The following is a 57,671-nucleotide window of genomic DNA, read 5'->3' as shown; positions in this document are numbered from 1 at the left end:
TCGATTGTAGTTCCGGAAGCTGAGACTCGTCCGATCTGGACGAACGCTATGGATACTTATAAGCCGTATCTTCCTAATGAATACGGGAGAGCGGTGGAGCGAAGCAGAAGGAGCTTTACGAATGCTCAGGTGACGCTTTGGCGCTGGAGGGACGAATTTCAGAATGATTTCGCGGCTCGTATGGATTGGGCAGTCAATGACTACGAAGACGCAAACCATCCTCCAGTACCTCAATTGAGGCATTCTGAGGAAATTACGGTGAAATCCGGAGAAGAGTTCACCCTCGATGCCTACGGCAGCAGCGACCCGGATGGCGATAGCATCAGCTACCTTTGGTTTCACTATCCGGAAGCTGGAACGCACAAGGTGCTAATCGAACAGAATGGAGCTGAAAACGTGGACCGCGTCCGCTACACGGCGCCTGAGGTGAAGGAGAAGGTGACAGCGCATTTTATCCTAAAGGTCACCGATAAGGGGGTTCCTGCGCTTACAAGATACAAGCGAGTCGTGGTTACGATTGAGCCGTAGGGGATGTTGACCTCTTGTATCGGAGAGGACGTTCTCGTTTCTGTGAACGTTTCTATCTAATTGAAGTTCAAGGGCATGTGGGCTGTGCACATAATCCAAAATCGGTGAAACATACTTTCTAACAGGAAACGCGGGAAATCTGTTAGAATGGCGGGTCGATTTGCCAGACCTTGGCGAGTTCCCCGAAAACAGATGATTACCCTTCCCAAAGTCGTTGTAGCGATTCTCACGATACTAGCGTTTCCCGTCGGATCTTCGGCTGAAACCTACTACCTCGATTCCGGTGCAGGTAGTGATTCGAACAGTGGAACAAGCCCTGATCAGGCTTGGGCGAGTTTGGAGCGAGCAAATCAACAGTCCTACGCGGCTGGAGATGAAATTCGACTGCAAGCTGGAGGCCGGTTTGCGGGTAAGCTATTTCTATCGGGAGCGCGGGGCACGAAATCGCAACCCATTCAGATTGGTTCCTACGGAGATGGAGAGTTGCCAGTAATCGATTCCAAAGGCTACCTTGCGGGCATTCATTTGCGTAATGTTTCCCATGTCGAAGTGAGCGATGTGGAGATCACGGCTGACGGTGGCGAGACCTTGGATGGTGAGTCTCGAAACAATCGTTATGGAGTTCTCGTCGATGTGGCGAATGGGGCTCGCAGCGAGTTTGTGACCTTAAGAAATCTATTTATTCACCACATCTTCCCTGAGGAAGCCCGGGAGCACGAGGGGAAGAACGAGACGACCTACGTCGGAACGGGCATCCGAGCGAGTGGTGGAAATGGGCAGAGCTCCTCGAATATCGTGATTCAAGACAACCGCATCGAGACTGTAGGTTTCAAGGCGATCGAGATGAGTCAGCTTAATTTCGTAGAGGTGCTCGACAACCGAATGAAGGATATCGGGGGGCCGGCGATTCAACCGGGACGGACGAACGATTTATTGGTTCGAGGCAATGTTGTGGATGGTTCTGGCTCCTTCTCGGATCCGAGAATGCACGGCCGCGGCAGCGGGATTTGGCCGTGGACCTGCGATCGAGTCGTTATCGAGAAAAACGCGTTTATGCACGCCCGCGGGAAAGGGGATTCTTGCGGGATCCACATCGACTTCAATTGTCGTGACGTGATCGTGCAGCATAACCTCAGCATCGATAATGAAGGGGGATTTATCGAGATTTTGGGGAACGACCACAACTCTGCGTACCGCTACAACATCAGTATAAATGACGGAGCCCGCGTAAAGGGTGAGAATGACGCGTTTCAGGAAGGGCACGTGATTTGGCTGAGCGGCTTCGTCGGCTCGAATACCCCACGTTCTGGCCCCTTCAACAGCTATATCTACAACAACACGATCTACGTTAAGAGCGAAATTCGAAGTACTTTCGACATCCAGGAATCTGCCATCGGCTTCTTGGTCGCGAACAACATTTTCTATATCGAAGGCGAGTCAGTTAACTCTACTGGCCCGAGTTACCGTGAATACGAAGAAGGCTTCGCGGACAAAGTCGTTTGGAAAAACAATCTCTATCAACGAGCTGGGATTTTGCCTGACGATTTTCCGTTTACCGAAACGGATGCTCGAATCGGGGATCCTCAATTTGCCAATGCGGGAGGCTTAGCTCCTGAGGACTACATTCCTGCGTCTCGTACTTTGATCGAAGACCAGGGGATTGAGATTCCAAAGATCCCAGGCGACGAGATAGGAGTGCGGGGCGGTTTGTACGTGGCGGAGGATTTCTTTGGAAACCCAATTTTAGGGCTGCCGGATATGGGCGCGGTGGAGATTGGTGGAGATGCTTACGCTATCCCGGAATCAAGTTTCCAGCTCGAGCCGACTGCAGTCGATGCCCGGACTATTACTATGTCCGCAGGTGATGCTCCGAGCGGCACCTGGTATCGATTCGTTGAGACAAGTGGAAATCTTGGCGGCAGTGATTCGCAATGGCAGCTGTCTCCGCATTTTGAAGACGAAGGTTTGCTGCCTAATACGAATTACAGCTATACCGTGCAGCTAAGAAGTCAGGCCGGTGAGGTGAATGCCGCAAGCTCAGCTTTTGCCTCGAAAACCGTGAAAAACGAGAGGCCGGTTGGGGAAGTAATTCTGGACGAGGATTTTTCTGAAGTGGTCGAGGTCGGCGTTCCGGCTGGAAGTTTTCCTGTCGAGGCTTGGTTCACTGGGGGATCGGAATCTTGGCAAACGGAAGCGGATGAAGGATCGGTTCAAATTCTGGAAGGCGGTTCGCTCAGGCCGGGGTGGGGTTATGATGAAACCGTAGTTTCATGGATCTCCAGCAAGCTGTGGAACGCTTCGCTGAGCTATCGCGTGGTGGGAAACTGGAGAATCGACAACGTGCTAGATGTAGCGGAGGGCGTGATCGTTGGTTTCGCTGAGTTCGATGGTCAAAGCGGAGCGTTAGTGCGGAGGATCAAGGAGCAGACCGTTGGACTGACGGGGGAGCGTCAGATCGGGGATTCCGGTGATTTTCAACTTGAGCTAAACGCTGATGAGTTAGCGGCGGCAGCCGTCGATGGTGAGAATCGAGTCGGCATCTTTATTCATCACGATGATGACGGGACGCTCTATAGCGACGGTCCCAGTTTGCGAAATGACGTCTATCTAATTGATGACGTTGAACTATCGATACAGGGAGAGTCGACTGATAGCGATGCGGATGGGATATCCGACGAGCTCGAAATGCAATTAGGACTGAATATGCAAGATGCCTCTGATGGCGCTCTTGATCTTGATGGAGATGGCGTGGGGAATGCTTCGGAAGCGTTGGTAGGCTCGCTTCTTGATGACGCGAGCGACTTTTTCGGTGTGAATCTCGACAGTGAGGAGGGGGAGTTGACGATTCGTATCGCAAGCCCGTTTGTGCACCCGGGACGTTTGTATATCTTGGAGAGGGCGACTAACGCTTGGGATTGGACTTCAGTCGAATCGTTAGCAGGTAGCATCGCCCTTGCGGAGAAAGGTGCTGTATTTAACAAGAGGGTACAAAAACACAATGAGCTCTTTCGAGTTCGGGTGGAATGGAATTAGGGGGTTGTGGTTGGAATCGGCTTCGGAGCGCAGTCAATCAGGGCGAGGGTATTGAAGAAACTGATTGAGTTGAGGTTCGGAAAAATCTGAGTTGTTTGTGACATGGCCCCTTTTCTAAGGCACAAAATCTGGGTTCTTTTCTTTTGCATCTTTGCGCATCAAATGGTGCTTGCAGTGCAACCTTTCGACGTGCGATCGGAGGGCTCGCTAGAAGAGCGTTGGCGCTGGAAAGAACTGGAGGGCTTGAGTGGATACGGGTTTCGTTATGCGACTGAAGGAGTAGATGGGGATGTTTGGTTCGCTCGGAAGGAGGGCGTTGTGCGTTACGATGGTTTTGGAGTGCAGTCCTTTGACTTGGAAGGAGTTGAAAGCGCTGAATCCGTAATTGATCTCCACGTTTCCCAAAATGGGGCGGTTTATTTGCTCTTGGATCGATATCTCGCCATTTTGAGGGATGGGCAATGGACCGTGGAGGAGGGGGCGTTTAGTGAGCTTTCATATGGGAATGCAATTTGCGAGGATGCCCAGGGAGGCGTTTGGATAGGGGTTGGTTCTGGCGTCATACGATGTGGCGAGGATTCGAACGAGTTTTGGGATTTGGGATTCGAGTTGGTTTGTGCGGCAATAGTGGATACGGAGAACCGGCTTTGGGTTGCTGATGCGGAGTCTACAAAAATCGAGGTGTTTGATATTGCCGCGTCTGAGCAAGGTCCACTGACCTTGCGATACGAGTTTCATCGTGACGAAGGGGGATCGGATTGGGTCAAGCTACTCCTAACTGCAAATGGCGATGTATGGGTTTTAGCCTACGACCCTGGGGGACGTTGGTTTCGATACAGAAACTACGAACGCATGGTTGCGTCGGAAAGAATGGGAGGAGGGCGTTTCTCATGGCATCAAATGGGCGTAGCGGAGGCTCCGGCTGGGAGGCTTTGGCTGAGCGTCGGCCGTAACTTAGCTGAGTTGTCCAAGGAAAGGGGGTTCCGTGTATACGACGTGGAGCAGTATCCAATTCCAACTTCGTACACTTACATCGTGCCGCTTTCAGGGGATCGGATCCTTATTGGAGGAAAGGCATCGAAAATCTATACGGTGGATCTTTCGGATAGTCGTTGGGAGACCTATCCTCAGCTCATTTTTCAATGCGAGGACAAGGATGGGGTGCATTGGTTCATCGAGCATGGAGGGGGTGTAGTCTCGCACGATCCTGAAACTGAAGAATGGCTCCTTTACAGCAGGAATGACGAAATTTTGGATACGCCCAATCGGATCTTTTGCGCGAGCGATGGTACCCTCTGGGCTTCGGGGAACCACGAGGGGGTTGCGGCGGTTTCTTTTCGAGAGAATGGTTCTTGGCATAGGCGAGTTTTCCCGCGAGCGGGCGAAATATTTAGTCACCTGGCTGTACTTGAAGCGGAGGATGGCTCTGTTGTATTTGGCTCTGGATCTCAGGCGAATTACCTTGAGGAGGGATTTGGAGGAGCTGTGGTTTTTCGCCGCGATCGTGGGAGTTATGTCGGGGCGCATGTAGGGCCACCAGTGTATCCAAAACGGACTGCAAACCTAGTTGAACGTTCCGGTGACGGACTTTGGTTTGGAGCGATGTCGCTGACTCGGCAGACCAGTGGCGGTTTGCTTGCTCCTGAGAAGATCGATCTCTTTGACGACAACTGGATCGATCACATGATTGTCGACGACGCTAATGACCTATGGGTCGGATCGTGGGGAATGGGCATCTACCAATACGATGGAGTTGACTGGACTTTGCACGACGAGGCAAGTGGTGTCGGGAGCAATCAAGTCAGCTATCTTTACAACGGTGTGAACCAAAAGGGTATTTGGGCGATGACGAGCAAGGGGCTGAGTCGCTTCGATGGTCGCACCTGGTCGAATTGGGACTTTCCGTTCAATGCTCTGTTCAAGCGGGAGAATGACACGATGCAGGAGAGTAGCGATGGTTCGCTTTGGATCAACTATGCGTACCGCTCCTGGTTTTTAGAAGGCGTCGCAAATGAACAGCGGCGTCCCTTTTTTCGTACTGTGCGATACAGGCCTGACGGGGTTGCTCCCGAAACGAGCTTGAAAGGCGAGGAGAAAGCTTACCCGGAAGGCAGCCAGATTGTATTGGAATGGACCGGGAAAGACTACTGGTCAGATACGGCAGAAGAGGAGCTGGAATACTCCTGGCGAATTGGGAATCAGGAGTGGTCCGCTTACTCGCGGGATCGTAGTGCTCGTCTGGATAACCTTCAGGCAGGTGATTATGTGTTCGAGGTTCGGGCGAGGGATCGTGATTGGAATGTCGATGCGACGCCGAGTCGTATGGGGATTGTGGTGACCCCTCCGCTTTGGAAACGTCCTTGGTTCATAACTCTGACGATCAGTGTTTTTGGACTCGTGGTATTTTTGATTAATGCCCTCTTCAAGGCGCGTGTCAGGACTGCGTTGGCGATGGAGGAGTTTAAGTTGGATTTCTTTACCAACATTTCGCACGAGTTGAGGAATCCGTTGGCTGTTATAGTTGGACCTATCGAGAGTTTGTTATCGCGAGAGAAATCAGCAGAGTCGAGGAGCAGTCTTCAGTTGGCTTTGCGAAATGCTCGCAAGATGCAGGGACTCATTAATCAGTTGTTGCAGTTTCGAAAGATCGAACTCGGCAAATCGAAGTACAATCCGGCCCACGGTGAGATCGTCGGATTCGTTAAGGAGTCAGTCGACAGCCTGCTTCCGTTGGCAGAGGAGAAGAGACAACGTCTGGAGTACAGGCCTGATCCGAACTACTGTGAATGCTCGTACGATGCGGACAAGCTTCAGAAGATCGTCGATAATCTTGTATCCAACGCTATCAAGTACTCTCCGGAAGGATCTACGGTAAGTATCCTGATGACGGTTACGGAGGAGCCGGGACATCGGGAATGTTGCATGATTGTGGAGGATGAAGGCAGAGGCATTCCGTCTCATCAGATCGATCTGGTGTTGAAGCCGTTTTATCGAGCGAAACGCGGTGCCGAGAGCGGGGAGGGGTTTGGCATCGGTTTGGCTTTCGTTGGCCAGCTTGTCCAGCTTTGGGGAGGTGAGATAATTCTCGAAAGTCCCATTCTAGAAAATGGTAAGGGGACTCGTGCTACAGTTCGATTGCCTCTGGTTGAGACTGGAGAGTCTGAACCTCTAACTTTAACTGGGGAGTCCACAGAGTTTGATGATGAGGACATACCGGTCGTGACAGAGTCGAGAGCCCGGATCTTGGTCGTAGAGGACAACCGAGATCTGCGGACTTTCATGCGAAATGAGTTGCATTCTCGTTTCGAGGTGCTCGAAGCGGAGAACGGCAGGCAAGGGCTGGAGTTGGCGAACAAGGAAAATCCAGATCTCTTGATTAGCGATGTCATGATGCCTGAGATGGACGGGTTGGAGCTCTGCCGGAAGATGAGGGCGGATCGCGAGACCTCGCACATTCCGATTATTATTCTAACGGCTCGAAGCTCCGAGGAGCATACGGTTGAGGGCATCAAAGCCGGAGCTGACGAGTACTTTGCGAAACCGGTTAACATGATCCGTCTGTCGGCTCGCATTGAGAATTTGCTAGAGTCGCGCCGTCGCCTCAAGGAGCGCTTTTCGCAACAGCTCGTCGTTGAGCCGACGGAGTTGGCGGTTAGCTCAACGGACGAAGCCATTCTCCGAAAAGCAATCGAAGTGGTGGAGTCGAGGATGAAAGACGAGTCTTTCGACGTGGATCAGTTTGTCACTGAGATGGGTATGAGTCGGACGACGCTTTACCGAAAGTTGAAGGCTCTGACGGGGCAAGGTCCAAGTCCGTTTATCAAGACGATGCGACTTAAGCGTGCCGCTCAGTTGCTTGGATCAGGAAAGCTCAAGATCTCAGAAGTTCTCGAGCATATCGGAATCCTAGACCAAAGCTACTTCAGCCGGGTCTTTAAAAAGGAATTCGGAGTCTCGCCAAGCGCCTATGCTGCCGAAAAGGCACAGCAAAAATAGCTGGTTAATTTTGTAGTGAATAGCTTGTAAAGCCTTGCTGCGTAAGGGGTAGTGGCGGGTGGAGAGAAGAGTCAAATGTTTGGATAGGGTATCCTAACGCTAAATGGGAAATCGTGAGATAGTTTAAGCTCAAACCTCCTGCTGCTTGCTAATCGCTCCTTTACCCCAGGCGATTTATCCGATGGGGCTGAGCATTTAGAGGCCGGGAATCTAGACTAGATCAACCCTACGAATTAATGAAAAAATCGTATACCCCACTAAGCGTGTTCCTGTTGTTAGGAGGCGCTTCCATTTGCCCGGATATCTTGGCTCAAGATGACGACGCAAGTGAAGAGATATTCGAGCTCAGCCCGTTTACGGTGACTGCAGAGGATAACGAAGGCTATCGTGCCACCAGCACGCTCGCAGGCACACGTCTCAAGACCAATCTGAACGAGGTGGGCACCGCCATTTCTATCATCACTGAGGAGTTCATGGATGATACGGGCATTACGGATGCATCCACTCTTTTGACGTTTACGCCCAATACCGAAATCGGCGGTTCGCAAGGTAACTTTGCCGGTGGCACGGTGACAGGTCGTGTCAACCAGACCGGAGCTCGTGACAACCCGCAGGGAAACCAGCGTGTTCGTGGTTTGGCCAGAGCGCAGAATACCCGGGACTACTTCCGTTCACCGATCCCATTCGATCGCTACAACACCTCCCGCGTAACTTTGAATCGCGGACCTAACTCCATCCTGTTCGGTGTCGGGCAGCTTGGTGGTGTCATCAACAACACGACTAAGAAGGCATCCTTTTCAGACATGCCGACTGAGTTCTCGCTCTCCTTCGATAACGAGGGCGGCCACCGGACGACTTTGGACCACAACATGGTCCTGATCGATGACCGCTTGGCGATTCGCTTCAATCTGATGCGCGAAGATCAGAAGTTCCAGCAGGAGCCAGCGTTTCAGGATGATCGACGTGCGTTTATCGCTCTTAACAGCGTCTTGCGCAAGGGCGACGATGGAGGCTTTCTAGGCCGTACGACTCTCCGCGCGAATGCTGAAGTCGCGACCCTCAAGGAGAATCCAGTAAACGTTATCCCGCCAAATGATGCGTTCACCGATTGGTTCAATTGGGATCACACGCTGCCTAAGGAGAAGTATCTCGATCTGGGTGTGAAGGTTCCAGGCTTCATCAACCCATCTAAGCTGATACCAAAGTACCTTCGCAACGCAAACGAAGGCTCGTGGGGCAAGACCGTTCTCGGTTTCCCATATTTCCAACAGTTGGGAGTGTTCTACAATGGCTCAGGCGACGGAACAGCGAACATGGGGATCCCCGGTTCGGACTTGGCAGGTGGCCAGGGTTCTAACCTGGGTCAAAACTACGGTTTCCAGACGACTCGTTCGATCTTCTCGAACGGCCAGTACCAAGGTGCTGGATTCACGGATCCAGTAATTATGGATACAAAGGTTTTCGACTACGAAAACCACCAGCTCACTGGCGATACCAATCGCAGAAACGAAAGCTACGATGTACAGAACGTTGTAATCGAGCAATTGATGTGGGACGGAAAGGCTGGTCTCGAGTTCAGTTTCGACAAGCAAGGCTATCATCGTGACTCCTTCTTCCCGTTCACTGGTCCGGACGGTGGTACTTTCGGGTTCAACTCGATCGGTATCGACATCCAAAAGACACTGCCGAACTCCACTGCCGACAATCAGGTGGAGAATCCGAATGTAGCGCGCCCGATCATTCGTAACATCGGATTGCCTACTTCTCACCGCTGGGTAGATTCGGAGGCTCTTAGAGCGACCGCGTTTGCTACACTTGACTCTCGCGAGTACTTCGAAGGTGGTCTCGGATCCATCCTTGGAAGTCATACGGTGACTGGAGTCTATGCGGAGGAGACGGTTGATAACCGCGGTATGACGAGCAACCTCTACTGGGGTGGAAACTTCGCTGACGGTTCCCCTTATACAAGCGGTAATCGCTTCGTAAATAAGGGTGAAGGCGACTGGGCTCGCTTGGTTGTATCAATGGCTTATGTTGGCGACAGCATGCTCGATGCGAATGGTCCGGAGGATGTTCGTATCTACCCAATGCATGCGAAGCTACCTCAAGACGGTGATGTATACACAATGTATTACACCGACTGGGAAACAAAGGTTAAGCAAGAGGGCCAGTTCCAGGTCAAGGAGCTCTGGGCCGGCGGCTGGATGGATGAGCAAATCACTGATTCGTGGTCAGGAAGTCTTCACAGTAAGTTCCTTGATAACCACCTCATCACATTGTTTGGCTATCGCTATGACCAAGTGTCCACTCGTATCCAAAAAGACCTTGATGCGGATGGAGATGACTCTACCAACGCCCGCCTCTGGGATGAAGAATTCGGTGGTTATGCTGGTGGATTCGATCCGGATGCGATGGTCTTGAGAGACGAAGCTGACGTTGTTGGCGAGCACTCGACTTCCTATAGCATCGTTGCGAAGTTCCCGGAGAAGCTGCTCTTCGAGTTGCCGTTCAACTCTGACTTGAACGTGTTCTATAACTACTCCGATTCCTGGGATCCCGCAGGCGGTCGTCGTTCTTCTGTCATGGGTGACATCATGGGGCCTCCTACTGGTGAGACCACAGAGTACGGCCTCATGCTAGACATGTTTGACCGTAAACTCTCGATTCGCGCTAACTGGTTCGAAACGGATTCCATCAACAACACGCTCCCTGGTGGAGCTGGTGGAGCAGTTAACTGGAGTACCAACAACATCACCAACTGGATGGGACGTTTGGCTGAAGCGCAAGCCGCAGGTCGTCCGTTCTACACTCCAGAAGTCGATCCTTCCGAATGGGATCCTGTATCCGGTCCACATGACGCGTTGACTCGAATGTACGCGACCTTCAATGCAGGTGAGTTCGATGCGATGAAGACTCCAAAGTACGGAGCCTTGAACGAGTTCGTCACTGGTGACGGGCAGACTGTAATGGTCAACTCATACGCCGACATGTACGAGTTGTACGCAAGCTTGCTCCCTGAGCCAGTTCGTTCACGCCTCAACCCACGCTATGATTCTGCGACAGGTATGGTCGTGAGCAATGATTTCGGTAGTGTTACAGGCATCACTAACTCAAGTGCCGAAGGTTTCGAACTCGAGGTTACTGGTAACCCAATCAAGGGGCTTCGCTTGACCGGAAACGTTGCTTTCCAGGAAACCACGCTGAGCGGAATTGCTCCGATTACGGCAGGACTGGTCGAGCAGATTTCTGCAAATATCCAAGAGTCCGGTTTGGGTAACGTCCGCGACAATCCGCTCGCTGATGCGAACAACACATTCGCAAGTCGTTACGACCAACGTGTGGAATCACCGCTTGCAGCCTCCCAGACAAAGGAAGGTCAAGTGAGTGAGGAGCAACGTAAGTGGCGCGTGAACTTTGTCGCTAATTACACCTTCCAAAACGACCACTTCCTGAAGGGATTTGGTGTTGGCGCAGGTGTTCGCTGGCAAGACAAGATCGCGACCGGTTACCCATTCTATCGGAATGAAGACGGCTTCGTAGTACCGATCCTTGAAGATGCGTTCTACGATCCGGACATCTGGTCTGGCAACGTGAACCTGAGCTATCGTAAGAAGTTCCAAAACGGTATCAATTGGACCGTTCGTCTAAACGCTTGGAACGCGTTCGGTTCTGACGGCATGCAGGCGGTTCGCCGTAATCCGGATGGTGAGCTCGCGGTCGCGCGTTTCACACCACCTACAAAGGTTACGCTCACCAACTCATTTAAGTTCTAGGTTGTAGTAGTTTAAGTACTAGCTCCACCCGTGGGTAGCGGGTGGAGCATTGCTGCACTTTCATTATGCACAGGAAGTGCTTGGGTAAGGCTGTGTCTGACTCATCTACGTTTCCTGTGCTTAATGAAATGTCGTGATCCGCTAGACCGACAAAATATGTTTCCCAAACTACATATTTCTATTCTCATTTCTGCCCTGTTTTTAGGGGGGCTTACCGCAACGGGTGATCAAGGGCTACCGTCTGCAGACCGTATTGAAATATACAAGACGATCGGTGACGTTGAGCTGAAACTACATATTTTCGAACCGCCCGGACACGATACTAGCCACAAGACTCCAGCTATCGTTTTCTTCCACGGTGGAGGATGGCGAGGCGGTGGATACACCCATTTCTCAGGGCAGTGTGAATACCTCGCGGAGCGCGGTATGGTAGCTATGACAGCTTCCTACCGTACAGAAAAAGGGCACGGAACAACTCCCCAAGAGTGTGTCAAAGATGCTAAGTCCGCAATTCGCTGGGTTCGCGCTCATGCAGACGAGTTAGGAATCGATCCGAATAGAATTGCTGCTGGGGGAGGTTCTGCTGGCGGGCACATGGCAGCTGCCACAGCGACCTTGAGGAAGTATGATGAGGAAGGTGAGGATACTGCTATTAGCTGCGTTCCTGATGCCTTGGTGCTCCTGAATCCCGTAGCTGACAACAGTTCAATCGGGTTCGGGCACAATCGGGTAAAGGAGTATTGGCGCGACTTTTCGCCCTTGCACAACATTGGTTCGGATGCTCCGCCAACTCTCATCCTTACCGGATCTTTGGATACGGCTTTCAAGGCTAAGAGTGCGAAGGCTTACAAAGAAAGAATGAGTGAACTGGGGCTTCGTTGCGATTTGATCATCTATAAGGGGCAGCCACACGCATTCTTCAATCGAGAGCGCAGCGAAAAGATGTATTTTCAGACGCTGCAAGACGCGGATACGTTTTTGACTTCTCTCGGCTATCTTCCGAATAAAGAAGACGCTGATAACAAGGAGATCGCCGAACTCGCTGCCAAGATGGATGGGGCGAGCGAAGATGGCCTGCATTGGCGCCTGAAGCTCTCGAATCCTCTGCCCATGCCTAAAGAAGCGGACTGGTTCGAGGACGCCGGACTCGGGTTGTTTATGCACTGGGGTCCGGCTTCCGCGCATTATGGTTCTCCTTGGGTGATGAGGCGACAGGCCAAGGACGGCTCGAACCGTCCTATGGTGATTGCCAAAGAGTACTACGAAACCTCGATGGGAAAATTCACGGCAAAGAGCTATGATCCTGAACCGTGGATGAAGGCGGCTAGCAAGGCTGGTTTTCGTTATGCGGTCCTTACTTCCAAGCATCATGACGGGTATACGCTTTGGCCGAGTGCACATAGCGACTTGGGAACCCAGACCTACCTCGAAGGTCGTGACTTGCTTCAGCCCTACGCTGATGCGGTGCGTAACAACGGCATGAAGCTCGGATTTTATTTCTCGGGTGTCGATTGGTGGTTGGATCGCGAATACATGAACTACAGCTGGGACAAAGAGAAGGGGTGGAACTTCGCCGGCCAGCCATTTGATGCTCAGACTTTAGAAGCTCTACCAATGGATATTGTTGAGCAAAAAAGGCAGATCGCGTTTGAGGTCATGGATCGTTATCGGCCTGACCTATGGTGGTGGGACTCGGGGTTGCCAGTTTCTCTCGAAGAGACAGCCGAGAGATACAACCCGAACATGCTCTTTAATAACCGTGGCAACTTCCATCATGGAGGCGTTAAGAAAGGAACGTATCCGGGCGCGCATTACGTAACTCCAGAGAATTTCCATATGGTCAATTGGGAGAACATGAAGCTCCTGCAGAAGCTTGGCCGAAAGTGGGAGGTGTGTATGAATTTCAACCGAGGAAAGGGTTGGTTTTACGAAGGCCGCACTGGCGATAGTGAGCACGTTGGTGGTTTGGAGGGCATACTGTTTGCTCTCGCTCGGGTGCGTTGTTGGGGCGGCAATATGTTGCTTAATATCAAGCCTCGCGAAGACGGTACGCTGCCGGAAGCAAACTATGATGCGTTCGCTAAAATGGGACGCTGGATGGAGTGGGGCGCTGTTTCCATGTTCGAGGTTGAGGGGACTCATTTTCCAGAGGAATCCAATGTTCCCGTTACTACCTCTAAAGATGGGGGAATCTGGTACCTGCACGCGCGGCCTGGTGAATCGCAATGGCAGAAAGGGGCGTTTTACGAACACTGCGAGCCGGGGAAGCCGATTCGAGTAAACAATGTTCCACGAATAACGTCAGCCAAGTCCTTGCGAACAGGCGAAGCTGTCCCGTTTAGGTATGAGGCTGGTACTTTAATGATCAACAATCCATCGGCCGGTCCGGATGGATTACACGAAGTTATCGAAATACGTTTTTTGTAGTATGAAGAATTTTCCTACACGCACAAAAGGTGCCGGCTGGGCTCGATGTCGGCTCATTGGACGAACGTTTGGCTTAGCCGGTATCCTTGTTTTGGCGACATCCTTGCTGGGAGCTCGAGAGGTCTCGAACTTCAATGCGGACTGGCGTTTTGATCGCTTTGGTCCAATGCCGGATGGAAGCGAACGGGCGGAGCCGACTGGTCTAGAGGCACCGTCCTTTGATGACGCAGGTTGGCGAAAACTCAACCTTCCGCATGACTGGGGTATCGAAGGTCCGTTTCGAGAGGACCTGCCAAATCGAACGGGCAAGCTACCGTGGGCTGGAATAGGCTGGTATCGAAAGTCCTTCGAGCTAAGCGATGAGGATGTCGGCAAGCGAATCTACATAGATTTCGATGGGGCGATGAGCGATAGCACCGTCTATCTCAATGGAGAGAAGGTCGGTGGTTGGCCGTACGGCTACGCGTCCTTTCGTATCGAGCTTACCGATGCTGTTAACTTTGGTGGTGAGAACGTGATTGCTGTACGGCTCGACAACAAACCTGAGTCATCCCGTTGGTATCCAGGGGGCGGTATCTATCGTAATGTTCGCTTGGTAAAAACCAACCCTGTTCACGTGGACCATTGGGGAGTCTATATTACGACTCCGGAAATTTCGGCTGAATCTGCCGAGGTGAAAATCGAGACTGAAGTCCGTGGCTCCGATGATGGCGTCGAGGTGGTTCATGAAGTGATCGAAACGGGAGTGAAGTCCTCAGGTGCAAACAGCACATTGATCATAGCCAACCCGAAGCTCTGGGATCTCGAGAGTCCTAATCTTTATACGCTGAAGACGCAGGTCATGCGAAAGGGTGTGGTAGTGGATACAGTTGAGACTACCTTTGGTATTCGAACGATTGAGTACAAACCCGAAGGCTTCTTCCTAAATGGAGAGAAGGTTTTCATGAAGGGGGTGTGTCAGCATCACGATCTCGGACCTCTCGGAGCGGCTATCAATACGCGAGCTATTGAACGTCAGATTGAGATTTTGAAGGAGATGGGCTGCAACGCCATCCGTACTGCTCACAACCCGCCCGCTCCGGAGTTGCTCGATCTGTGCGATCGTATGGGAATCTTGGTACAAGACGAGGCCTTTGATGTTTGGGGTAGGGGCAAGGCGGAAAACGATTACAGCCGATTCTTTCCGGAGTGGCACGAGAAGGATCTGCGAGCCATGATCAAACGCGACCGTAACCACCCCAGTGTGGTGATGTGGAGTACCGGGAACGAGATCAAAGAACAGAACAATAAAGCTGGCATAGCGGTGTCGCAGCGCCTGACAGATATCGTGCATGACGAGGACCCGACTCGCCCGGTGAGCGCTGGCTGTAATAACGAGAAGTCCGGCTTCAATGGGTTTCAAAAGACGCAGGATGTATTTGGATACAACTACAAAGCCAAGGAGAACGCTCGCGTGTACAAGCAGTTTATTGAGCGTAATCCTGATATCCCTCTCTATGGAAGCGAGACCGCATCATGCGTAAGTTCTCGCGGGGAGTATTTCTTCCCTGTCGTTGACGAGAAGGACCAAGGCAATGGTGGTTACTTCCAAGTGAGTAGCTACGACCTCGCAGCCCCGCCTTGGGCTTACAAGCCGGATGTCGAGTTTGAAGCCTTGGATCGATTCCCACAGATATTCGGCGAGTTCGTTTGGACGGGCTTCGACTATATTGGCGAGCCGACTCCTTATAATAAGGATACAACCAATTTGCTGAACTTCACGGATCCAGTAGAGCGCGAAAAGATGCGAAAGGAACTGGAGAAACTCGGAGGCAACATCCCTCCTCGTAGTTCGTACTTTGGAATCGTAGACCTGTGTGGCTTCCCGAAGGATCGCTTCTACCTGTATCAGGCTCGCTGGCGTCCGGATCTGCCAATGGCTCACATCTTGCCGCATTGGAACTGGGAAGAGCGTATTGGGAAAGTCACTCCCGTACATGTTTATACTTCAGGCGACGAAGCGGAGCTTTTCCTCAATGGCGAATCGCTTGGCCGCAGGAAGATGGGAGAATTTGAATACAGGTTGCGTTGGGACGATGTGGTGTACGAACCTGGCGTGTTAAAGGTTGTTGCTTACAAGAACGGCAAGCCTTGGGCGGATGCAGTTATGAAAACTACTGGCGAGGCTTCTAAACTGTCGCTTTCGGTGGATCGGGATGTGATCAATCCCGATGGGCAGGATCTCGCTTTTGTGACCGTTCAGGTATCTGACAAAAAGGGGCAGATGGTGCCGCGCTCGCATAATTCGGTTGAGTATACGATCGACGGTCCCGGTGAGATTATTGCGGTCGGGAATGGCGACCCGACGAACCACGAGTCCTTCCAAGCGACAAAACGCAAGGTCTTCAACGGATTGGCTCTCGTGGTCATTCGCTCGAAGGCGGGCGAACGCGGCAAGATCCGCCTCACGGCCAAATCCCAGGGCCTGAAGAGCGAGAAGATTGTTGTTCTGGCTAAATAGAAACGTGAAGTTCCCGTCGATAGGTATTGGGTTGTTGGCGACGGCTTATGCCGGAGCAATGGGTCTAGGTGACAAGAATCTAGATTCCCAATGGATTGAGTCGCTCACTCATCGGGGTGGGGATTTGGATACGAAGATTGTCGGATCTAAGGAAGACGGCACCTTGAAATACATCGGGATGCCTGTTGGTGGCATCGGTTGTGGTACGGTCTATTTAGGCGGGGACGGTCGTCTCTTCGTCTGGGATATCTTCAATCAGTTTCATGAAGGTGTGGTTGCCAATAAGGCGGAGCTTCCGCCGGAGCTTGAAGTACGCTATCAATCGCAGCACAAGGGGGCTTTGTTGAAGGAGCGAGATGGGGCCAACTATATCTCTCCTCCTACGCCAGAGCGTGATCCTGGTGGTTTCGAACAAGGCTTCGGCTTGAGAATTGGCGATCGGCTCCAGCGTTTCGAAGAGAAGCACTGGGCGGAAGTTGAGTTTCGTGGCGACTGGCCAATCGGAACCGTCAGCTATCGCGATCCTAAGACGCCGGTAGATGTTTCGCTACGCGCATTTTCGCCCTTCACGCCGCTGGAATTAGACGACTCCGCTCTACCGGTCACTGTGATGGAGTACACGCTGCGCAACACGTCCTCACAACCAGTGACGGCTGCCCTTTCGGGGTGGCTCGAAAACGCGGTTGGGCTGCATACCCGAAAATCGCATGGCGTAGAGCTCAAGAGTGAGTTTTCGGAACATTCGGAGCTAAGATTGCTGCAGCACAGTGCTGTACTTCCGAAAGGGAGAAAGGCTTCGGATAAACGTCCGGACATCGTTTTCGAGAGTTTTGAAGGGGTAAACTCCTATGGGACGTGGAAAGTCGAAGGAGACGCCTTTGGTACGCTTCCAGTTCATAAGCACAACGTCCCCGACTATATGGGAGGTCTCAAGTTGGAAGGAGAACGGACTGCTAATTCGCACGCTTCCGCTCCAGGCAAGACGCTTGCCGAAAAGGACGAGTCGCTTGGGAAGCTAATCAGCCCGACATTTACGATCGATCGTGACTATCTCCACTTTCTGATCGGAGGGGGAATGGATGAGAAACGGCTTTGCTTGAACCTTATCGTAGATGGCGAGACGGTGCGAAGCGCGACCGGTAAGGAATCCAATGCCATGGAGGCAGCTATTTTCGACTTAAGAGAGTGGCAGGGACGCAAAGCTCATATCGAAGTAATAGATAGTGCCTCAGGAAGCTGGGGGAACATCGGAGTCGATCATATCATTTTTTCGGATACGGAACCCGATGCGGAGTTGAGTTTCGCCGAAGCGGGCGATTTCGGGTCAATGGCTCTCGCTGTCATGGATGCCTCCGCTTCCGCGATCGAATATGATGGCATCCCAGGGTGGGAGAGTGAAGTGCTTCTTCAACCCGGCGAATCCAAGACGGTCACGTTTACGATCAGTTGGAATTTTCCCAATATCTACAAACTATGGGGATTTCCGGACGAGAAAAACTATTACTCGACGCGTTTTGTAGATGCCGAATCGGTTGCTCTGTATACGGCAAAGAATTTTGCCCGTCTAAAGGGCAACACGGAAAAGTGGACAAGGGTATGGTACGATTCGACTCTGCCAGAGTGGTTCATGGATCGCACGTTGCTGACGACGAATACGCTTCAGACGGCTAATAGTTGGATCTTTGACGACGGTCAGTTTTGGGCCTGGGAAGGTGTCGGGGCCTGTGCTGGCACATGTACGCACGTCTGGGGATATGCCCAAGGGGTTGGACGTTTGTTTCCTTCGCTAGAGCGAAACCTGAGAGAAGTCACGGATTTTGGATACGCTCAGGATCTGGAAACGGGAATGATCGATTTCCGGGGAGTAAACAACGCGTCTGCTGTGGACGGACAGGCAGGCATTGTGCTACGTACTTTGCGGGAACATCAGATGTCGCCAAATTCAGACTTCCTCAAGCGGGTTTGGCCAAAGTGCAAATTCGCATTAGAGGGGCTCATGCATCATGATACGGACTCCGACGGAATTTTGGATGGACCCCAACACAATACGCTCGATTCCGCTTGGTACGGGGAGGTGGCTTGGCTCAGCGGACACTATCTGGCTGCAGTAAAGGCCGGAGAGGCGTTGGCGCACGAAATGAGAGATGATGAATTCGCGGACGAGTGTCGCCAACTGGTTGAACGAGGATCACTCAACGTTGTAGAGCGACTGTTTGATCCGAAACGTGGATACTTCATCAACCGTGTGGATCCGAGTCACCCGGCTAGTGTCAACTCGGGTACGGGTTGCCATATTGATCAGGTTTTTGGACAGAGCTGGGCGTTTCAGGTGGGGCTTGATCGCGTGTTGCCCGCTAAGGAAGCTCATAGCGCGTTGCGGAAACTCTGGGATCACAACTTTCTTACCGATGTTAGCCAATGGCGTTTGGAAAACAAGCCGGGACGTTGGTATGCGGTTCCGGGGGAAGGTGGTTTGCTGATGTGCACCTTCCCGTATCCTGATTGGGATTACACTCGAGCTCTCGGTGTAAACGCGAAGTACGCATGGTCGGCGATGTACTTCAACGAATGCATGAGCGGGTTCGAGTACCAAGTCGCTTCGCATATGGTTTTCGAGGGCGAGCCTGATCTTATACAGAAAGGATTAGCGATTACACGCACCATCCACGATCGCTACAATCCCTCCAAGCGAAACCCCTACAACGAGATCGAGTGTTCGGACCACTATGCACGAGCGGCGGCAAGTTACGGAGTCTTTCTTGCGGCCTGTGGCTTTGAATACCATGGTCCCGACAAGCAAATTGGATTTGATCCACGTGTATCCCCAGAGGATTTCAAAGCGCCTTTTACCTCGGCGGAAGGCTGGGGCAGCTATCGCCAACAGCAGAATGGTGACGCGATGAATGCGGAACTCGTAGTGGAGCACGGTGTATTGGACGTTCGTACTGTGACTCTCCGCCTGCCGGAAGGCGCCAAGGCTGGCACTGCTAGCGTTTCGCTGAACGGAATAGATGTCCCATGCAGTACGGAGATAAAAGAAGGGCGTACCGTGTTAAGTTTGAGTAGAGATGTAGAGCTGAAGGAAGGGCAGCGATTGAACATTTTGTTCAAGTCAGATAAGGTATCATGATGAAACGGATTTTTCAGCTTCTACTATCTCTTGTTTTGCTGCCCGTACTCTATGCGGGACAGCCGAACTTCATTGTCTTCCTGACGGATGATCAGGGGTACAACGATGTTGGTTGCTATGGGGCGCCGAACCTGAAAACCCCGAACTTCGACCGCCTGGCAGAAGAGGGGGTGCGATTCACCAGCGCCTACTCGGCTGCTCCTCTATGCGGCCCCAGTCGTTCGGCTTTGATGACGGGGAGTTATCCGATCCGTATTGGCGAACCGGGTAATACAAAGGGGCTTCACACGATCCCGCATACCAAGGAGTTGATGATACCAGAAGTGTTGCGAGAAGTTGGATACACGTCCGCGATTATCGGGAAATGGCATGCGGGCGAAACGAAAACGCAAGGAGATCCCCTAAGCCAAGGCTTCGACTATTTCTTTGGTACTCCTAAGTACAACGGTAATACCAAACTGATTACGGATACCAAGTTACGGACTTCGGTCATGCGTAATCGAGAAGTTTTCATCGAAACGGTAGAGCAGGAGGAAATGAATCAGTTGACGACGATGTATACTGAAGAGTCGATACGGTTCATTACCGAAAACCAGGACAAGCCGTTCTTCCTCTACCTCGCTCACAATATGCCGCACACTCCACTGGGCGTGTCGGACAAGTTTCGAGGCAAGTCAGCAGGAGGGCTCTATGGGGACGTAATTGAGGAGCTGGACTGGAGCCTTGGTCAGATCCTCAATACGCTTGAGGAACTGGATTTGGATGAGAACACAGTGCTGGTTTTCGTCTCGGATAACGGGCCGTGGATCCATGAAAAGATTGGCGATCATGCGGGCAGTGCAGACCCACTACGTGGCGCTAAAGCGATGTCGTGGGAAGGCGGTTCAAGAGTGCCGTGCATCATTCGGTGGCCGAATATAATTCAAGCCGGACAAACCTCGGATGCCTTGATAACGCTTATGGATCTGTTGCCTACTTTCTCAGCATTGTCTGGATCTGATCTGCCTGGGGAGTTGCGGATAGATGGCAAAGATCTGACTCCGTTACTGACTGGTACAGTTGTGGAATCTCCGCACAAGTATTTCTATTACTACTGTTACACGCAGTTGCATGCTGTTCGTGATGCTAAATGGAAGTTGGTGCTTCCCCGCGTCGCGAAGCCGAAGTGGATGAAGTGGAGACGGCTCTCTATCGATGCGGTTAAGGAGATTGAACTCTATGATTTGGAATCGGATATTGGGGAAACGACGAATGTCGCTAGCATGTATCCGGAAGTTGTTGACCGCTTGTTGCGGCAGGTTGAATCCGCTCGTTCTGAACTTGGCGATTGTGATCGGATTGGAAGCGCAGCTCGATTCTACGACAGCGCTCCGAAACGGCCTGGGATTCTTGAATACAAGGACTGGGCTGCCTCTCGGAAAGGAGAGAAGCTGTAATGAAAATCGGATTATGTATTTTTCTCCTCCTTGCCGGGATGGTTAACGCTTCGGAATGGAAAGAGCGACTCGAGGATGAACTACCTTTGTTAGGACATCGCAACTGGGTCGTTGTCGCTGATTCGGCGTACCCATTGCAAACTGCACCTGGCATTTATACAGTCTATGCAGGAGGAGATCACGTTGAGGTCGTGAAGGAGGTGTTGGGAAGTGTTTCAAAACAAACGCACGTACGTCCTGTCATTTTCACCGACACCGAACTGAATTATGTCGATGAGACACACGCCCCGGGAATCGGTGATTTTCGAAAGCGACTAAATGCCGCCTTGGACGGTGCAACTGTCGAAACCTTACCACACATGGATATCATCAACGAACTCGATGCTGCTGGCGAAACGTTTCGGGTCGTTTTAATCAAGACGGATCTAACGCTTCCATACACATCGGTTTTTATGCGGCTCGACTGTGGTTACTGGAGCAGTGAAGCGGAAGATGCATTGAGAAAGGCGATGGAAAAGTAGCCGCGGAGCGCAGTCCGCTTATTTCGTATGCAATCAGTTCGCGACAGTCATACTCTCAACAAGAGTGCGGAAGCTTTTACGCTTTTGGCCTTAGCGTTTTTGTCGGCCTGCGACTTGTCTGTGTCTTTTAGTGGAAGTTCTAATCTCGAGAGGGGCTGGAATATGCACAGAGACCGGTGTAGTACTAAAGAGAGAATTGATGATCCGGCGAATGGGAGTGGTAGCTCTGTCGGCTTCAGAATCGCATCGGAATTGAAATGAGGTTAAGTGCCACAATCCGATTGTTCGCTTTCTGCTTGATTCCGTTTGGTATCTTGATCGCGGATACGTCTGTATCTATCGATGTTGATACGCAGGAACATCCGATTACGGACATGGTTCTTGGAACGGGGTTAATCTATTCTTGGAATGCTGATTCCGTTTATGGAAGCGAGGAAGTCGCCCATATCATGAAGGATATCGGCTTTGGGGCTTTGCGTTGGCCGGGCGGGACTTTGGTTACTTTTTACCATTGGGATGATTTAAACGGGCAAGGATGGTTGGATCATTGGGACCCGGACTATGACCGAGAGCTGAAAGACCAACCTGCTTCGAACTATATGGATTTGGACGAGTACTTGGCTCTTATTGATAAGACGGGTTCCGAAATCATGCTTGGCGTGAACATGAGCTCGGGTAAGGAGTGGGATCGCGAGGCTGAAGGCGTCGAGGAAGCTCGACAGCTGATGATCTACTGCAAGTCGAAGGGCTATGATGTGAAGTACATCTACTTCGACAATGAGAGTTTTCAGGAGGGCAACAACTACAACCGCGATGACAATAATGACGGTCAGTCGTGGGATGCGGCCAGCTACGCGCATTCTTTCAATTTGTATGCCGCTGCAGTTAAGGAGACTTACCCGGACGCGAAGCTTATAGCGAACGCGCACAACGACGTTACGGGACCGAGCTTTAGGCATCACATGCAAGAGATGCTGCCCATCGCGGGACACAATATCGACTTTGTGGATGTGCATTATTACTGGCAGTGGGCGACTGCAAGTTGGGATATTTGGAAGTCCCAGAGGCCGATGACACGCAAGGGCAGCGAGACTTACGAAGACTCAGTAGAAGCGGCCAACAAGTATTTCGTCGACGAAGGGTATCCCCATATCCGACTTGCCATCATGGAATGGAATATCGCTCCCGGTCCTTGGGAGACGGATACGAACCACAACAAATTTCGTACCGCTCTGATGCAGTCCGAGATGCAGATGCAGTTCATCAAAGGAGGATTGGACATCGGAATGCTTTGGGCATTTGGGGTCCCTTCGGTAGATTCGAGTAACGACAAGCATGTCGTGCACAAGGGAAAAGCCAATGCGACGGTGCTTTGGATGTGGCTGTATTCGAAGGCGGCTGGAAAAAGTGTGGTGGATACTGATTCAAGCAAGGAGGGCATCCATGTCGTTGCGTTGGAAGGGGAGTCAGGAGAGCTGTTAATCTACTTGTTAAACAAGAACGATACGGATGAAGCTGTTTCCTTTGATCTTGATGGCTACGGTTTGGCAGATGTTTCCGAAGCTTGGCGCTTTCACGATGGAGGGAAGGGATTGGGCGCCTTGGAACGGATCGGTTTGTGGGAAGTGGATTCGACATTGAAAACGACGCTTAAGGCCAACTCGGTAAATATGATAGGGCTGGGCTACGCTGCGGTCGAGGAACCGCTTGTTCCAGATCTGAAGGCTGAGTTATCGGTTGCAGTTCCAAACGGAGTCATTGCTGCGTGGGAGAAATCGGCAGGCGCTCCAGATCGGTCTGTACCGGGAGTTGAGGCATGGCTGGGTGGGCGCTATTTTAAGATTGATGGTACAGCGGGATCAACCGATGGAAACTACGGAGAAAGTATCGATGGAGCTAATACGGATTTAGGCGTCTTTTCCGTGCGAATGTCCGAAGGGCAGAATTATATCAGCTTCGAAGTCGTGAACGACTCCGGTGCGCCTCTACGATTGGATGAGGTTCATTTCGATTATGCTCCATGGTGGTTGGCTTCGCCAAAGGATGTTTTTCTCGAATATGTTGACGGGGATCTGTCGAACCTTCCTAGGGGGACAGAATTGTTAAGCTTTGAGGGCCTTCCGAACTTGGGAAAGAAGGCCGGCGACTTTTACGATTTTGATTGGTCCTTCGAAAGCCTTAGCGATCGAGTCCTGGCGCATGGCGAGAGAGCTGTTTTCCGGCTCGTAGTCTCTAATTCAACGCCAGGCGGGGAGTCGGCTTCGGGAGGCTTAGACAATATAGCGATCACAGGCGCCAGTCTTCCAGGTGAGGCTGAGGGGATGGTATTCAAGTGGCTCGGAGAGACTGGTAGGGAATATGGCTTAATGAAGTCTTCGACTCTCACGCCAAACGATTGGGAAGCTGTTGCGGAACCGGTATCGGGAATGCCCGGAGGCATGTCGTCGGCAGCTGAATTGGAACGAGACACTTCTTTCTTTCGTATAGAAGTGAAGCCTTGAGGGATGATTTAGAAAACGAACGATTTTGAATGAAACTATGAAATTCTTAAAGTATTTAAAAATAGGATACTCGGTGCTGTTTGTGATGTTGTTCTCATCAGGACTGGCTCGCGAGGTTCAAGTGTTCGATTTCGATTGGCGATTTGCATTAGGCGATCATGAACAAGTGAACACTGCTGGGTACTCGGACAACCGATGGCGTTTGTTGGACCTACCGCACGATTGGTCGATTGAAGGGGAGTATGATGAATCTCATCCGGGCGGAATTGCGATGGGCTTTTTGCCAGCTGGTATTGGCTGGTATCGAAAGACTTTCGATTACGATTCGGAGTGGGATGGGAAACTCGTTTCGATAGAGTTCGACGGCGTTTACATGAACAGCGATGTTTGGATCAACGGCAAGCACCTTGGGAAGCGTCCCTATGGGTACATCAGTTTTGGATACGATCTTACTCCCTACTTGAAGCCCGGGCAGAATGTGATTGCGGTTCGCGTTGACAACAAGAAGGTGCCAAGTGGGCGTTGGTATACGGGGTCTGGAATCTACCGCTCTACGAGACTGACGATTACGGATCCCGTTCGCGTGGAAAAATGGGGGCATTACATTACGAGTGAGCGTAGTGAGAAAACGGGCATTCGCACTGTAACAGTTGAAACCTCGATTCGAAACGAATCTGAAAAAACGAGAAAGCTCACTGTTGAGACAAACGTCTTCAGTCCGTCTGGAACTCTCGTCGCTAGTTCCTCAGAGCAAGTGAAACTTCAGTCAGGTGAGCGCAAGGTGCTCGATCCTCGTGTTGAGTTAAAAAAGCCAGATTTGTGGTCGCCCGATTCACCTGCTCTTTACGTTGCGGAAACGAGAATAATCGAGAAAGGAAAGCAGCGCGATGCGTACGAAACGCGTTTCGGAATCAGAGATTTCGAGTTTCACGCAGACATGGGATTTTCACTGAACGGTATTCCCACAAAGCTAAAAGGAGTGTGCATGCACCATGATGCGGGCCCATTGGGTGCTGCGGTTCCGTTCGATGTATTGCGACAGCGCTTACAGCTACTTAAGGATATGGGCTGTAATGCGATTCGCACCTCGCATAATCCCTTCGCCCCTGAGTTCTACGATATGTGTGATGAGATGGGCTTTTTGGTGATGGATGAGGCTTTCGATGGTTGGGGGAAGCCAAAGGCCGCACATGATTATGGGCACTACTTTGACGAATGGTGGGAGCGGGATTTAGAGGATTTCATCAAGCGGGACCGGAACCATCCGAGTGTCATTATTTGGAGTATTGGAAATGAGGTCCATGGGTACACGAAGGAGTGGCAAAAGCGTCTAGTGGACTTTGTTAAGGATTTGGATCCTACACGTCCTGTGACCCAAGGGCGTGGATACGCAGGTCCTCACATTGACATTGCCGGTTTTAATGGCCACGGCGAGTTTCGCGGAACCTTCGAAAAGTATCGGAAGGATTTTCCGGAACGAACGATTATCGGTACTGAAATTACACATACGCTACAAACTAGAGGCGTCTATCGTACCAAGACCTGGTACCGTGTTCGCGACAATCCGGCTCCTTGGGAGATTGGAAAGAAATTCTCTTCGATCGAGGACCGCGTTTACAAGATTCCTGATTTGAGCGAAGAGGAAGTGTTTGTCGATGAGCCACGGCAATATGACTCAAGCTATGATAATAGCATTGTGAGGATCGGTGTAAGGGATGAGTGGATGCGAGTTCTCGACAATGACTATTACACCGGAAACTTCCGCTGGACCGCATTCGACTACATTGGCGAGTCGTTTGGTTGGCCCGCCCGGACCGCTAACTTCGGGATCATCGATTTGGCCGGAATTCCGAAAGATCACTACTATTTGTACCAGAGCCTTTGGAGCGACGAGCCAATGGCCCACATCTTGCCGCATTGGACCCATCCAGGTAAGGAAGGCATCGAAATTCCTGTTGTTGGCTACACGAACGGCGATACGGCTGAGCTTTTCTTGAACGGAGAGTCTCTAGGCGTGCAAGCGGTTGACCAGCGAAAGGATACGGTTTGGATGGTTCCGTACGAGTCGGGTAGTCTTCGGCTTGTATCCAGAAAAGACGGAAAGACTGTTGCGGTAACATCTGTGCGTACTGCGAAGTCTGCTAAGAGCGTCACGCTTGCCCTCGATAAGGAGATTGTGCGAGCAAATCGCAAAGATGTCGTGCGTGTTGATATCGAAATCTGCGATGCAAAAGGGAATTGCGTGCCGCTTGCTGACAATCGTGTAGAAGTTGCGATCTCAGGACCAGGTCGACTGATCGGAGTCGAAAACGGAGACATTCTGGACCTGGATCCGCATAAGGTTTCCAGTCGAAAGGCCTTTAGGGGCAAGCTTGTTGCGTTTGTTCAAGCAGGGGATGTGGAAGGGGCGATCGACCTCGTCGTTTCCGGTGAAGGGTTGAAGTCTCAGCGAGCGAGCATCACGGTTGTCTCGGAAGAACCTGCCGCGTTTGAAGTGACACGAAACTATAATTAGAAAAGAATAGATTAATGGATACATTTAGAAGCTTAACTTCCTTGCTTTTTGCGAGTTTGGTGTTGGTGCAGTCGGGATTTTCAAGTGAGCGAAAATCGGAACTTCCCAACATCATTTACATTCTGGCGGATGATTTAGGGTATGGTGACCTGAGTTGCTTTGGTCAGGAAAAGTTCGAAACACCGAACATTGATCGAATGGCTCGGGAGGGCATGCTTTTTACGCAGCATTACTCGGGAAGTTCTGTTTGCGCTCCTTCGCGGTCGAGTTTGATGACAGGCTTGCATACCGGTCATACTCAGGTCCGGGGAAACAAGGAGATCCAGCCTGAGGGACAAGAACCCTTGAGGGGCGAGTGGGTGACGGTAGCTGAAGCCTTGCAAGAAGTGGGGTACGTGACAGGTGCCTTTGGAAAGTGGGGGCTTGGTTTTCCTGGAAGCGAGGGCGATCCGCTCAATCAAGGGTTCGATGTCTTTTATGGTTTTAACTGCCAACGTCTCGGACATCACTACTATCCGCACCACTTATGGGACAATGATCAGAAGGTTATTCTGGAGAAGAACGCAGGTAACAAGACTGGCACCTACGCTCCCACAATCATTCACGACCGGACTCTTGAGTTTATCGAAGACAACAAAGATCAGCCGTTCTTCTGTTATGTACCATCAATTATTCCACATGCGGAATTGTATGCTCCGGAGGAATACATGGAGAAATATCGCGGAAAACTGCTGCCCGAGCTGGACTATGATGGCGTGGACGATGGGCCAACTTTCCGCCAAGGCCCTTATGGCTCGCAACCAGAGAGCCACGCTGCCTTTGCGGCTATGATTGACCTGCTCGATCATCAAGTTGGCGAGATTCGCGCCAAAGTGGAAGAACTCGGGATTGCCGAGAATACGCTCATCATTTTCACGTCCGACAACGGTGCCCATCGCGAGGGCGGAGCGGATCCAGACTACTTCAACAGTTCGGGCGAGTTGCGAGGGACGAAGCGCGATTTGTACGAGGGAGGCATCCGAGTGCCGATGGTTGCCTATTGGCCGGGCAAGGTTGCTGCGGGACAGACATCAGAACACATCTCCGCGTTTTGGGACATGTACCCCACGTTCGCGGCCATGACTGGAGCGAAGGTTCCTGCGGAGATCGATGGCTTGTCGATGTTGCCAACGTTGCTCGGAGACGGCCAACAGGAGCAGCACAAGTACCTCTATTGGGAATTTCATGAAAAGGGTGGACGGGTCGCGTTGCGGAAAGGCGACTGGAAGGCGGTTCGCTACAATGTTGCGACCAAGCCGAATTCTCCTATGGAGCTGTACAATTTGGCGGAGGATATTGGGGAGACGCGAAATGTTGCCTCCTCCTATCCTGAGATCGCCCGGGATTTGGCTAAGCTAATCAAAAAGGCCCGGGTGCCTTCAGATGAGCCGAAATTCAATTTCCCGAATCCGAAGGACTACAAGGCCTATGACGCGGGCAAGAAATAGGTGACAGTCATCTGAGTTTTTTCGGGCGTTCCCCCACGTAGGGAGGACACCGTTTGAGTGGGATGATTCCTACTGCTAGGTCCAAGGCGTTATGCTTTGGGCCTTCTTGTTTTCGCAGGCGAGCCCGAATCTTGGATTCAGATTGCTGGGGCGTGAGCAATGCTCCGATAGGTCCACTTACGACTCGTTTGCATCGAATAAACAAGTACGTGCTTCGATTTTCCTAACCCGGATTACGGGGGATCTGTCACTCTTGGGGATCCGACCGATGGTCGATTTCGATACCTCCGTTTGAGTTCAGACTTATGACTTGTTTCCCAAATACTCCTACCCGAATTGCCTATTGCGATCGCATTCTTTGGGGGAGATTCTTGAGTGCATTGCTCTTTGTTTTTTGGGGCGATCTGCTACGCGGCGACTCATTGAGTGTAAGGATCGATGTCGACCGTTCGGGTCATGAGATAAGTCCTCACCTCGTTGGCCTGCATCAGGTTTACACGTTCACGCCTGATCATGTTTTCGAGGAGGGGGCTTTTACGGAATGGGTGTCGAAAAGCGGTTTCTCGACTTCGCGTTTCCCAGGTGGATCTACGGTGAAATATTGGGATTGGGAAGCTCCGACTGGACAGCCTTTCGAGGACCCCTTGTCACCGGAATTCGATGCCAGTCTGAATGAATCTGAGACCGAGTGGATGAGTTTGGATGAATATCTCGGCTTTGTGGAGGCGACAGGGATGACGCCTTTGATTGGAGTGAACTCCTATCTTGGCACCGTGCACGGGGTGGAAGAGGAAATGATCGAGAAGGCGGTTCGTTCGGTGCGTTACGTGAAGGAACGTGGCTTTGGCGGCGGATTTTGGTACATCGGCAACGAGGAGATGTATAAGCATGGAGGGCCGGAAGGGTACGCTCGGGTCTTTCGCAGGTACGCTGAACGAATGAAGGCTGAGGATCCGGAAATCAGGATCTTCTGGAACGACAACAATCCGACCGAAAGAAAGATAAGGGCGTTTCTGGAAAATGATGGCGGCACAGCAGATGGACTTGAAGCTCATGGCAAATGGCCGTTTGGCGGTTCTCCGAACCTTCCTTCAGCCTCCTATGAAGAGTGGTTGGATGAGGTGCCGTTAAGGGATCGCAAGAATGGCGATCGGAAAGAGGGAGGCCGTCGCTGGCGAGATGCGGCGGATGAATACAGGGAAATCGCGGCATCCATGGGCAGGGACTTGCTGATAGCCAACAACGAATACGGGTTTGGGAAGAAGAGCTATGCCGGCTCTTTCCCTCGCTACGAAAAGGGGCTTTTGGTGACGGAGTTCTTGATGGAACTATTAATTGGCAACTGGGACATGACCGCATTTTGGGATCTGACCCGGGGTACGGTAGATGGTGTTCTGGATAAGCAAAACGACTACCGAGTGAATCCAGCTGGGCTAGGGATGGCTCTGCTGGCCGATGCTCAGGGCGGCCAGTTTCTTCACACTGTGGAAACAGAGATTCAGAGTGTGCATGGTTTCGCAGCACGTAAGGACGGAGCGATTCTGTTGTATTTGCTGAACAAGACAGTCGAGTCTCAATCCTGCGAAATCGCTATGCGCGGAGCTAGGGCGAAGGAAGTCGCTCTGCAGTTCCTTGTAGAATCTAAGGATGGCTATGCGGAGCTGACTCAGGGCCGGTTCACTGCCTCCAAAGGAACTGTGCAAGTCGAGTTGCCAGCAATGAGTTTCGCGAAGATTATCCTTCGGGATCCAGTGGATACGGTATCAGTCCAGTCGATGAGGAAAGACGTGAGCGGCTTTCAAGCTACGAACTAAGCGAGTGAGGGATATGAATAATATGAAATTGAACGTCTCTGATGTATTGAAAAGAGGATACGCGATTGCGGTATTTTGGGTGGTCGGGGTTATGGGATTGGGCGAGTGCGAAGCCTACGGAAAAGATAAGCCCAATATTATTTGGCTGATGGCTGAAGATATCGGTGCCGACCTGGAATGCTATGGGATGGAAGGAGTGGAGACTCCCAATCTGAATCGACTCGCCGAAGAGGGCGCGCGTTTCACGAGCGTTTATTGCCCGAGTCCAATTTGTTCACCAAATCGCTCTGCCATGATGGTGGGAGTGGATCAGACTGAGTTCGGAGCGCAACACCATCGGAGCAATCGCAATGTTCCCCTGCCGGCTCCTTATAAACCGATGACGCACTGGCTCAGGGAAGCTGGATACACCAATATTATTGGAAGCAATCTAGTGATGAGCAAGGGAGGAAAGATCGACTGCAACTTTAAGACCAAGATGCTGGGTGAGTATGATGGTGTTAAGCAGTTTGGGCTCTTCGACAAAAGGCTTGAGTATACAGAGGCGGACCAACCGTTCTTTAACCAGATCCAGCTCGTCGTCACGCACCGGGGGGACTGGTGGAATGAGGTACGAAACAAGGCGCCGTCGCCAGTGTTGCTCGATGAAATCGATTTGCCTCCCTATTACGCGGATACACCGGAGGTCAGAGCGGACTGGGCGACTTATCTGGATACGATCGAGTACATGGATGGCGAGGTCGGCTTGCTGATGGATGAGTTGGAATCCAAAGGGATGGATTCGAATACGGTGGTGATTTTTATCGGCGACAACGGTCGGTGCAACTTGCGGGGAAAGGGGTATTTATATGAGCCAGGTATTCGAGTTCCAATGATTGTTTGGGGGCCTGGTATCATTGAAGCGGGTACAGTGGTGGAAGAACTAGTGAGTGTTACCGACATTACTGCATCGATACTGAACCTCGCAGGGGCAGAAATACCGGAGTATATGACGGCTCGTCCGGTCTTTGGGGTGGAGAATCCAGAGTTTAGAGAATACGTCCGTTCCGCTCGTGATATTTGGGATGAGATCGATGATTGCTCTCGGAGTATCGTGGCGGATGGTTTCAAGTATATTAGGAACTATATGCCGGAAGTTCCGTGGGATGCAGGGCAGGCTTACTTGGATCTCAATCGCCCAGCTGTTCACGTTATGCGCGAGCTAGATCGAAACGGGCGTCTTAGCGAAGAAGAACGAGTCTTCTTTCAGGAACGTAAGCCGAAGGAGGAATTGTACGATCTTAAGTCAGACCCACATGAAATGAGGAATTTAGCGAAGGATCCGGTCTATTCGGAGGTGCTTATGCGCATGCGAGGCTACGAGGAAAAGTGGTTGGCGGAGCACCGTGACTACGGCCTAGAGGATTTAGGGAGACGTGAGGTTGAGGAGGCTCTTGCGGCTTATCAAGTTCGCGATGTCTTGCAGAAAGAGTATCCTGAGGTTTGGAAACAGCTAGAGGCCGGTGAACTCGTAAAGACGAAAGCCTTCATGAAGAAACATGGAAAGAAGAAGATGTAGTTGCAGAATGGGTAATTCTTGCATGAACGCGGATCGACGAATTTTTGTTATGAGAAAATTGATTTTAATAGGGGCGATGACCTTGGGGCTTATTGTGAGTTTTTCGCGCGCATCGGATCGTCCAAATATTATTAACATCGTGGTGGACGATTTGGGCTTCGCTGATATGAGCTTTAAGTCGTTTGCTCCGGAAGATGTATCCACCCCGGGAATCGATCGTTTGCGATCTTTGGGGATCCATTTTGACAATGCTTATGCGACGGCACCGGTTTGTAGTCCTGCGAGAGCGGGCCTGATTACGGGTCGCTACCAGCAGCGCTGGGGCAACTATTGGTTCAGTGAAGGCGGTTTACCGCATCGTGAGGTAACGATTCCAGAAGCGTTGAGGACTAATGGTTATCGGACCATGATGATCGGAAAGTCTCATCACAATGGAGGCGAAGCTTATCATCCATTGGATCACGGTTTCGACGAGTTTCTTGGGTTTATTCATCATACGCATGACTACCTGCGTTTAAGCGAGAAGGATGTAGAGAAGTACGGGGAGAAAAATGCGCGACAAGCGACGATTGGTCCCTTGACACGTGGGCGAGATGAGAAGGTGTCGTATGAGGATGAATACATTACCGACGTTTTGACTGATGCTGCAGTTGAATATATGGGCCGTGAGGGCGATGGACGTCCTTATTACCTCCGACTCAACTACAATGCTGTTCATCATCCGACCTATGTGGGTGATCCGAAGCAATTGGAGAAATTCGGGATTGAACAGTTCCCGTTTTGGGATCCTGAAGAAATGGCCTGGAAAAAGTGGCACAAGAAATGGGGATGGCTGGGCGAAGTCGATCCTGATGGTCGCCTCCGATATCTTGCAGCTTTGGCGTCTTTGGATGAGGCTATCTCTAGAATATTGGATACATTGGAATCCAAAGGTGAACTGGAGAACACGATCATCGTCTTTAGTTCAGACAACGGTGGCACAATCAATACCTATTCAGACAATGGACCTTACAGCGGATTCAAGTACACCTTGCAGGAAGGCGGGGTGCGTACGCCTCTGATCTTCGCGTGGAAGGGGAATTTGCCGCAGGACGTGACGCGCTCTCAGTTGGTTTCCACAATGGACATTTTCCCAACCTTGTTAGCCCTGAGTGGGAGCAGTCAGATTGGAGATCGAGATGGGATTTCCCTGCTTGAGTGTATTGAGAATCCGAAAGCGTCAGGGCACGAAAAACTCGTCTTCGACGATGGGCAAAGCAGCTGGGCTGTGCGCTACGGGAAGTGGCGACTTGCTTATCGTGAAAAGCCTAAGAAAAGTGAGTTGGACTCGTTCAGATTAACCGAAGATGGCAAAGCGGTTCGATCAGACCCCGTTTTATTCCCTGAAGGTACGTTTCTTTACGATATCGAGGTCGATCCCGCTGAGAGCGTGAATCTCGTGGATCAACATCCTGAGTTGGTGGAAAAACTGACGAAGCTATATCGCGGATGGAAAAAGGAGATGTCCCCACCTGTTAAGACGGCTCCGATCCGTTGACAGGCGTGAGAAATCGGCTTGGCATTGGACAGATGATTTATCTGACGAATTCTGACAGTTGTCCCGATTCTTGGCTGGATCCTGTTTATGCCGTGGCGGCAATTGCGGATGAGCGGATCCCGTCGCTGTGGTTTCGTGCCTTGGGGAATTTAACTGAGCGGTAATGACGATTTCTGTTTGGATGCGTTGGTGGGTGGTTGTTGGCTTTGTCACCGTGTTGGGGGCGAAGCCGTTCGTGCCCGAAATAGAAGTACAGATTGAGGATCCTTGGCGCTGGGTTGAGATCGAAGCGACTGCGGGATTTGAGACACGTTGCACGGCCGAAGCTCCAGATGGCAGTGTTTGGCTAGCCGGTGAAGAAGGGCTCGCACGGTACGACGGTTCTACCTTGGAGCGTTACTCCTGGGGAGGCCAAAAAGTGGGAGGTGTTAAGGATGTTTACGTTTCAAAGGCTGGTGTTGTCTACTGTCTTACAGAACACTTTGCCGCTTCATTCTATGCCGGCGAGTGGACGGTACTCTGGGAGGAAACGAGCGATGACCGTAGTTTAGAGACTTTTTGCGAGGATTTCGAAGGAGCCGTTTGGTTTGGAGTTAATGATAGGCTGATTCGATGCAAAGGGAAGGACGTAACCGCATTCGATTCTGGATTCTCCCAAGTCGGGCCAACCTTGGTGGATACGAATGGAGCCTTGTGGGTCGCCCATGATCGAAGTGGAGAGGTTCGTATATTCGAAACGAATACAAATGAATCGGGAGAATTGCGATTGCTTCGATCAATCAATGTGGAGAGTGCTCGCAACACGCCTACCAAGATGCTGCTCGACTCTGTCGGTGCGGTTTGGGTTCTAAATCCGGACGAGAATGATCACTGCTACAGATTCGTGAACTACGAGAAACGTTTTGGTGTGGCTGGTTTGCGCGAAAATGGTTTCGCGGTGCGGGGTACGGTTGTTGCCGAGGCTCCAGCGAATCAGCTCTGGTTTCTGTCTCCACGTCGAATGGCGCAGTTGGAAAATGGGCGACTTAACTTGTATGAACTGGAAGATTTGAGTCTGCCGACTTCCTACCCGTATATGACTCAATTGTCTGGGGGGCGATTGCTGTTGGGGGGGAGAACTTCGAATGCGTTCGTTGTGGATCTTTCAAGTGAAAGATGGGGGGATTTTAAGTATTTAAGTTTTCAGCACGAAACCGATGATCAAGTGCGCTGGTTTATCCACTACGATAGGCGGGTGATCTCTTGGGATCGCAAGTCGGATCAATGGACTGCTTACGGTGTAGAGGATGGGGTGATTGAGTATCCGAATCGTGTGATTGTATCGAGCGACGGGACTGTTTGGGCGTCAGGGAGTCAGAATGGTGAGGCTGCTGTTTCGTATTTCGACGGGCGTTCGTGGCGTCAGGAATCGTTTTCAGGGGTGTCGACGCGATTTAGCCACTTGGGAGTTCTAGAATCTACAGAAGGAGCAATTCTTTTTGGAGCGGGCTCCGAAGGTAGTGGAGCGGGAAGCAACAAGGGAGGAGTGGTTGCGTTTCGGAAAGAGGACGGGCGCTACGGTAGTTCGCACCTGGAGTCTCCGCTTTTTCCGTATCGATCAGCTACCATTGTAGAGCGTGAGGATGATGGCTTTTGGGTTGGAGCAAACTTCTTGGCTAAGGTTTCTGGGAATCGGATATTTGGAGAAGAGAGGTTTGAGCAGTTTGAGCGCAAATGGATCGATCATCTACTCGTAGATCAGGAGAATCAGGTATGGGCTGCTCTCTGGGGACGCGGTGTTTACAGGTACGATGGAAGCGATTGGGACCTGTTTCGAAAGGTCGATGGTTTGGCGAGCGACCAAGTAGTGTACATGCTTGAAGGCAAGCGTAACGAAGGGGTTTGGGCGGCTACTGCGGAAGGTGTCTGTCGCTACGATGGTAAGGGATGGTCGCAACCGAGCTTCTTAAAGGATCTTAAGCTTCAAAGAGAGGGAGGGACGCTTCGGGAGGGTGTGGATGGCTCTTTGTGGTTCACCAACAGTCACCGGGATTGGTTGATGCTCAGGGAGAAAAACTTTGCTCATAAAGCTGAATTTCGTTCGGTGCGCTATCAAGCTGACCGTGCTCCTCCGGAAACGAAATTGTTGGAATATGCGAATGGTGTGCCCGAGGGTAGTCCGCTTGTCGTAACCTGGGAGGGCAGTGACTCGTGGTCGCTCACCCCGAAGGATGAGATTGAGTTTTCATGGCGAATGAACGGCCAGCCATGGTCTGCATTTTCTACTAAGACGAGTGTAGCGATACCCAATATGTCGAGTGGCAATCATGTATTCGAAGTGCGGGCACGAGATCGCGACTGGAACATTGATTCGACGCCTGCGGTGGTGACTTTGAATGTCGTGCCACCTGTGTGGAAGCGAGGTTGGTTTATCGTTCTGGTAATTACGTCCGTGGGCGGTTTCGTGTTTTTGTTGGTAGCTCTCTTTAAAGCTAGAGTCCGGGCCGCGATTGCCATGGAGGAGTTTAAACTGGATTTCTTTACCAACATTTCCCACGAATTGCGGAATCCTTTGTCGGTAATCGTAGGCCCGCTTGAAAGCCTGCTGGAAGAGGAGGGTAAACCTGAAGATAAACGGGGGTTGCTCCAACTCGCCCTCCGAAACGCCCGCAAGATGCAAGGGTTGGTAGATCAATTGCTCCAGTTTAGGAAGCTCGATTTAGGCAAGGCTCGGTATCGTCCTGAGAGCGGCGAGATTGTGGGTTTTGTAAAGGATGCTGTGATGACGGAGGAGCCTCTATGGAAGAGGAAGGGACAGTCGCTAGCTTTGGAGTGTGACCCGCCGTATTGGGAATGTACTTACGATGGAGATAAGCTTCAAAAGATCGTAGACAACTTGCTTACAAATGCGGTGAAGTATACGCCAGAGGGAGGGGCGATTCGCATTGGGTTTAATGTATCGGAGTTTGAGGGAGATCATATGGGTACTCTCGTTGTCGAGGACAGCGGGATTGGCATTCCTCCTCACGAGATCGATGCGATTACGAAACCTTTTTATCGTGTGCGCCCAGAATTGGATAAGAGTGGAGGCTTTGGGATCGGGCTCGCGTTGGTGAACCAGTTGGTAGCCTTGTGGGGGGGCGAAATCAGTTTCAATTCGCCGATTCACCCTGGCAAGAAAGGTACTCGTGTAACTGTACGTTTACCATTGGATCGCTTTTCGAAAGATGGGGGATCCGTCTCTGAGCTGGAGCATGAGGCCGAGGAAGCGGAGGCAAGCTCAGGAGCTAGCGATGAGGGGCAACGGCGATCGAGTGTCCTATTAGTTGAAGACAACGAGGACCTGCTCCTTTTCATGAAATCTAAGCTCGGCGAGGAGTTTGAGATCCTGCAAGCGGCGGATGGCGCGGAAGGATTCCGCGTTGCCGATGAGGCGAACCCGGACTTGATCATCACGGATGTCATGATGCCGGAGATGGATGGTTTCGAGTTGTGTCGTAAGATTAAATCGGAGTCTAACACTTCGCACATTCCCGTGATCATGCTGACCGCGAAGAGCGCGGAGGAACATAGCGTAGAAGGCATCGAAGCTGGAGCGGACGCTTATTTCCCGAAACCGGTCAAGCTGCGTCAGCTAAAGGCGAGGGTTCAGAACCTCCTGGAGAGCCGTCGTCAGTTGAGGAAACTGTTTGCGGAGAAGTTGGCGGTCGAGCCAACAGAACTTACGGTGACCTCTGCCGATGAGACGATCCTAAGAAAGGCGATCAAGGTAGTGGAAGACAATATGCGGGATAGCGAGTTTGGCGTAGGGGAGTTCGCTTCTGCAATGGGGATGAGTCGCTCGACCTTGAACCGGAAGCTCAAAGCTCTGGTGGATCAGGGGCCAAACATCTTCATACGCAGCCTTCGAATCAAGCGAGCTGCTCAGCTGCTCAAATCAGGCAAGGTCACGGTTTCGCAAACCTTGGAGTTCGTAGGGATTTTGGACCTCAGCTACTTCAGTCGAATATTCAAAGCGGAGTTTGGAGTGCCACCTTCGGAGTTCGCCGCGCGCTACAAAGATTCGACCGGAGAGTAGGCCATAACGGTGCGACTGTCGATCTGTGGCTTTGACGAGTTTGGGGTCGTGTTGCTCCTCGTAATTTGAGCATAGGAAATGCGTTCAGGTGCTGTTTTTACGAGAATAATAGAGGTCTTAAGTTGTTGGCGTGTAGAAAGAAAGGGAGCGCTTTGCGCGCTTGCTTCACCGAATCAAGTTATTGCTTCGAAATTCATAACCCGAATTGAGGCCATTGGATTAGAGTAAGGAGGATACAGAAAACTGAGCAGTGCATGCCGAGTACCCCATGAAACGCACAACGAGGAAACCGTTAGGCGGATGGACGCTGACAACTGCTCTCATGCAAACTTGATGACCCCATTGACCTCTATGATGAAAAAGAAGCCCCTCCTAAAAACTTCGCAGCCGATTGGTTTAGCCCTACTGCTGCTAACTGCTCCAAGTATGGTTTGGTCGCAGAGCGATACGACTGATGCGGAAGAGGAAGACATCTTCGAGCTTAGCCCCTTCCAGGTGGACGGTTCAAAAGACAGCGGTTACCGTGCCGCCAATACGCTCGCTGGTTCGCGACTCAATACTTCGCTGAAGGACGTTTCCTCAGTGGTCGATGTCTTCACCAAGGAGTTCATGGATGATCTCGGCGTCACCGATCTCGCTGATGTTGCCGTGTATTCAAACAACCTGATCGAATCGACGGAAGACACCCGACACGGTCTTGGAAATCTTTCTGTGCAAGCTTCATCGGGATTCAACTTCCGCATTCGCGGTCTTTCCGCGACTCGAGCTCGAAACTATTTCGATTACAATCACGCTTCCGATTCCTACAACATTGAACGTCTTGACGAATCGCGTGGCCCGAACGCTATTCTTTTCGGATTCGGGTCTCCGGGCGGCATCATCAACGCCTCGACCAAAAAGGCGCAGGTCAACAAGAACTCCGGCTCCATAAAGCTCAGCCGCGGTACAGAGATCAAGAACCGGGTCGAATTCGACTACAATCATGTCGTCCTTGAGGACAAGCTAGCGGTCAGGCTCAACGCGCTTCATCATGAAGAAGAAGGGTGGAGAACCTACACCTTCGATGATCGCGACGCCTATTCCGTAGCTCTCACTTATAAGCCGTTTGAGAAGACGACTCTTTCGCTTGAGTACGAAAACTACGAGCAAAAGTCGGAGAAGGCTCGACCGCTCACTTTTTTCAATCGCGCCGAGAAATGGCAGGATGCTGGAGCGCCTCTCTTGGCTGGCGGTTGGGGCCTTCGAAAGAATGGTACATTCAATCCGGATCTCGATTCTGATGAGCATCAGTATCTCAAGCAATTGATAGGTACCAATAACTCCAAAGGGGATGCCTACTGGGTTTTGAACGAGCAGAGTAACTCTGTGGCAAACTATCGCGGGATGGTTCGTGCTGAGTGGCCAAAGGAAGTTGGCGCGCTTCCCGATGGTAGCACTCTTACCTTTTTTAATGGAGGACGAAGTGTTGTAACGGAGCCGGATGGCATATTTGCCGTCAATGTACTCGGCCCAGGCGCTTTTCGTGACAATAAGATCGAGAACAAGTTCATCAGTATCCAGCAGGAGATTACAGAGGACTTCCATGTCGAGCTATCCGCAACTCGCAACGATGTCGATTGGATGGTTCGCTCAAATTTCGTTTCGAACCTCGAAGGCGATCCGAATCTCTGGTTGCCCTCCGCCAGCGCGACCGACAACCTGCCAGATCGCAACAATCCCGTTGTTAACGAGTATGCGGGACTTCCGTATTTCGAGACGAACTATCAACAAACCGAAACGCCAGAGCTCTATGATGCGGGCCGTATTACAGCTTCCTACGAGCTAGATCTGCGGGAAAAACTAAATTCTGAGAAGATGGGAAATATTCTTGGGCGGCACCGTTTTGGTTTTTTGTACGAGGAAAACGAGTACACTCGCGAGCTGGACCAGCAGCGGGAGATGGCTTTGATTGACGGCGTTTTGCCCAGACCTGGCGATGCGAACATCACCGATGGGCGAAATCGATTCTATCGTCGCCACTATGTCACTGATCTGAACAATCCGCTTGACTACATCGTTGCGGATTGGGCTCCAGTAAACGTTACATTGGATGATGGGGCGAGCTTGACTACCGAGTTCCGTACCTTCCAACGCCGCGACGACTATGTTCGTTCCAATGATTCGCACATGTTCGCTATGCAAAACTACTGGTTGGATGGCCGCTTTGTCACAACGTACGGAACCCGAAAAGACGATGTCGACTTCACCTTTCATGGGAGCAAGAAGACAGAGCTAGGAGTCGTGCGAGATACAGAAAGCGCTTCATTCACTTCCTATTCAGGTGATACTTCTCTGATTGGAGGCGTCTATCACTTCACTCCTAATTTCTCGGTTTTCTACAATGATTCCGAAAGTATAGGTGTCCCCACGTTAGCAATACGTTACGTGCCAGATGGCGCGTTTAATGACACTACTAAGGGCAAGGGGAATGACTTTGGATTCAGAGCTTCGTTTCTCGATAACCGCCTCTATCTGTCTGCTTCTGCTTTCGAGGCGGCACAGACCAATGAGACCGAACTGGAAAGTGTACAAAGCTGGGTATCGATGCGTCAGGATCGCATTGTGGACGCTCTTGTTGATCATGGCCTGATCACTGCAGCGGAGGGCGATTCCTATCGAGTGCAAGGAACCGGATTGACTGTCGATTCAGAAACGGAAGGCTATGAGGTCAACCTGACTGGGCGTCTAACTGACAACTGGAATGTACGCTTGAACTACTCTTGGACGGATCGCGAAGTAAACAACGTAGCGCCGCGCATCCAGAAGTGGGCAAACGATACCGCTCTTCCTTTCTGGAATTCCTTCGATCGGGTTGATCCTAATGATCCGGACGGTCTCAGCTATCTTGATACGGTAGAAACCAACGACGGTGGAAGCACTCTCCAGGATGAAATCGATGGTTTTCAAAGCCGTCTCAACGAAGTGCTCCGCGAGTCAGACCGTGTGATCGGGTTGCGTCGTAACAAGGCGAACCTCTTTACGACTTACCGCTTCAACGATGGAAACCTGAAGGGATTAACCATTGGCGGTGGACTGCGATACGTCGACAAGCCAGTGATTACTCAGGATTTAGATGGAAACAATGTCTATGGTAGTGATAATTTCTCTACGGATCTGAATGCGAGTTACAAAACGAAGATCGGTCAGCGTAACTACCGCTTCCAAGTCAATGTGCGAAACGCCTTCCGTGACGAGGTTGAGTGGTCACCCATTAACATGATCTACGATGGGCATTACGAATCCACTGTTGTGTTCGCTCCTCGAGAATTCGTCTTCTCCATTCAGACTGATTTTTAAGAACTGGTCGCTAGGCCGATAAGGCCGAAGCTCAGTTATCAAATTCGAACACCGTCAACTTTCTGAAGAGGTTGGCGGTGTTTTTTGCTTTTGGGATTCCAAAATCACTTTTGAAACTTGTTTCCATTTTTAGACACACTCATTTCATCCATTATGACGTCAAAGAGATTTATCGTTGCCTTACTCTCATTTCTCCTGATTTCGAGTTTTTCAGTTTGTGCCAATCAAGCCGCCGATCCCGCACCGGGGAAGGCTTATACATACAAGGAGGCGAACGGCGTGACGTTGGATGTGGAGATCTATTTTCCGGAAGACTGGGAACCTTCGGACAAGAGACCCGCTATGATTCTCTTTCACGGCGGTGGCTGGGGAAAGGGGTCATTGAAGGCCTTTCGTTACCAATCCGCATATTTTGCCAGTCGCGGTCTAGTAGCGGCGACTGCGAGCTATACCCTTGCTGGAAAGCAGAAGGATCAAGTTGAAGGGGTATCTCGGAAGCGTGTCTGTATTGTGGATGCAAAGAGCGCGATCCGGTGGATGAAGGAAAACGGAAACCAGTTAGGAATTGACCCCGAAAAAATCATCGCGGGAGGAGGATCTGCTGGTGGACATATCTGTATGCTAGCGACTAATAATCCGGGATTGAACGACCCTAATGATTCGGATGCCTACGATACATCGGTAGCAGCGTACGTCTTGTTCAATCCTGCATTCGGGGCGGTCGATTCTCGGGATCCCGAAGTCCATATCCTAAAGCATCTCAAAGAGAATTTTCCGCCAGCCGTTGTATTTTTTGGGACAAAAGACAAGTGGTTAAAAGGGTGGGCTGAGGTTGAGCAGAAATTGGAGTCGCTCCAATATGATGGCCTGGAGCTGTGGATGGCTCCTGGCAAAGATCATGCGTTTTTTAACAGGCAGCCATGGAAGGATCTTACATTGATTGAAGCCGATCGTTTCCTCGTCGAACTAGGGTACTTGGAAGGAGAACCAACTTTGTCTCCGAAGACGAATGAACAATTGTTTAAGGTCGGTAAATCGTCGGAAAGATAGAAGCTCTAATTTAGTGCCAACTAAGTTCGTTACACATAGATATTTTGTGGGAAGCGACCTTGTGTCGCGAATATTTCGCTCCAAATCGCGGCACAAGGCCGCTTCCCACTTGATTTCAAACCACAGGAAAGTGTGAGATAGTTCGCTGATCCCACACTAGACATTGTGAATGTAAACTTAGAAGTTGCTGCTGACTTCTAGCTCGTCGAGGAGAATGTCGGTTTCTCCTGTATTCTTGATCTGGATATGGTTTCCACCGTTGAGAATCCGTCCAGTCGAAGTGATTTGCTTCCACTTCGCTTTCGTGTTCTTGGCCTCAAGTGTTTGTACATCGTAGTCATTCACTTTTAGCTCAATACTGGTCTCTCTACTTGATTGGTAGCGGATGCGTAGGGCGTATTGGCCGTTGCTACCGTCGTTCTCCTGATAGAACTGGACGGAGTCTCCTGGGGGGACGATGGCGTAACCGGTACCGTAGTGGCCGGATACCACCATATCGCTTTTGCAGTTTTGTGAGAGCTTGGCGTCTTCGGCTTGGAGGCCTGAGGCGTCGACGGTGGTCTTTTCACCGGGGGCGTACCAGTGCAGCCCGAGGTTCTCGGCAAATGTTTCTTCAAGGGTGAAGAGCGTTTCCCCCTTGTTTAGAACAAGCGCTTTGACGGTTGTACCGAGTGAGACGGGGAATGGCTTTTTGTAGCGTGGACTTTCGGTGGTGGGCGTCGAGCCATCGGTTGTGTAGTGGATACGTAGCTTGTTTTCGCTTTTGGCTCCGCGAATAGCGACGGTCCTGACGTTGATGGATACAAGATCGGAGGTAAGTTGGCGTCGCTCACCTAAGATCGCTCCAGCCCGCAAGACGATGTCTCCCTTCTCTTGGGTGGGTTGGACAAAGGCGCGAAGGGCTCCGAAGAAAGCTCGGCGTGAGCTTTGTCCGAAGTTGGGCTCGGTATCGACAGGGTTTCCGTTTTCAAGGGAGAGGATTTTGGCGGGGCCTTCGAGGTGGAAGGCGATACGGTTTTCGCCATAAGGGTAGAAGTTTCTATTCTTGTCTTGTTGCTTGACGGTTACGACAGCAACCTCTGGTTCTCCGTTTGTTGCTTGTATCGATTTTTTGAATCCAGTGATACGTGCCGGAGTTTCGGCGGTGACGTGCTTGGCGCGGGCGACTTCAACGCCGTCCTTGTATGCAACGGCTTCTAGGGTGCCGGGTTCCCATGGGACGAACCACTCGCATTGCATTTCCAAGGCTTGAGTGCCCGGCTTGTTCTTGCCGAGAGAGCGCCCGTTTAGAAACAGTTCGACTTCGTCGGCGTTGGAATAGGCCCAGACCGGGATGAGGGTGCCGTGCTCCATTTTCGGGTGTGTCCAATGGGGCAGGAGGTGGACCATGGGCTTGTTGGTCCATTGGCTTTGGTAGAAATAGAAGAGGTCTTTTTTGAATCCTGCTAGGTCGAGCGCTCCACCCATGAAAGCGCGGAAGGGCCATCCGCCGTGGACGTATCCAGCTTCGCCGAGGTAGTCGAATCCAGTCCAACGGAAATGGCCGGAGTACCAGGGAAGGTCGCGCATGAGTTCCCAGTTCTTGCGGGCTGAGATACGGACCATGGCGTTGTCGTATGAGGAATTGAATACCTGTTTGGATGAGGTTTTCTCGGAGGCGGGTGCCCAGTCGTAAGTGAAGATTTCCTTTTCCGTGAGGTCGGGCAGGGGGAAGGGATCTTGTTTTTTGTTGGGGTAGCCATCACGCCACCAGGTACGGCTGCGGTAGTATCCCCTCACTTGCCAGGTGTGTGGGGCTTCGGTGGCGATAAAGGGGTGGTGGAGCTCCAATTTTTTATAAAAACGTTGGCGTTCCGAGCCGCCGTTGACGCCGTGAACATCCATCACGTCAGGTGCGGCGTGACCAGAAGTGACCGGGCGGGTGGGATCGACTTCGTGGCAGACTTTGACAATATCAGCTCCGACTTCCCCGCGGGTTTCATTGCCTACACTGTAGATGATGATGGAAGGGTGGTTGCGGTCGCGTTTGAGCCAGGTCCTTAGGTCGGCTTCCCAATGTTGGTCGAAGAATCGGGCGCCGTAGTCTTGGTCTGCCTTTTTGCGCCAGCCGTCGAAAATCTCGTCCATGACCAGCATGCCGATTTCATCGCAAATATCGTAGAACGCCGGGACTTGTGGGTTGTGGGCGGTACGCACGGCGTTTACGCCCATCGACTTGAGGAGTTCGAGTTTCCAGCGAATGATTGCCTCGGGTGAAGCCGCTCCGACGGGGCCGCATTCGAGATGGTCGGCGACGCCTTTGAGCTTGAGGTTGCGTCCGTTGAGCCAGAATCCGGTTTCGGTTTCCCATGCGATCTGGCGTATGCCGAAGCGGGTTTCGACGGTGTCGCGGACTTTGCCGCCTTTCACGATTTGGCTAACGCAAGTGTATAGGGAAGGGGAATCGACGTCCCATCGTTGTGGAGAGGGGACACGGATCGTTTGGGTTGTAGTAGCGGAGTCGAGACGCGTTTTTGCTTGGGCGACTTCCTTACCTTCAGGGGAGATAATTCGGGTGACGAGGGTGAGGCCCTTAGTTTTGGGAGCGTCGATTTCGGTTTCGATTTGGACGGAGGCCTCTTCGTCGGTGATCTCTGGCGTCGTGATGTAGATGCCGTCGTGGGCGATGCGTTCTGGCTCGGTGACGACGAGATTGACTGGAGCGTAGATGCCGCAGCCGTGGTACCAGCGAGCGCTCGGCTCCTTGGAGTTGTCGACGCGGATGGCGAGGGTGTTTTTCCCGGGCTTGAGTTTGGAGGCGATGTCGAAGCCGAAGGAGAGGTAGCCGTAGGGCATGCCGCCGAGTTTTTCCCCGTTTAGCCAGACTTGGCTGTCCATATAGATACCATCGAATTGGATGCGGATGGCTTTGCCTTTCCAAGACTCGGGCATTTCGATTTCGCGTCGGTACCAGCCGATGCCTCCGGGCTTGTACCCGCCGCGATCTGTTTGTGCGGCGTTTGGCCGGAATGCGGCTTCGAAGGCCCAGTCATGGGGGACGGAAAGAACACGCCAGTCGTCGTCGGTAAAGGAAGGTGCTTGGGCGCCATCGAGGTCTCCGAGGTGGAAGCTCCACTCATCGTTGAGATTGATGGTCTCCCTCGACGTCCCTGCGGTGATGATCGAGATTGTGGCGAGAACGTAGAATAGAGTCTGTTTGAGGTATATGGCCCAATGCATACCACCTATCTTATCGGAACATGATTGAGGGCGTTATCCGTTTTGACGCAAAGGCATGTAGAATTGCAGCAAACTATTGGATTGGGCTCGAAGAGAGGTTGAATTCAGGGCATTTGAAGTGTGAATACAAGTTTTAGGAGCAAGAGTCCTAGGTTGAGATGTGAAAGTGGTGCTAACCTCTAGGAATGAATTTGTACCCATTCAAACGATTCGGATTTTCTGGTTGGTTGATCCTGCCGTGTTTGCTGATCGGAGCACTTGTTAATTCGCTATCAGCTGCTTTGGTTGATGATGACGCTAAGGCGTCTCGGAAGCTTAGAGAAAACCAGCCAAACATCATTCTCATCATGGCCGACGATCTGGGTTATGGGGATGTCGGCTTCAATGGGCAGGCCCATATTAAGACGCCGAACTTAGATCGTTTAGCGAAAGAGGGCATGGTCTTTTCGGATCACTACGCGGGCTCCACTGTGTGTATGCCGTCGCGTTGCAGTTTGATGACGGGCAAGCACATAGGGGTGGCGACGGTGCGGGGGAACCCGCGTTGGACTGCGACGGGTGAGGCGATTGACCTAACGGACTCTGACGTGACTGTGGCCGAGGAGCTGAAGCGAGCGGGCTACCGTACTGGGGTCGTGGGTAAGTGGGGCCTTGCGGAGGGGAGCGAAGAGGGCTTGCCGACACGACAAGGGTTCGACTTTTTCTATGGCTACCGGACGCATAAAGAAGCTCATCACTACTATTGGCCAGAGCCATGGCGCGGAGAGCAGACCGAACCGCTTGAAGGAAACGACGTGCAGACGAAGTCCGGCAAGTACCTGCAGGATCTTTTCACCAAGGAAGCCCTGGGCTTTGTCAGGGAGGCGGAAAATGACCAGAGCCCATTCTTTCTCTATCTGGCCTATACGGCTCCGCATTACGAACTCACGGTGCCTGACGACTCGAAAGCTCCTTACCTGGGGCTCGGTTGGCCAGAGCGGCCGATGCCCCAAGGGAAGCACTATGTGCACGATCTCGAGGGGAATGTGACCTACGCTGGAATGGTTTCACGCATGGATCGGGATATCGGAGCGCTGCTCGATTGTCTGGAGGAAATGGGGCTCGACGAGGACACCATCGTGCTCTTCACCAGCGACAATGGGCCGGAATACGAGAAGCGGGATCGTTTCTTCAATAGCAACGGGCGCTACCGGGGCGGCAAGCGCGATCTTTACGAGGGCGGCATACGCGTGCCGATGGTGGCTCGATGGCCTGGAGTGGTGAAGGCAGGCACGGCCACGCCCCTGGTGTCCGCTTTCGAAGACTTCTTGCCGACCGTGTGCGAGCTGGCGGGAGTGGTTCCGAGCGATCCGGCAGTAACCGGAATTTCCTTAGCTCCGACGCTTACTGGAAATGTGGAACGTCAGCGGAATCGGGAATTCCGTTATTGGGAATTCAACGAGAAGCAAGGGCCTTTGCAGGCGTTGCGAATGGGTGATTGGAAAGCGGTTCGTTTTGTCGGGAAGCGAACGGAGCTCTATAATCTCAAAGAAGATCCGGAAGAGGAAAGCGATGTAGCAAAGGCGAATCCGGAGATTTTGGATAGGATGGAACAAATAATCGACTCGGCGAGAACAAAACATGATGGTTTTCCCTTAGTGAAGCGTTCGAGGCCAATGTAATGGGGGCGCGACGTTGCAAGGGGCTCGAGGCACATCAGCGCAAATCCGTGCAACATCTTTTCTACCGTCTAGAGCCCTTAATTCGGTAGGGTTGGGAATCGGGCTGACTCCGATTGCTACTCCATTGAACAACCCCTTTCAGCGGATCCCACAGTGGGACCGCTATTCTTCGAAATCATGTCAACGATTGATATTTTGATACTCGTGTTGGGTCTGATCCTCGTGATCGGATTTGGCATCTACAAAGGAAAGTCTTCCAGCGGAAGCGAAGGCTACTTTTTGGCCGGCAGGGGGCTGCCTTGGTGGTTGATCGGGTTTTCCTTAATCGCTGCCAATATTTCCACGGAGCAGTTCGTTGGCATGTCCGGTTCTGCCTCAGACTATCTCGGCATGGCGATTGCGAGCTATGAGTGGATGGCGGCGATCACCTTGGTTGTCGTAGCGTTCGTCTTCTTGCCGAAGTTTCTTAGCACCGGAATCTATACCGTGCCGGAGTTCTTGGAATACCGGTACAGCTCCTTCGCCCGCTTCGTCATGGCGTTGATCACTATGGTGACTCTTGTTGTCGTGAACATATCGGCGGTGATATACTCAGGAGCGTTGTTGATCACCACGCTCTACCCGAGTTTGGACCTACTTTTTGCGGGAGTGATCATTGCCTTGCTTGCTGCTGTTTACGTGGCCGTGGGCGGCCTGAAAGCCTGTGCTTGGACTGACCTCGTTTGGGGCTCCGCGTTGATTGTGGGCGGAGGCGTTATCACCTACCTCGCTTTCACTATGCTCGGACAAACGCCTATTTCGGAACTGGCGTATACGGCCGATATTGCGGCAGCAGGGTTGACGGACGCTTCCTCTGGTTCGGAGAAGTTCTTCGCGATCAACAGCGACAAGCTGCACATGGTGCTGCCTCGGACCGATGAAAACATTCCATGGACGGCACTGGTGGTTGGTTTGTGGATACCTAACTTTTTCTACTGGGGTTTGAACCAATACATTACGCAACGTACTTTGGGATCTAAGTCGCTTGCCGAAGGGCAGAAGGGAATCGTGTTTGCGGCGGCTCTGAAGCTGATCGTCCCGTTTGTGATCGTTTTCCCGGGCATCATCGCCTTCAACCTGTTCAGTGGCGATATGAAGGAAATTGCTGCGGATGATAGCAAGATCCAGGAAGCGTGGGTACTCTACGAGGAACTGAAGGACGATCCGGCTGCTTCTGGAACGTATACGCTTTTCAAGTACGATCGCGCCTTCGAAACGGCACAACCTGAGAAGGCGGCTGAGATCGCTGCATACAATGCGAAGGTCGAGTCTTTAGCCGAGGCCGCAGGTTCGTCCACAAGCAAAGAAACGCTGTTGCTCTACAAGTACGACAGCGCTTTTGGGCTCTTGCTCAAGAGGCTTCTTCCCGAGGGGAGCGGCCTGTTGGGATTTGTGCTCCTTGCGATTACTGGAGCAGTGATCAGTTCGCTCGCATCGATGTTGAACGCGGCGTCGACCATCTTCTCGATGGATATCTACCGCAAATACTTTGATAAGGATGCGACTGATCAGAAGCTTGTTACTGTCGGTCGCGTATGCGTGGCGGTTTTCGTTTCAATCGGCTGCGCGTTGACCACTGTTCTAACCGATCCGAATTTTGGAGGAATCTTTAAGTTTATCCAGGAGTTCCAAGGATTCATATCGCCCGGTATTCTCGGTATCTTCGTTTTCGCTTTTGCGGTGAAGAAGGCCCCTCGAAATTGTGGTGTCGCTGGTTTGATCACGAGCCCTGTTGTTTATGGAGCTCTCTTCTTCTTCGCCTCTGATGTCGCGTTCCTCGATCGTATGGCGATCACCATCTTCAGCGTGTTCTTGGTTCTTGGAGTCCTGACTCTGATGAATCCGTTGAAGGAGAATTTTAAACTTCCTAACCAGGCGGCGATCTCGCTGGAAAGTTCGAAAATAGCCGCCATCCTCGGTTGGTGCGTCGTTTTCGCAACGATCGGACTCTATATCGTCTTCTGGTAGTTCAATTTTCGGAGAGTTGGCTGGACGATGGCGGGTCCCGGGTTCTGGCCGACTCTTCGATCCTTTTTTTTGAAAAACGGGGATTGTTATGAGCTTTTACACCTACTCAAAAGCAATAGTCTATTTTCTACTCGTATCTGTAACAACACTACAGGGACAACGTTCGCCGTATGAGGAAGGGCATGATGTAGAGTTTTTCGTCATGCTTGATGGTTTCACGAAGTATGGGGGAGACATCAAGGTCATCGATGGGATGACTGGTGAGGAGTACACCAAGTCAAATACAGTTGTATCCGACTTCCACTATCAAATGCCTCAAATTTTGGGTGGATTTCATGATATGCTTCTTGCCTATGAGTCTAAGACGATCGCCTTCCATTTGAAGGATGGCGAGGAGCATGCGAAGCAACTCATCGATCTAGCGGCAAGTTTTGGAATCAAAGGCTTCAAGGTCGATGTGATGAAAAAGCTCAACAAAGAGGTCACGATCTACAATCGACTCCGTAACAAACCGTTTTTTCATGTCGATGAACTTATCGTTTGGGATCGCGACACTCTAAATCGAGAAGGCGAGCCTGACAACAAGTACGCCGAGCACATCCGTTTCGATGAGGAGGACGGGGAATGGCATCGAAGAGTGAAGACGCATTGGGAGGTGGACATAAAGAGATGGGACTACGAGGTCCACAAGTATCAAGGTCTCGATTTGGATACTCAAAAGGGGTTTCACGAATCAGGCGGCTTGCCAGGAAACATGAGGACAGACTATTTCAACGATGTTCGCTTATCGTATCCAATCATTTTAGACTCGCGTGCTCTCCCTGACGATCAGGTAGACTACCTGCGTCGCTCCTACATCAAGAACCTGCGTCATTTGTATGATCCTTATAGTTGGGTATCGAAAAGGCACGAGCGGTTCGAGTTGGGCTTCGCCAGTTTGCTCCGCCAAGAGATGTCACTTCGTAGTTTCAAGGTGAAAAACCGTAAGTGGTTCGACGCGGTGTTGGCGTCCTTCTTGAACGATATCGTATCTGTAAACCGTTACGGGCATGAGCGAGTTTACAACGACATCGTGACTCGTTCCGTTTTTCGTTCCTACAGGAACCAGCTCGGGGTCGGGCTTGACCTTTTGAATTGGGAAGAGTCCGAACTGCGGGAGCCTAAAGGAAATCCGCCAAGCGAGGACGCGAATCCCGTGTGGGATGGAGTCCGTTTTAACTCTTCCTGGGGGGCTCGGTTGATTTTACTCGATTTGTACCTAAGAAAGGGTGACGAGCTGGTCGATGCTCTCAGAGTTGAACTGAAGGCGAAAAAAAAGAAAGAGGATGTGGTATCTATGTTTAAGCGCGTTATTACAGATGTGTCTGGGATGCCTGCAAATCGATACATAGAGTTGGCCTTTGTTGAACAACGCAACTTAATGGCTTTGTTTGTAGATAAGATTCAGTCGGAAAAGCAAAAGGCAGAGGCTCCGTTGGAGCGAAGTTGGCTACATGAAAACTGAATAGATAGCACTGAATCCAATACCCCCACCTCGTATGACCAGATCGACCATCCTCTTTGGCTTACTCTTAGCGTTTCTTCAAACGTCAGTCATGGGTAGTCTTCAGTTCTCCCACCTAGAGACGGATTTGGGAATGCGGGGAGTGCGAACGATTGAGAGGGATAGCTATGGATACTTGTGGATAGGTCAAAATGGTATGGGGGTGCTTCGTTATGATGGATACGAATTCAAACGTTACCTGTTTGGAGAGAACGGACTGGAGGGCAGGGTCTTTCAGAAAATCTTCGAAGACTCTAAGCGTAGGCTTTGGATCGCGACGACAGAGGGATTGAATCGCTACAATCGGGAGGACGATTCGTTTGTTGGATACAAGCATGAAGGCCTAAATTCGCTCAGTTTAGGAAGCAGTTCATTAGAGCAAGTTTTGGAGACGGACGACGGAACGGTGTGGGTAGTCGCCCAAAATTCCGTTAATCGATATGATGAGGAGAACGATAGGTTTGTACCCTTGGTACTTGAGCAAGATGAGCTACAGAATGAACATCTCTGTTATGCGGCTCCAATTGGGGATGACTATATGTGGGTCGTTGGTTCGCGTTCTCGAGTGTGGAAGTTGAATCTAAAAACGGGAATCTATGAGGGGCACGAGGTCTTTCCAAAGCGCAGAACCACCTACCGGAAGATCTACGAAGATATGTCGGGGAGGTTTTGGGTACACTCGATAGGAGATGGCCTTTGGGAGTTCTTTCCGGAAAAAATGGAGGCAATTGAGTTTCCGCAAGGGATCGATGGGAGAGGGATATCGGGAAGGAATGTTAGAGACGTTGTGGAATACGAGCCAGGGACTCTGATGATACTTGTCGATCAGGGGGGATTGAATTTTTTGAGTCTAGAAACGGGAGAGGTGACCTACCAGTCCTTTTCGGATGGTACGGGAAATGGTCTTACATCTGATGGTGTTGTGTCAGTGAATGTCGACTACGAAGGGATTATTTGGATTGGGCACTCTCGGTCGGGTATCGACTACTACAACCCGCATTCTTTGAATTTCAGATCAGTCGGACGAACCTCGCCGAGTGGAACTGGCTCTTTGTTGAATGAGGTCGTGAATTGCTTCCTCGAGGACGAGGATCAAAACGTTCTCGTCGGGACTGATGGAGGTGGCATCTATTTGTTTGAGCCAGAAAATGGACGGATCAGGCACTTGGAATTGGATTTTGGTTCTGGGGTGATACGGCAGATGGCAAAGAGCAGTGATCAACGTGTATGGGTCGCGACTTGGGATAGTGGTCTGTTTGTCCTGAAAAATGAAGATGGTGTGTATCGTTTTGATGAGGAAAGCATGGAACGTTTCAGGAAATGGCAGAAGGTTGGCCTCTGGGATCTCGAAATTGATTCGAAAGATAGAATCTGGATATCCTCTCTTGGTGATGGTTTGTATTGCATAGATCAATACGGTAAATCTATTCGAGAAATTGAAAGGACGTTGGATGTGGGTGTTCCTCGGAACACTAATCTCTCAATCCCAAGGGAGGGGGAGATTCTTTTCACGGGGCAGGACGGCACCTACAGGTGGCGCGAGGAAACTCAAAGTACTGAGAAGTTTAATGAAATAGTCGATTTCTCTGCTGGAGAGTACGACCTGTACTCCGGCTCTTACTATGTTGGAGCCTTCAATGATGGACTTTATAAAGTAAGCGAATCGGGTGATATTTTGGCTCACTACAGCAAAGGAGATGTATTTCCTAACTCGAGGGTAAGAAGTATCCACATTGTGAATCCAGACGAGGTTTGGGTAAGTACTGAGGATGGACTTTGTCGATTAGATCCGAATACCAGGGAAAGTCATGTGTTTTATAAGGAAGATGGTCTACAGGGGAACCAATTTGTCCTTAACTCGTTTTGTTCCGCTACGGATGGTAGGCTATACTTCGGAGGGACGACGGGGTTTAGCAGTTTCTTTCCTGAAAGACTGTCCACAAACCCAAACCTGCCATTTGCCTACATCAATAGGATCTTCCTTTTTGGAGAAGAGTTGAGCCATAGATCGAAAAATGCGTTAATCAACGTACAGCCTAGCTCGCTGGAGGAATTGGAACTAAACTGGGATCAGAACCACTTGAGGTTTGAGTTTACAGGGATTAGCATGACGTCCCCTCAGCAAAACCAGTTCGCGTACAAGCTTGTCGGTTTTGATGAGAATTGGATCTATACGAATGCGTCTCACCGTCGTGCGGTTTACACGAATCTAGACCCGGGTTCTTATCTGTTCAGGGTGAAAGCCTCTAACAATGACGGTGTCTGGAATGAGCAAGGGGCGAAACTCGCTGTAGTTATCGCCCAGCCATTTTGGATGAGTTATTGGTTTTATTCGGCTCTGCTAGCTGGGGTTACTGTGCTCGTTTATCTCTACATTCGAGGGCGTGAGCGACGCTTAAAGCTCGATAGGCTTAGGCTGTCTGGCTTGGTTGAGGAGAAAACGAAAGAACTTGTCGAATACCAGGAACAGCTTGAGCACCACCGCGAGCAACTGGAGATAAAGGTCGAGGAACGAACGAAGGAGTTGGTCGATGCCAAGGATAAGGCGGAGGAGTCGGATCGATTGAAATCTCAGTTTCTAACCAATCTCTCGCATGAGATCAGAACTCCTCTTAACGCGATCACTGGTTTCAGTGTCATGATTAACGAGTTTGAACTCGATCAGGAAGAAAGACAAAGGTACGCGGAAATTGTGGGTGAGAATTCCGACTCACTTCTTACCTTGATCGACGATATCATGGATTTCTCTATGATTGCCGCGGAACAAATGACGATTGAACCGATTTCGTTTCCCTTGAATGAGTTCATTGAAAATGTGTTTTCAGGTTTCTCTTTGATTGAGGGAGGTTCTGAAATCGAGTGGGCGCTAGAGAATCGGTTAGAAGAAGAGGATCTGTGGGTTGTTGGCGATCGTTCGCGGATCAAGCAAATCCTGGACAACCTTCTCACCAATGCCCTGAAATTCACCAAAGACGGCTACATCAAGCTGGGTGTGTATAGGGAAATGAGCACAATACGCTTTTTCGTCGAAGACACTGGTCCCGGTATTCCAAAAGAGGATACGGAGTTGATTTTTAAGCAGTTTGTTAAGAGGCAAGTCGACAATGACGCTGCAAAGCGTGGCGTTGGACTTGGGTTGGCGATAAGTAAGAAACTGGCCGGTTTAATGAATGGACAGTTGGAGGTCCAATCCGAGGTTGGAGTGGGGTCTGTTTTTGTTTTGAGTCTGCCACTTCGTTTAGCTGATCGAAAGATTAAGAAGAAACGGTCTGAAAATCGTAATGCATTTGATCTTACAAGAAGAGTCTTAGTGATTGAAGACGAACCTGTGAACTATGAGTTTCTTCAGGTTTGTTTGCGCAAGCTTGGTATCGAATCGGTCTGGGCTGAGAGTGGGCTTGAGGGGCTCAATCTATTCGAGGAAGACTCTGGCTTCGACTTGATTCTACTCGATATCAAGATGCCCGGTATCGATGGGTTCGAAACGCTAAAGCGGATTCGCTCCATAGATCCTGATGTTAAGGTCATAGCGCAGACTGCTTACGCAATGAAGACCGATGAAAGCCGGATTCGTCGGGCGGGATTCGATGGGTATTTGACAAAGCCCATAAAGCTCGCAGCGCTTACGAGCGTTTTGGAAAAGAATCTGAAGTCGGCGATTTAAGGAACCTGAGCCTTGTCTCTCTCCTGTTCGTACATGGTTTTGTATTCGGAGGGCTTGCAGTGGTAGTGCTTTTTGAAGCTGCTACTGAAGTAGCTGAGCTCTCGGAACCCCACTAGATCCACTACTTCTGAGATCGTGTTTTTGTCTTCGAGGAGTAACTCCGCAGCCCGCTTCATTCGTAGTTTCTGAATCATTACATTGGGCGTTTCTCCGGTCATGGCCTTGAGCTTTCGGTAGAGTGTGAATCGACTCATTGCTAGAGAGTCTGAGAGCTTTTGTACATCGAACTCGGGATCAGCTAGGTGTTCCCCGATGAGAGTGATCGCTTTTTCTACGAATTCCTCGCTCTGCCCCTTGTTGCCAGGACGCTTGATGGGAGCTTCCGGTTTGAGAAACTCTTTCCGGTAGCGTTTGATGTGACGTTCTCTGGTGGCAAAACGGTTCTGAACCTTAAGTCTTAGATATGCGGGCTTGATAGGCTTCGTAATGTAGTCATCGGCCGATGCTTCCAGCCCGCGTATCTTTGCTGTGTCTGATGTGAGAGCGGTAAGCATGATAACTGGTATATGGTTCGTCGCCTCATCGGATTTGAGTTTTGTACAGAGTTCGCGTCCATCCATCTGCGGCATCATTACGTCGGTGATGACAAGATCTGGGACTTCTTTTTGAGCGAGATCGAACGCCTGTTTCCCATCGATGGCTTCGATTACCTGGTAGTCGTCAGAGAGCTCGATTCGTAGAAAGCTCCGGATGTCTAGATCATCCTCCACAATTAGAATCCGTTTTTTGTCGGTTATCTCGTTTGAGCTATCGAGCTTCGAATTTTCCCCGGCTTCCGCCTCTACGAAAAGGATAGGTAGATGAACGGTAAAAAGTGTGCCGCGGCCATCTTGAACTGGGCTTACTAGTTCTATCTTTCCATTCAGGGAGTGGACGAGTGAGCGGGTGAGTGGAAGTCCGAGTCCCGTCCCTTTTTCACGGAGCCTATTCTTGCTAGAGGATCGGTTGAAGGGTTCGAAAATGCTCTCTTGCTCCGAGATTGGGACTCCTTGGCCTGTATCTTTAACTTGAATACTGATGTGTTCTGGAAGTAAGTCCTCTCGTACGGTGACAGTGATCGTTCCTCCGTCTGGGGTGTACTTGGATGCGTTGGAAACCAGGTTGTCTATGATTTTTGGAAGCTTCTCCTCGTCGTATTGGGAGGTCTCGATGCTTATGTCTGAGTGAAAGCTCAGGCTTTGGCCTTTTCGAATCGCTAAGGGTTTGTGGAGTAGGACTGCCTCGCGGATATATTCACTTATGTCGCCTTGGACGAGGCGGCTTGGCCAATGCGCGCTTTCATACTTTCTAAAATCCAGAAGTTGATCGACTAGGTGCATCGTCTTTCTGGCTCCTTTGAGAGCGAGAGAAATTTGCTCCTTCACCTTTCCTTCATTGACGGATTCAAGCGCGCTTTCAAGAGGGCCGGAGATGACAGTGAGCGGCGTTCGCAGCTCATGGGATATGTTTGTGAAGAAATTGATTTTTATTTCTTCGATTTCTCTGATGTGGCGAATCCTCAAGCGGATGATGTGGGTGATGAGATAGGTTATGAAAATGAGGGTCGCTAGGACGAGCGCTTGGAACCATGGGCGTTTCCAAATGGGGGCCGTAACCGAAAAGATGATACTGGAAGGATTAGATTGAACGTTGCCGTCGAAGTCTCTAGCTCGCACGTCAAAGGTGTATTCTCCGGCCTTCAGGCTGGTTATTAGGATGTCGGTGTCGTTGCTAAATGGGGACCAGCTACCCGCATTGACTCGGGTCGAATATTCCAGGAAGCTGTTTGGTGTTTGCCCCCAGGAATCTAGGCCGCTCCATGACACGTATGCGTTTCCGGGCTCGGGAATCTTCTCCTGGAAGTTGGTTATCGTGGTCGTTGGTTCGATTTTCTCGGGAGTGTAGCGAATGCTGCGAATGAGGGGGATTTGCTCTATTTCCGACTGTAGAGTGGTTGATAGCTGGTTGTACCAAGGTTTTGTGAGGAAGTTGATCCAAATTGAACCGTCGGAGCTCTGCTTGAGTGTGCAGTTTTCCCGAGCGATGTGGAGTTCTTCAGGAAGGGGGCGATGGGACCACTTCCCATCTGTGAATCGAGCGATTCCGGTTTCAGTGGCAGCGAGGATTACGCCCGGTTGCTGGTTGTGCTCCATCAGGAATACGACGTTGTTGGTCGATAGTCCCGATGAGTAGTCGAAAAGCGTCCATTGTTCGTCCTCGAAGAGGTAGATGCCAATCCCCCAGAGAGCGATCCAGAGCCTGCCTCTAGAGTCGCAAATGAGATGGTCTATCCACTGCGAAGTAAACGTATCTGGAAACTGGATATTGGGTTCGCCTACTGTGGATTCGATTTTCGTGAGTCCTTGTCCGCCAATCCAAAGACTGCCGTCGGGAGTCTGCGTGATGCCGTAGGTTCTAACGGGCATGGGTTCGTCGCTTATCAACCTTTCATTAAAACGACCGTCGCTAATCGTGAGTTCGAGCAAACCGCCTCTGCTGTTCGCCCTTGTTTCTTCTGGCAGGAGGCCTGAGCCGAAGTATATTTTTCCATCATCGCTCGGGTGGGAAGACAGGTAGCACAGTCGAGGGCCGAGCTGTGGATAGCGGCGGATGGACCATTCATCGTTAGAGAGTATAGCGATCGCTGCTTGGGACCGATCGGAACCATGGGCCCATATTGTATTGTCGTTGGATTCAGTGAGGGCGGTTGGGGTGTCGATACTGCCTGGGTAGGTATGCCATGTGTCGTCTTGGGGTGAGTGCTGAACCACTTCACCTGCTTGGCTGATAAACCAGAGGTGGCCGGATTGACTTTCCAGTTGGAAGTTCAATTCCGAGTAGGTACGCCAACTTCTACCGGAAGTTTGCACTTCGTAGATGCTTGATCGCTGGCTTCCGATTAACGTGTTGCCGTTTTTTCGATGGACGATGAAGGGGACGGTTGTCGGGAGGTCGTATTCGGACTTATCTAGCTGTATCCAATTATCGCCTTGTTGGCAGATGAGTCCGTCCAGTGTGCGAATAGCTAGATTGCCATCGTGGCACTGGGTGATCCATCGTTCCTGGTAACGGAAAGAGCCGGTCGGGATGCCGATATCGGTTGTTACCCATTCGTCTGAGTTTTCGTCATAGATTAGGGCGGAGAAGTTAGCGTTTGAACTTGTGGACCAGAGTCTCCCGTCCCGGTCTGAAGCGAAGTAGCGCGGCTTCGCGTTTCGTCCCGGCAAGGTGTAGATCGTCCATTCTCGAGGTGGAGCGAGCTCGCCATCTGCGATTGGTAGCTTGTAGACGTTTCGACTAAGGGATTCCGAAAGCCATATCGCACCCTTGTGCTCGAACAAACCGCAGAACGCGGACCCGGATGTGTAAATGTGTTCTGCTTCTTTGCCTTCTTTCTTAAGGTAGAGTCCCCGTGGCGCTCCGATGAGGATGGAGCCGTCCTCGAGTTCGTGCAGGTTCTGCTTTCCCCAATAGTTGGTCTCGTAGTGAAAAACCACATTCCACTCGCCATCCTTATACGAGGTCACCTCGTTTCGTCCGCCGATGTAGATGGTTTGGTCGCTCGCGATGAAGAGGGTTGTAGGGCTGTGTGAAAGACGTCCTTCTGGGAAGGGAAAATTCTTAAGGGTAAGCCCATCGTAGGAGCTGAGGCCGTTTTGGTCCGCGAACCATAAAACCTCACTTTCGTCTTCTGCGGCACATGTGAACGCGCTCCCTTTCAGGGCTTCCAGTTCAGTCCAGCGCCAATGTTCGGTGAGACGGTTCGGAGAGCTCCGCTCGTTGAACGGGAGGCGTTCAGCCAAGCCAAGACTGGCGAGAGCTAGGGATACGAAAACTGGTATGACTTTCCTCATGAAATACAGGTTGGACAGAAACGAAAGGGGGTGCTGCCGAGGTTCAAACGCTCTTATACAATTCGACTCGAATCAAGTGCGAAACATAAAAACAAAGCGCATGTAAGAAGCTGCAGGGTAACGGTTTAAGTGTATCGCACAAATGAGAAAACAGATGCAACATTATTGATACCGAGAAGGGCGAGGGGGCTGCTAAAGTAGGTTTTTCGCTAGAACTACTATACCCCCTATCAAACCTATGAAAAAGATCCCATTCGCTCTCTTGGCGGGAGCACTCGTTGGGCCCTATGCGTTGGCTCAAGAAAACGACGAGGAGGAGGAGGTTTTTACCCTCAGCCCCTTCACGGTAAGCGCAGAAGAAGACTCTGGCTATCGTGCCGGCAGTACCTTGGCTGGCACTCGTCTTAAAACAGAACTCAAGGATGTCGGAGCTTCTGTTGCTGTGTACACAGAGGACTTCCTTGAAGACATCGACGCTACAAGTC

25 protein-coding genes (2 of these 25 running past the window's edge) are annotated in these 57,671 nt (G+C 51.2%); 23 read left to right on the top strand and 2 right to left on the bottom strand.

The features are described from left to right. The 18 genes from JIN87_RS03375 to JIN87_RS03290 all read left to right on the top strand — a co-directional run. Window positions 1-528, top strand: the final stretch of a protein-coding gene (locus JIN87_RS03375; protein ID WP_200354108.1) for a DUF1593 domain-containing protein. The gene continues 912 nt to the left of window position 1, outside the view; 528 of the gene's 1,440 nt are visible here — the last part of the coding sequence; its start codon lies beyond the left edge, outside the window; its stop codon occupies window positions 526-528. A 192-nt stretch (window positions 529-720) separates the two neighbouring features. Beyond that, window positions 721-3,561 carry a right-handed parallel beta-helix repeat-containing protein gene (locus tag JIN87_RS03370; RefSeq protein ID WP_200354107.1) on the top strand — a complete coding sequence of 947 codons (2,841 nt, stop codon included), beginning with the start codon at window positions 721-723 and terminating at the stop codon, window positions 3,559-3,561. A 174-nt stretch (window positions 3,562-3,735) separates the two neighbouring features. Further along, window positions 3,736-7,557, top strand: a complete 3,822-nt coding sequence (locus tag JIN87_RS28705; RefSeq protein WP_200354106.1) for a hybrid sensor histidine kinase/response regulator transcription factor — start codon at window positions 3,736-3,738, stop codon at window positions 7,555-7,557. 236 nt (window positions 7,558-7,793) lie between these two features. Next, window positions 7,794-11,330, top strand: a complete 3,537-nt coding sequence (locus JIN87_RS03360) for a TonB-dependent receptor plug domain-containing protein (RefSeq protein ID WP_200354105.1) — start codon at window positions 7,794-7,796, stop codon at window positions 11,328-11,330. A gap of 156 nt (window positions 11,331-11,486) precedes the next feature. After that, the gene (locus JIN87_RS03355; protein WP_200354104.1) at window positions 11,487-13,757 is read left to right on the top strand and encodes an alpha-L-fucosidase; all 2,271 of its coding nucleotides are present in this window, start codon (window positions 11,487-11,489) and stop codon (window positions 13,755-13,757) included. A 1-nt stretch (window position 13,758) separates the two neighbouring features. Further along, the gene (locus JIN87_RS03350; protein WP_200354103.1) at window positions 13,759-16,257 is read left to right on the top strand and encodes a glycoside hydrolase family 2 TIM barrel-domain containing protein; all 2,499 of its coding nucleotides are present in this window, start codon (window positions 13,759-13,761) and stop codon (window positions 16,255-16,257) included. A gap of 4 nt (window positions 16,258-16,261) precedes the next feature. Further along, the gene (locus JIN87_RS03345; RefSeq protein ID WP_200354102.1) at window positions 16,262-19,387 is read left to right on the top strand and encodes a GH116 family glycosyl-hydrolase; all 3,126 of its coding nucleotides are present in this window, start codon (window positions 16,262-16,264) and stop codon (window positions 19,385-19,387) included. Then, complete coding sequence (locus JIN87_RS03340) at window positions 19,384-20,823, top strand: sulfatase family protein (protein ID WP_200354101.1); 1,440 nt, start codon at window positions 19,384-19,386, stop codon at window positions 20,821-20,823. The genes JIN87_RS03345 and JIN87_RS03340 overlap by 4 nt, the downstream gene beginning before the upstream one ends. Then, the gene (locus JIN87_RS03335; RefSeq protein WP_200354100.1) at window positions 20,823-21,344 is read left to right on the top strand and encodes a hypothetical protein; all 522 of its coding nucleotides are present in this window, start codon (window positions 20,823-20,825) and stop codon (window positions 21,342-21,344) included. The genes JIN87_RS03340 and JIN87_RS03335 overlap by 1 nt, the downstream gene beginning before the upstream one ends. 257 nt (window positions 21,345-21,601) lie before the next feature. Beyond that, entirely contained in the window at window positions 21,602-23,845 is a 2,244-nt protein-coding gene (locus tag JIN87_RS03330; protein ID WP_200354099.1) for a hypothetical protein, read from the top strand. A 37-nt stretch (window positions 23,846-23,882) separates the two neighbouring features. Beyond that, window positions 23,883-26,360 carry a glycoside hydrolase family 2 TIM barrel-domain containing protein gene (locus JIN87_RS03325; protein WP_200354098.1) on the top strand — a complete coding sequence of 826 codons (2,478 nt, stop codon included), beginning with the start codon at window positions 23,883-23,885 and terminating at the stop codon, window positions 26,358-26,360. Window positions 26,361-26,374: 14 nt separating this feature from the next. After that, complete coding sequence (locus tag JIN87_RS03320; protein ID WP_200354097.1) at window positions 26,375-27,847, top strand: arylsulfatase; 1,473 nt, start codon at window positions 26,375-26,377, stop codon at window positions 27,845-27,847. Between the two features lie 422 nt (window positions 27,848-28,269). Then, entirely contained in the window at window positions 28,270-29,661 is a 1,392-nt protein-coding gene (locus JIN87_RS03315) for a hypothetical protein (protein WP_200354096.1), read from the top strand. 13 nt (window positions 29,662-29,674) lie between these two features. Beyond that, on the top strand, window positions 29,675-31,219 hold the full coding sequence (locus JIN87_RS03310) for a sulfatase family protein (RefSeq protein WP_200354095.1): 1,545 nt from the start codon (window positions 29,675-29,677) through the stop codon (window positions 31,217-31,219). A 49-nt stretch (window positions 31,220-31,268) separates the two neighbouring features. After that, complete coding sequence (locus JIN87_RS03305; RefSeq protein ID WP_200354094.1) at window positions 31,269-32,756, top strand: sulfatase family protein; 1,488 nt, start codon at window positions 31,269-31,271, stop codon at window positions 32,754-32,756. Window positions 32,757-32,919: 163 nt separating this feature from the next. Next, complete coding sequence (locus tag JIN87_RS03300) at window positions 32,920-36,813, top strand: ATP-binding protein (RefSeq protein WP_200354093.1); 3,894 nt, start codon at window positions 32,920-32,922, stop codon at window positions 36,811-36,813. 351 nt (window positions 36,814-37,164) lie between these two features. Continuing rightward, window positions 37,165-40,149 (top strand): TonB-dependent siderophore receptor, encoded by a 2,985-nt coding sequence (locus tag JIN87_RS03295; RefSeq protein ID WP_200354092.1) that lies wholly within the window; start codon window positions 37,165-37,167, stop codon window positions 40,147-40,149. Between the two features lie 153 nt (window positions 40,150-40,302). Beyond that, window positions 40,303-41,199 carry an alpha/beta hydrolase fold domain-containing protein gene (locus tag JIN87_RS03290; protein ID WP_200354091.1) on the top strand — a complete coding sequence of 299 codons (897 nt, stop codon included), beginning with the start codon at window positions 40,303-40,305 and terminating at the stop codon, window positions 41,197-41,199. Between the two features lie 177 nt (window positions 41,200-41,376). On the opposite strand, the gene JIN87_RS03285 is transcribed toward JIN87_RS03290, so the two are convergent. Then, the gene (locus JIN87_RS03285; protein WP_200354090.1) at window positions 41,377-44,418 is read right to left on the bottom strand and encodes a glycoside hydrolase family 2 TIM barrel-domain containing protein; all 3,042 of its coding nucleotides are present in this window, start codon (window positions 44,416-44,418) and stop codon (window positions 41,377-41,379) included. Between the two features lie 185 nt (window positions 44,419-44,603). Here JIN87_RS03285 and JIN87_RS03280 point away from each other — a divergent pair, with 185 nt between their 5' ends. The 4 genes from JIN87_RS03280 to JIN87_RS03265 all read left to right on the top strand — a co-directional run bounded on the left by JIN87_RS03280 (window position 44,604) and on the right by JIN87_RS03265 (window position 53,293). Next, on the top strand, window positions 44,604-46,079 hold the full coding sequence (locus tag JIN87_RS03280; RefSeq protein WP_200354089.1) for an arylsulfatase: 1,476 nt from the start codon (window positions 44,604-44,606) through the stop codon (window positions 46,077-46,079). A gap of 177 nt (window positions 46,080-46,256) precedes the next feature. Beyond that, complete coding sequence (locus tag JIN87_RS03275) at window positions 46,257-48,086, top strand: sodium:solute symporter family transporter (protein WP_200354088.1); 1,830 nt, start codon at window positions 46,257-46,259, stop codon at window positions 48,084-48,086. An 88-nt stretch (window positions 48,087-48,174) separates the two neighbouring features. Continuing rightward, window positions 48,175-49,590 (top strand): hypothetical protein, encoded by a 1,416-nt coding sequence (locus tag JIN87_RS03270; RefSeq protein ID WP_200354087.1) that lies wholly within the window; start codon window positions 48,175-48,177, stop codon window positions 49,588-49,590. 34 nt (window positions 49,591-49,624) lie between these two features. Further along, a complete protein-coding gene (locus JIN87_RS03265; protein ID WP_200354086.1) occupies window positions 49,625-53,293 on the top strand; it encodes a hybrid sensor histidine kinase/response regulator in 3,669 nt (1,222 codons plus the stop codon). On the opposite strand, the gene JIN87_RS03260 is transcribed toward JIN87_RS03265, so the two are convergent. After that, the gene (locus JIN87_RS03260) at window positions 53,290-57,186 is read right to left on the bottom strand and encodes a hybrid sensor histidine kinase/response regulator (RefSeq protein ID WP_200354085.1); all 3,897 of its coding nucleotides are present in this window, start codon (window positions 57,184-57,186) and stop codon (window positions 53,290-53,292) included. The two genes, JIN87_RS03265 and JIN87_RS03260, sit on opposite strands and share 4 nt — an antisense overlap. A gap of 238 nt (window positions 57,187-57,424) precedes the next feature. Here JIN87_RS03260 and JIN87_RS03255 point away from each other — a divergent pair, with 238 nt between their 5' ends. Further along, on the top strand, window positions 57,425-57,671 hold the beginning of the coding sequence (locus JIN87_RS03255) for a hypothetical protein (protein WP_200354084.1). It continues 3,086 nt past the right edge of the window; 247 of the gene's 3,333 nt are visible here — the first part of the coding sequence; its start codon is at window positions 57,425-57,427; its stop codon lies off the right edge, out of view.

The organism is Pelagicoccus mobilis, assembly GCF_016595505.1.
GTDB classification, from domain to species: Bacteria; Verrucomicrobiota; Verrucomicrobiia; order Opitutales; family Opitutaceae; genus Pelagicoccus; species Pelagicoccus mobilis.
This window is presented reverse-complemented; position numbering and strand designations above follow the sequence as displayed.

What these genes read in the sequence shown, in the direction of transcription:
- JIN87_RS03265 (WP_200354086.1), top strand. Translation starts at nt 49,625, where the DNA reads ATGACCAGATCGACCATCCTCTTTGGCTTACTCTTAGCGTTTCTTCAA.
- JIN87_RS03355 (WP_200354104.1), top strand. Translation starts at nt 11,487, where the DNA reads ATGTTTCCCAAACTACATATTTCTATTCTCATTTCTGCCCTGTTTTTA.
- JIN87_RS03290 (WP_200354091.1), top strand. Translation starts at nt 40,303, where the DNA reads ATGACGTCAAAGAGATTTATCGTTGCCTTACTCTCATTTCTCCTGATT.
- JIN87_RS03285 (WP_200354090.1), bottom strand. Translation starts at nt 44,418, where the DNA reads ATGCATTGGGCCATATACCTCAAACAGACTCTATTCTACGTTCTCGCC.
- JIN87_RS03300 (WP_200354093.1), top strand. Translation starts at nt 32,920, where the DNA reads ATGACGATTTCTGTTTGGATGCGTTGGTGGGTGGTTGTTGGCTTTGTC.
- JIN87_RS03260 (WP_200354085.1), bottom strand. Translation starts at nt 57,186, where the DNA reads ATGAGGAAAGTCATACCAGTTTTCGTATCCCTAGCTCTCGCCAGTCTT.
- JIN87_RS03350 (WP_200354103.1), top strand. Translation starts at nt 13,759, where the DNA reads ATGAAGAATTTTCCTACACGCACAAAAGGTGCCGGCTGGGCTCGATGT.
- JIN87_RS03335 (WP_200354100.1), top strand. Translation starts at nt 20,823, where the DNA reads ATGAAAATCGGATTATGTATTTTTCTCCTCCTTGCCGGGATGGTTAAC.
- JIN87_RS03370 (WP_200354107.1), top strand. Translation starts at nt 721, where the DNA reads ATGATTACCCTTCCCAAAGTCGTTGTAGCGATTCTCACGATACTAGCG.
- JIN87_RS03295 (WP_200354092.1), top strand. Translation starts at nt 37,165, where the DNA reads ATGATGAAAAAGAAGCCCCTCCTAAAAACTTCGCAGCCGATTGGTTTA.
- JIN87_RS03275 (WP_200354088.1), top strand. Translation starts at nt 46,257, where the DNA reads ATGTCAACGATTGATATTTTGATACTCGTGTTGGGTCTGATCCTCGTG.
- JIN87_RS03325 (WP_200354098.1), top strand. Translation starts at nt 23,883, where the DNA reads ATGAAATTCTTAAAGTATTTAAAAATAGGATACTCGGTGCTGTTTGTG.
- JIN87_RS03305 (WP_200354094.1), top strand. Translation starts at nt 31,269, where the DNA reads ATGAGAAAATTGATTTTAATAGGGGCGATGACCTTGGGGCTTATTGTG.
- JIN87_RS03280 (WP_200354089.1), top strand. Translation starts at nt 44,604, where the DNA reads ATGAATTTGTACCCATTCAAACGATTCGGATTTTCTGGTTGGTTGATC.
- JIN87_RS03270 (WP_200354087.1), top strand. Translation starts at nt 48,175, where the DNA reads ATGAGCTTTTACACCTACTCAAAAGCAATAGTCTATTTTCTACTCGTA.
- JIN87_RS03310 (WP_200354095.1), top strand. Translation starts at nt 29,675, where the DNA reads ATGAATAATATGAAATTGAACGTCTCTGATGTATTGAAAAGAGGATAC.
- JIN87_RS03330 (WP_200354099.1), top strand. Translation starts at nt 21,602, where the DNA reads ATGAGGTTAAGTGCCACAATCCGATTGTTCGCTTTCTGCTTGATTCCG.
- JIN87_RS03340 (WP_200354101.1), top strand. Translation starts at nt 19,384, where the DNA reads ATGATGAAACGGATTTTTCAGCTTCTACTATCTCTTGTTTTGCTGCCC.
- JIN87_RS03360 (WP_200354105.1), top strand. Translation starts at nt 7,794, where the DNA reads ATGAAAAAATCGTATACCCCACTAAGCGTGTTCCTGTTGTTAGGAGGC.
- JIN87_RS03320 (WP_200354097.1), top strand. Translation starts at nt 26,375, where the DNA reads ATGGATACATTTAGAAGCTTAACTTCCTTGCTTTTTGCGAGTTTGGTG.